This window comes from Rhizobium leguminosarum, from assembly GCF_001679785.1.
In the GTDB taxonomy this organism is placed as follows: Bacteria; Pseudomonadota; Alphaproteobacteria; order Rhizobiales; family Rhizobiaceae; genus Rhizobium; species Rhizobium leguminosarum_R.
In genome coordinates this window covers 2473910-2531580 of the sequence record NZ_CP016286.1, presented here as the reverse complement: position 1 = coordinate 2531580, position 57671 = coordinate 2473910, and the positions used below count along the sequence as shown (strand labels likewise).

Below are 57671 nucleotides of genomic sequence, written 5' to 3'. Positions count from 1 at the left end.
CGAAGGCCGCGTCCAGGATCTTTCCTGGCGCGAATGGAGCGTCGAGAAGCGTCTCGAGCATGCGCTGGTCAACGGCATTACCGAATATATCGAGGCCGATACCGAAGAGGCGCGCCTGCAGGCCGCGCGGCCGCTGCACGTCATCGAAGGGCCGCTGATGGCCGGCATGAACGTCGTCGGTGACCTGTTCGGCTCGGGCAAGATGTTCCTGCCGCAGGTGGTGAAGTCGGCGCGCGTGATGAAGCAGGCGGTCGCCGTGCTGCTGCCCTACATGGAAGAGGAAAAGCGCCTCAACGGCGGCGAGGAACGCCGGTCGGCCGGCAAGATCCTGATGGCGACGGTCAAGGGCGATGTGCACGATATCGGCAAGAACATCGTCGGCGTCGTGCTTGCCTGCAACAATTACGAGATCGTCGACCTCGGCGTCATGGTGCCGGCGACGAAGATCCTCGAAACGGCGATTGCCGAAAAGGTCGATGTCATTGGCCTTTCCGGCCTGATCACGCCGTCGCTCGACGAGATGGTGCATGTCGCGGCCGAAATGGAGCGGCAGGGCTTCGAGATCCCGCTGCTGATCGGCGGGGCAACGACCAGCCGCGTGCATACGGCCGTGAAGATTCATCCCGGCTACAACAAGGGGCAGACGATCTACGTGACCGATGCGAGCCGCGCCGTCGGCGTCGTCTCGGCTCTGCTGTCACCGGAGAGCCGCCAGGGCTATGTCGACGACATTCGCGCCGAATATGCCAAGGTGGCGGCCGCCCATGCGCGCAGCGAGGCCGAGAAGGTGCGCTTGCCGTTGCCCCGGGCTCGAGAGAATGCCCACAAGATCGACTGGTCTGCCCATCAGCCCGTGAAGCCGCAATTCTTCGGCACGCGGGTGTTCGAGGATTACGATCTGGCCGAGCTTGCCAAATATATCGACTGGACGCCGTTCTTCCAGACCTGGGAGTTGCGCGGCCGCTACCCTGCCATTCTCGAAGACGAGAAGCAGGGTGAGGCAGCGCGCGCGCTCTGGGCCGATGCGCAGGCGATGCTCAAGAAGATCATCGACGAGAAGTGGTTCCGCCCGCGCGCCGTCATCGGCTTCTGGCCGGCCGGCGTTGTCGGCGACGACATCCGGCTGTTCACGGACGAGAGCCGTAAGCAGGAACTGGCCACCTTCTACACATTGCGCCAGCAGCTTTCCAAGCGGGACGGGCGGCCGAACGTGGCGCTCTCCGATTTCGTTGCGCCGGTTTCAAGCGGTGTTCAGGATTATGTCGGCGGCTTCGTGGTGACGGCCGGTATCGAGGAAATCGCCATCGCCGAGCGTTTCGCGCGGGCGAACGACGACTATTCCTCGATCCTCGTCAAGGCGCTGGCCGACCGCTTCGCCGAAGCCTTTGCCGAGCGCATGCACGAGCAGGTGCGACGCGAATACTGGGGCTATGCCAAGGACGAGACGCTCAGCAAAGAGGATCTCATCACCGAAGCCTATGCCGGCATCCGCCCGGCGCCCGGTTATCCCGCCCAGCCCGACCACACCGAAAAGGCAACACTCTTCAAGCTACTCGACGCTGAAAAAGCGGCCGGCGTCAAGCTGACGGAGAGCTATGCGATGTGGCCCGGCTCCTCGGTCTCCGGCCTCTATATCGGCCATCCCGACTCCTATTATTTCGGCGTCGCCAAGGTGGAGCGCGATCAAGTCGAGGATTATGCGGCGCGCAAGCAGATGGCGGTGTCTGAAGTCGAGCGCTGGCTCGGACCGGTGCTGAACTATGTGCCGCGCAAGGCCGAAACCGAGATAGAGGATGCGGCGTAACAGCCGTTTGGCGTCGTCCGCTGATAAAGTGATTCAAGAAACGAGGAAGCCGGAAAGTGATTCACTTTCCGGCTTCATGTTTTTGAAAATGAATGTGAAAATCATATCGCTGAACTTAACCTGGAGCAGGTCGCACAAAAGTTAGCGGCGGTTTCGCGGTAACGACATGCATAAAAACAAAGACCTAAAGGGCGAGGAGCGAATCTGAAGGGTTGCGACACGCTTTAGCGGCGAACGGGCTCAGTTTTCTTTGCCTTGGCGAGGTCAAGAAATCTCGCCTTAATCGTTGCAAAAAGTCCAGGCGGAATGAAGCCATAAGCGAGTATTCCTCCGCTGCCCGGCACCGGCGAAAGTCCGCCATTCGGCCATTCATCGATATTGTATTCCGAGATGATAACCCAACTCGGCTCATCATCCAGACCGATTGCCTGCTTCACCTTCGGCGGGATTTCGATTCCGACAGTTTCGCCTGAAGGCGGGGTGTGCGTGATCGGCAACAGAACGACGTAGCGGGGATTGGCGAGGCTATCGCTTGCCGCGACGAGACAGGCTGGTCTGTCCTTGCCCTGGTCGCGACCCGCCAATGCTTCGCGCGACCAGAGGTAATCGTAGCGCACGACCAAGCCCGGCCTCGGTTCGGGAATCGACGCCATACGATATTATTTCAGCAATTCATCAAGAGGAGCGTGGGCAGGATCCATCTCTGCGCGCTCGACGGCATCGATGACGACAGAGAGGGCATCGGCGGTTTTGTGCGTCCGTTGCGCGGCGGCCTTCAGCCAATCATAGTGTTCCGCGGACATGAGGATGAATTCACGACGGCCATGCCGGGTGATCTCGACAGGTTCACGTTGCGCCTGATGCTGGAATTTGCCGAATTTACGCTGAAATTCCAGAGCCGTGGTCTGAGCCATCTTACCCGTTCCAACTTACGATATCCGAATTATACGTATAATTCGGATAAATTCAAGCCTCTCACGTCACTGCGATTGTCAGCTCCGCGACAAAGTCATAGGCGTCGCCGCGATAGAGCGAGCGGGTGAATTCGACGGCGCGGCCGGAGCCGAGATAGGAGATACGCTCGATCGACAGGCCGGCCGCACCCGCGGAAACGCCGAGAAGCTGGGCGTCGGCTTCCTTCATATTGGTGGCCGAGATGCGCTGCACCGCGCGCACCGGGCGGACCTGGAGGCGTTCGAGTTCGGCATAGAGCGAATTGGTGACGGCCGAGGGATCGGGCAGGAATTCGCCGGAGACGCTGGCATTCTCGATCGCCAGCGGCTGGTCGTCGGCAATCCGCAGGCGGGAAAGGCGCGAAACCTTGACGTCGGTGCCGAGGCCAAGGATCATCATCTCGTCGGGCGAGGGGGTGTGGACGCCTTTGTGCAGCCATTCGGAGCGGGAGGACATGCCGCGGCGGGCCATGTCCTCGGTGAAGGAAGTGAGCTGCGACAGGCGCTGCTCGACCTTGGAGACCGGCTTGGCGACGAAGGTGCCGGAACCGTGACGGCGCACCAACAGGCCATCGGCGACGAGTTCATCGATCGCCTTGCGCACGGTGACGCGGCTGACGGCGGCGAATTCGGCGATGTCGCGTTCCGGCGGCAGCGCATCGCCGTGCCCGAGCGTGCCGGTGCGCACGGCTCCTTCGAGTGTGCGGCGCAGCTTGACGTAGAGCGGACCTGTGCCGGCTGCCTGCAGGCGCTCCAGGGAAAGGAGGGTGGCGAGGTCGTCGGTCATGCCGCACCTCTCTGCCTGTTGTTGAGCAGCTTGACCGCAAGTTCCACCGCGCCCTGCAGGGCATCGCCCTTCGGTCTGGTAAGCAGGGGCTTGTAGCGTTCGGAAAGCCACGGCTCGTAGGCTTCGGCAAGACCGCCGAGCAGGCAGATCGACGGGCATTCGGGCCAGAGCAGCGCTTCGAGACTTTCGCCGATCGCCGTTGCCGCATCCGTGACGATGCCGACTGCCACGGCATCGCCCTTAGCCGCATGTTCGAAGACGGTGGGGGCGTAACGGGCAAAATCCTTCGGTCTTGCCGAATGGGCGAATTCGACGATGCGCTCGGGATCATTGTCGTATTCGGTCATGACCGCGTCGGTGATCGGCGATGCCGGGCGCACGCCGTCATGGGCAAACAGTGATCGTTCCAGCAGGTCGCGGCCCAGGCGGGCACCGCTTGCCTGGTCGCCGACAACGAAACCCCAGCCGCCGATGCCGTTCAGCCGGCCATCCTTGCGGGCATTATAGACCGAGCCTGTGCCGAAGGCGCCGACGATGCCGTCGGCATTGCTGAGCGCACCCTGCAGGGCGATCAGCGCATCGGTGACGACGCGGCCCTCGGCAAAGGGCAGGGCCTTTTCGATTCGCCTGCCGTAATCGCCGACATTGGCGCCTGCGACGCCGACGACCGCTGCGACAGAGGAAAGGGTTTCAGCGGCAAGCCCGGCATCGCTTAGCGCCTGCCGGGCGGATTCGACGATATTGAGAAGAGAGTTTTCCAGATCCGACAGGATGTTGGCAGGGCCTGATTTGCCGCGGCCGATGACATTGCCGTTCCTGTCCGCGACTGCGGCCCGGCAGCTCGTTCCGCCGCCGTCTATGCCGATTGCAAGCTCCATCATCGGGCCTCCGAATATGCCGTTCCCCATGGTTTTCAATACAATACCAAAAAAATACCATTTACCAAGTGGGAATGATGGAGAAAATTCATCTTTTTATCTTATTGATTTTAATAGATAAAATTTTTTAATCAATTTTATCCGGCCAAAAAGTTAAATTCGGCTGGACAATTGGTATTTTTTTGGCCTTAATTCGGCAAAAGGGAACAGCACTTCGAGGCCTACGAAAACCGGCAGTTAAACAAAGCCGGAACCGCTTCGAGGATGATCGAGATGACGACCCGCCGGCCAGTCAAGCTGGTGGTGAAGGTCAGGCATCTATCGGCTTTCCCCGCCATTTTGCCACCCCGGTGCAGCCGCCGGGAAGGCGCGCAGTTCGGCCGCAGGCGTCCGCCTTCGTGTCCGTTGAGCTTTCGGGACCGGCATTGCTGGCGGTCCTCCAAGGGGCGTTGGGTGCTGCTTCAAACACGCCAATTGCTTGTTCCAGATCGAAAACAGCGCCTCGCGGCGCTTTAAAACAGGAGAGGGAAATGAAAAACACTGCTCTGAAAAGCTTGCTGCTTGCCTCCAGTCTGCTGACTTCAGCGGGCCTCGTCCATGCCGCCGACGTCACGCTGACTGTCGAAAGCTGGCGTAACGACGACCTGCAGATCTGGCAGGAAAAGATCATCCCGGCCTTCGAAGCCAAGAACCCGGGCATCAAGATCGTCTTCTCGCCGACCGCGCCGACCGAATACAACGCCTCGCTGAACGCCAAGCTCGATGCCGGCTCCGCAGGCGATATCATCACCTGCCGTCCGTTCGATGCCTCGCTCGAACTCTTCAACAAGAAGCAGCTCGCCGACATCACCAGCCTGCCTGGCATGGAGAACTTCTCGCCGGTCGCCAAGGCTGCCTGGAGCACTGACGACGGCAAGTCGACCTTCTGCGTGCCGATGGCTTCGGTCATTCACGGGTTCATCTACAACAAGGATGCCTTCGACAAGCTCGGCATCTCCGTGCCGAAGACGCAGGACGAGTTCTACGCAGCGCTCGACAAGATCAAGGCCGACGGCACTTACATTCCGCTCGCCATGGGCACGAAGGACCTCTGGGAAGCCGCTACCATGGGCTACCAGAACATCGGCCCGAACTACTGGAAGGGTGAGGACGGCCGCGCCGCTCTGATCGCCGGCAAGCAGAAGCTGACCGATGCCGAATGGGTCAAGCCCTATGAAGAGCTTGCCAAGTGGAAGCCCTATCTCGGCGATGGCTTCGAGGCCCAGACCTACTCCGACAGCCAGAACCTGTTCACGCTCGGCCGTGCAGCGATCTATCCTGCCGGTTCGTGGGAAATCGCGCTGTTCAACAGCCAGGCCCAATTCAAGATGGGCGCCTTCCCGCCGCCGGTTCCGAAGGCAGGCGACACGGGCTACATCTCCGACCATCCGGATATCGGTGTTGCCCTGAACGCAAAGAGCACTCATGCTGAGGAAGCCAAGAAGTTCCTCAGCTGGGTCGCTTCGCCGGAGTTCGCCGATATCTACGCCAACTCGCTGCCAGGCTTCTTCAGCCTAAACTCCACCCCGGTCAAGATGTCCGATCCGCTCGCTCAGGAATTCGTTTCCTGGCGTGGCCCGTACAAGTCGACGGTGCGCTCGACCTACCAGATCCTGTCGCGTGGCACACCGAACCTCGAAAACGAGACCTGGGTCGAATCGGCCAACGTGATCAACGGCACGGATACGCCTGCGGTCGCCGCCAAGAAGCTGCAGGACGGCCTCGACAGCTGGTACAAGCCGGCCAAGTGATAGCGTGTGGAGGGGCGGCGTTGCCGCCCCTCATTCGGCCTGCCGGCCACCTTCTCCCGCTTCAAGGGAGAAGGAGACTCGCAGCGACCTCCCAGCCCGACATGGCATCAAAGCAGGGCACGTTCCTTTTCCCCGCTGCCGGAGAGAGGGTCAGGGGTGAGACGCAACGTTTTCCACCTGTGCTGCCCTTGCAGCCAGTCGACAAGAACAGGCAAAAGCCATGAGCGAAACCGACAACGCGGCCGATATCGTCCCGATCAAGCGCCCGGTGCGCTGGCACATCTTCGTCTTCATGCTGCCGGCCCTGATCGTCTATTCCGCCGTCATGGTGCTGCCGCTCATCGAAACACTTCGGTTGTCGCTCTACAATACGATCGACGGGCAGCCGGCCTTCGTCGGACTGGCGAATTTCAAGGTGCTGTTCGGCGATGCGCGCTGGGCGCGCGATTTCTGGAATGCGCTGGTCAACAACCTGATCTTTTTTGCCATCCACATGTGTGTGCAGAACCCGATCGGCGTGGCGCTTGCCGCCCTGCTTTCGGTGCCGAAGCTGCGCGGCGTCGCCTTCTACCGCACAGCGATGTTCCTGCCGACGCTCTTGTCCTTCGTCATCGTCGGCTTCATCTGGAAGCTCATCCTTTCGCCGATCTGGGGCGTGGCACCCTGGATGCTCGATCTCATCGGCTTGAAATTCCTGTTCGCGCCCTGGCTTGGCAAGTCCGGTTCGGCGCTGATCGCGGTGTCGCTGATCTCGAACTGGCAATATATCGGCATTCCGATGATGCTGATCTATGCCGCATTGCTTAGCATCCCCGAAGAGGTGATCGAGGCGGCCGAATGCGACGGCATTACCGGTTGGGCTCAATTCTGGAAAATCAAGCTGCCGCTCATCCTGCCGGCGATCGGCATCATCTCGATCCTGACCTTCGTCGGCAATTTCAACGCTTTCGACCTGGTCTATACAGTGCAGGGCGCACTTGCCGGGCCTGACATGTCGACCGACATTCTCGGCACGCTGCTCTACCGCACCTTCTTTGGTTTCCAGCTTCAGCTCGGCGACCGCTCGATGGGCGCGACGATTGCCACGGTGATGTTCCTCATCATCCTCGCCGGCGTCTCGCTTTATCTCTTCGTCATCCAGCGGCGCATGCGTCGCTACCAGTTCTGAGGAGCGCGCATGTCCAAGGCACGCACATCTCCCATCCGCACCGGCCTCGTGCATCTGGCGCTCAGCGCCTATACGCTGGTCGCGCTGTTTCCGGTCTTTCTGACGATCGTCAACTCGTTCAAGGATCGCGCTTCGATCTTCCGTGAGCCGTTGATGATCCCGACGCCGTCGACCTTCAGCCTGGTCGGCTATCAGACGGTGCTGGGGCAGGGCGATTTCGCCACCTATTTCCAGAACAGCTTCATCGTCACGATCGTCTCGATCCTGCTGGTGCTGCTGTTCGGCGCCATGGCCGCCTTTGCGCTTTCCGAATACCGTTTCCGCGGCAATACGCTGCTTGGGCTCTATATGGCGATCGGCATCATGATCCCGATCCGTCTCGGCACGGTGGCGATCCTGCAGGGCATGGTGGCGGCCGGCCTCGTCAATACGCTGACGGCGCTGATCCTCGTCTATACCGCACAGGGGATACCGCTGGCGATCTTCATCCTGTCGGAATTCATGCGCACGGTTTCGGACGATCTGAAGAATGCCGGCCGCATCGACGGGCTGTCCGAATATGCGATCTTCTTCCGCCTGGTGCTGCCGTTGGTGCGCCCGGCCATGGCGACGGTTGCGGTGTTCACGATGATCCCGATCTGGAACGATCTCTGGTTCCCGCTGATCCTGGCGCCCTCCGAGGCGACCAAGACGGTGACGCTCGGCTCGCAGATCTTCATCGGCCAGTTCGTCACCAACTGGAACGCGGTGCTGGCGGCGCTGTCGCTGGCGATCCTGCCGATCCTCGTCCTCTACGTCATCTTCTCGCGGCAGCTGATCCGCGGCATCACGTCAGGAGCCGTCAAGTGACCGAAAAACCGATCCGCGTCCTCGTTGCCGGCCTCGGCAATATGGGCCGCAGCCATGCGCTCGCCTATCACAACAATCCGGGCTTCGAGATCGTCGGTCTCGTCAACCGCTCGACGCCGCAATTGGAGCCTGAGCTGCAGGACTACACGATCCATCCCGACTTCATGGCGGCGCTGGCCGAGCTGAAGCCGGACCTCTGCTCGATCAACACCTATTCCGACAGCCATGCCGATTATGCTGTCGCCGCCTTCGAGGCCGGCTGCGATGTCTTCGTGGAAAAGCCGCTGGCGACCACCGTCGCCGATGCCGAGCGCGTCGTTGCGGCGGCCAGGAAGGCGGCGCGCAAGCTGGTGATCGGCTATATTCTTCGCCATCACCCTTCCTGGATGAGGCTGATCGAAGAGGCGCGCAAGCTCGGCCCGCCTTACGTCTTCCGCATGAACCTCAACCAGCAGTCCAGCGGCCCGACCTGGGCGACGCATAAGTCGCTGATGCGCACGACCTCGCCGATCGTCGATTGCGGCGTGCATTATGTCGACGTCATGTGCCAGATCACCGACGCCAAGGCCGTCGAGGTGCGCGGCATGGGGCTGCGCATGTCGGACGAGATCGCTGCCGACATGTATAATTACGGTCACCTGCAGGTGCTGTTCGAGGACGGTTCCGTCGGCTGGTACGAGGCCGGCTGGGGACCGATGATCTCGGAAACCGCCTTCTTCGTGAAAGATGTGATGTCGCCGAAGGGTGCTGTGTCGATCGTCATGGATCCGAACGCCAAGTCCGACGATATCGACACGCACACCAAGACGTCGGTTATCCGCTTGCACACGGCCGAGACCGGCCCGGACGGCAAATTCATCCGGCCTGACCAGGACATGACAATGGAAGGCGAGCCCGGTCATCAGGCGCTCTGCGACCTGGAGCAGGCCTTCATGCTGAGGGCGATCCGCGAGGATCTGGACCTCGACCGCCATATGGCGGATGCGGTGGCGTCGCTGCGCATCTGCCTTGCCGCCGACGAGAGCGTGCGCACCGGCCAGCCGGTCAGATTATAAGGAAAGACCCGTGGGATCGCTTCAACTCAAATCCATCCGCAAGACCTATGGCACGCATGAGGTGCTGAAAGGCATCGACCTCGAGGTCAAGGATGGCGAATTCGTCATCTTCGTCGGGCCGTCGGGCTGCGGGAAATCGACGCTGTTGCGCAGCATCGCTGGCCTCGAAGACGTCACCTCAGGCGCCGTCGTCATCAATGGTCGCGATGAGACATTGACGCCGCCGGCCAAGCGCGGCATCGCCATGGTGTTCCAGTCCTACGCGCTCTATCCGCATCTGACGGTCAAGGACAATATGGGGCTCGGGCTCAAGCAGGCCGGCACCGCCAAGGATGAGATCGAAAGGCGTGTCGGCAAGGCGTCCGGCATGCTCTCGTTGAAACCCTATCTGGCGCGGCGGCCGGCCGAGCTCTCCGGCGGCCAACGCCAGCGCGTCGCCATCGGCCGTGCGATCGTGCGCGAACCGGAACTCTTCCTGTTCGACGAGCCGCTGTCGAACCTCGATGCGGCGCTGCGCGTCCAGACCCGCCTCGAAATCGCCCGGCTTCACCGCAGCCTGAAGGCGACGATGATCTATGTCACCCACGACCAGGTCGAGGCGATGACGCTTGCCGACAAGATCGTGGTGCTGAATGCCGGGGCGATCGAGCAGATCGGTTCGCCGATGGAACTCTACAAACGACCGGCCAATGTCTTTGTTGCCGGCTTCATCGGCTCGCCGCAGATGAATTTTATCGCGGCCGAGAAGGTCGGCGATCACAGCGCCAAGACGATCGGCGTGCGTCCCGAACATTTGACGTTATCGCGCGAACGCGGGACTTGGGCTGCGAAGGTCGTGCATGTCGAGCATCTCGGCGCCGACACGATCATCTATCTGGAATCCGATCAGTGCGGCCTGTTGACGGCGCGTCTTTTCGGCGAGCACCAGTATGAGCCGGACGAGATCGTCTATGCAACGCCGGACCAGGCGCACGTGCATCGTTTCGATGTAGACGACCAGGCGATCCGCTAAGCGCATAACTGAACGAAAAAGTCCCGCCAGCCAGCTTGGCGGGGTTTTTCATTTCCCGTCGTGCGCGGGTTTGATCAGCCGAGCAGGGGCCGCATGAAGCTGCGTTCATAGCTGACGATACTGCGGTTGCGTTTGTCGAGTTCGAAAGCCGCCTGACATTCCGGATCGCTTGCCATACGTGTGCGATAGTCCTCGTAGGCGGCAAGGCTCGGGAAGGAAAACAGCGCAACGGCAATATTGTTGGCGCCTTCGGACGGCAGGAAATAACCGTGATGGGTGCCGCCCATCCTGTTGACGATCGGAATCCAGAGTCGGGCATATTCTTCGAATTCCGCAAGCTTGTACGGATCGATCACATAGCGCAGGTGGCAGGTAATCATTGAAATATCCCACTTCTTAAAGTGCCAGGCGGAGGCTACCCCGGTTCATTTGGTTTGTTCAGCTTCTGGCACCGACCTCGGAGAGTTCAAGTACCTTGTGGTGATGGCTGCATCACGATTGCTGACGGATCGGACGAGCTAAAATGAACAAGGCGCCGTTTCGCGGCGCCTTTTGCCTCAGCAGTATTGGCGAAATCAGTCGCGGATGATCAGCAGGTCGGCCGCCATGAAGCGCAGGGTTACGGTTTCGCCGGCCTGCGGCGGGGTGATGCCGGGGCTGTTGAACATGTCGAAGGAGATGACGTTGCCGCCAACATTCATGCGGGTGCGAATGACCGACCCCAGGAAGTGGGCCGAAACGACCTGGCCGGTCAGCGCCGTGTCGCTCTTGACGCTGTCGGAGAGCGAGCCGGCTTCCGGACGCAGGGCCAGTGAGATGGTTTCGCCAGTCTTGTGAGCGGCCACCGACTGCTTCAGCGTTATGCCCTGATCACCGATCTGGATGCGGTTGCTGTCGGGATCGACGACCTTGGCTTCGATCAGGTTCAGCGTGCCGACGAAAGAGGCGACGAAGCGCGTCGCCGGCGTGTTGTAGATCTCGAAGGGCGAACCGATCTGGTCGGCCTTGCCGGCATTCATGACGACGATGCGGTCGGAGATCGACAGGGCTTCTTCCTGATCATGGGTGACGAAGACCGTGGTGATGCCGAGCTGCTGCTGGATCTGGCGAATTTCCTCGCGCAGTGAGACGCGGATCTTGGCGTCGAGCGCGGAGAGGGGCTCGTCGAGCAACAACACCTGCGGCTTGACGGCAAGCGCGCGCGCAAGGGCGACACGCTGCTGCTGGCCGCCCGACAGTTGATAGGGGAAGCGGTCGGCCAGATGATCGAGTTTGATCAGACCGAGCATTTCCTTGACGCGGGCGTCGATCTGAGGCTTCGGGGCGCCGGCGACCTTGAGACCGAAGGCGACGTTGTCGTGTACCGTCATGTTGGGGAACAATGCGTAAGCTTGGAAGACCATGCCGATATTGCGCTGGTTCGGCTTCAGCGAGCTCTGATCCTTGCCATTGATCGTCAGCGTGCCGCCGGTCGGCGTTTCGAAGCCGGCGATCATGCGCAGGACGGTCGTCTTGCCGCAGCCTGACGGGCCGAGAAAGGAGACGAACTCACCCTTTTCGATCGTCATGTTGAAGTTCTTGACGACCTGAACCGGGCCGAAGGATTTCTGAATGTTGGTCAGCGTGAGAAAAGACATGAACCAGATACCTTAAGCCTTTGCCGGGCGGGCTTTGCCGACGCGGGAAACGAGGTTGAGCAGGCCCATGCTGAGCCAGGTGATCGAGAAGGCGATGACGGCGAGCGCCGAAGGCTCATAGGCCTTGTTGGCGCCGACCAGCTGCAGGTAGGGACCAAAGGCCGGACGGTTGAGCAGTGCGGCGAAGGTGAATTCGCCCATGACGATCGCGAGCGTGATAAACGCGCCTGAAAGCACGCCGCTCATGACGTTGGGGAAAATGCATTTGAACATGATGGTCGTCCAGCTGGCGCCGAGACTTTCGGCTGCCTCCGTCAGCGTGCGGACGTCGATGGCGCGCATGGCGGTATCGACGGCGCGGTACATGTAGGGCAGGGACAGGGTGATATAGGAAAAGACCAGCAGGATGTTGGTGCCCGTCGTTGAACCCGTCAGCGGCAGGTAGGATGACGAATTATACATCCTGAGGTAACCGAAGACGATGACGATTGCGGGAATCACAAGCGGCAGCAGCGTGATGAATTCGACGATGGGGCGCATCTGCGGCAACCGCAGCCGCACCCAATAGGCCGTTGGCACGACGAGCAGCATGCCGAAGACGATGGTGAGTAACGCCATCAGCATGGAGTAACCGAAGGTCTCGCGGAACTGAATATCTGAGAAGACCGATTGATAGGCATCGAGGCTGTATTCGCCGCGGCGCATGCGCAGCGAGAACTCGATTGTGCCGATCAGCGGGATGATAAAGTAGGACGCGCCGAGAATGATGGCGATCCAGGCTCCGAGACGTTGAGCTTTCATTTCTGCCACCGTTCGGCGCGCATGCGCAGCAGGAGGTAAAGGACGTTGGAGACGCCGGTGATGACGATCATGCCGAGCGCGATGGCGTAACCGAGGTTGGCATTATGCAGAACGTCGCCGCGGATCTGCGCATAAAGCAGGATCGGCACGATGTTCAGCGAGCTGCCGGTCAGCGCAAAGGCTGTGGCGATGGCGCCGAAGGCATTGGCGAAAAGCAGCAGCGTCGTACCGAGCAGGCTCGGCCAGAGGATCGGCAGCGCGACCATCGTCCAGTATTGGCGGTTGGTGGCGCCGAGAATCTGCGATGCTTCGCGCCATTCCTTCTTCATGCCGTCGAGGGCCGGCGTCAGGATCAGCACCATTAGCGGAATCTGAAAATACATGTAGGTGATGGTGAGGCCGAAGAAGGACAGCAGGTTGAAACCGGTACCGTAAAGATTGAAACCGAACCATTCGCGCAGGAAGATCGTCACAAGGCCGGTGCGGCCGAGCGTTGCGAGGAAGGCGAAGGCAAGCGGCACGCCGGCGAAATTCGAGGCGACGCCGGAGAAGGTCAGCAGTGTCGAGCGTACGGAGGCGGGCAGACCGCCGAGCACGACGGCCCAGGCAAGGAAAAAGCCGATCAACGCGCCGCCGAGGGCGGAGGCGACCGAGACGCGGATACTGATCCAGTAAGCGCTCATGATCGATGGCGTAAAAAGATCGCCGATATTCTTCAGCGTGAAATCGCCCTCGGGCGTCAGGAACGCGCCCACCACGAGATAAAGCGTGGGGATGATCAGAAATAGCAGGGAGAAAATAATGAAGGGTGTGATGCCCAGCCAGTCGATCACGCGGTCTTTGTTGATCAAGGGGGCACTGCTCGCCATCGGCGTTGAAACGGTGCTCATGGAAAAGCTCATCCTGGGGCGTCGGAGTGAGAAAACCTCCCCGCCTTGCGGCGGGGAGGCAGGATCGAACTTTACTGAACGTTGGCGCCGACGACGGAATCCCAGTTCTTGGTTATGGTTTCCTTGCCGGCGGCCTGCTCTTCCAGCGTCGGGAAGACAGCCTTTTCATAGGCTGCTGCCGGCGGCAGCTTGTCGAGCAGTTCCTTCGGGATCTTGTTGTTCTTGGCAAGATCGTTGAAGCGGATCGGGTGGCAATAGCCCTTCAGCCAGCCGAGCTGGCCTTCGTCGGAATAGAGATATTCCATCCAGAGCTTGGCAGCGTTCGGGTGTGGAGCGAAGGCGGAAATCGCCTGAACATAGACGCCGGCTACGACGCCGGTCTTCGGAACAACGACCTCGAAGGGAGGATTGCCCTTCAGGCCTTCGCCCCACGAGAGGGCATTGTAGTCCCAGGCGATGACGATCGGCGTGGAGCCCTGTGCGAAGGGAGCAGCCTTGCCGACGACAGGCACGAAGTTGCCGCTCTTGTTCAGTTCGGCGAAGAACTTCAGGCCTTCCTCGGCTGCCTTGGCCGCGTCGCCGCCGGATGCGGAAAGACCAGCGGCGTAGACGCCCTGGACAGCCTGGTTGGCGCTGCGCGGATCGCCTGCGAGGGCGACGCTGTTTGCATAGTCGCTCTTTTTCAGGTCGGCCCAGTCAGTCGGCGATTCCTTGACGAGATCCTTGTTCACCAGGAGCGCGAGAACGCCGTAATAGTCGCCGTACCAGTAGCCTTCAGCATCCTTGGCGCTGTCAGGAATGGAATCCCAGGTGGAGACCTTATAAGGCTGGATCAGGCCGTCTTTCTTGGCGGACGGGCCGAAAGAGAGGCCGACGTCGATGACGTCAGGAGCCTGCGGGCCGGTGTTGCCCTTGTTGGCCTTGATGGCTTCGATTTCGTCGCCCGAACTTGCATCCGGGTTCAGTTCGTTGACCTCGAGGCCGTACTTGGCCTTGAAGCCGGCAATGACGTCGCCATAGCCGCACCAGGAGTGCGGAAGAGCGATCGTCGTCAGGCTTCCTTCTTTTTTGGCGGCGGCGATAAGCTCAGCGCTCGGCTCGGCGGCGGCAATCGCGGTCGAGGCCACGATCATCGCAGTAGAAAGCGACAGAAGTCGAGAAATGTTAGAGATCACTGTTGTTCTCCTTCGGGTTTTCAGTGTCTGGCGATGCTGTTAATGAGATTACATGAAGCTTGTGTGACAGTTCGGTGACGTTAATTCTGCTGTGAATAGCGGGGGTTGCGACAAATGCTTTATTTGCGACAACGCCGTCTGTTTCCGCGAAAAATCCGTCATTGTTTTTCTTCTGTTTTAGTCTTGTCCTCCTAACCCGGTTTGCGGAAAAGCCTGGTCTGCTCGAACAGGCCTTCCAGCGTCTTCATGCGCTCCTTCGTCTCGTCCCAGGTGGAATTCTGCACGGCCTCGATCAGCGCTTCGACGATGAAAAGGGTGACGACGGAGGAATCCCAGGCCGACGGCGCCTCGATCCGGACGCGGAAGGCATGCCTGGCGAGCTTGGCCGCGGGCGAACCCCACTGGTCGGTGAAGACGATGATTTCGGCGCCGCGCTTGCGGGCGGCGGTCGCAAGGCTCACCATCTCCTGCTCATAGCGGCGGATGTCGAAAATGATCAGGATGTCGCCGGCATTCATGTTGAGGACATATTGCGGCCAGCTGCTGGAATTCGACGATAGCAGCGTCGTTGCCGGCCGGATCACCTGCATATGGGTGAAGAAATATTCGGCAAGCGCGCCGGTGATGCGGCCGCCCACGAAATAAAGGCCGCGCTTGCGGTCGGAGAGCAACGCGGCGACGCTGTCGAACGTCGCGGTGTCGAGATCGGTCAGCGTCTGGCGCAGATTGCCCATGATGGCATCGGCGAAGCGGTTGAGAATATGGGTGCCTGGTGCGTTCTGCGCCCAGCGGTCGTGCTTGGCGATCGGGTTCGAGATCGTCGCCTCGACTTCCTGATGCAGATGCGCCTGAAAGTCCGGATAGCCCTTAAAGCCAAGCTTCTGCACCATGCGCACGACAGTCGGCGTCGAGACGCCGGCATTCTCGGCAATCGTGGTGATGCTGCCGAGGCCGGAAACCGGATAATTGTCGAGAAGGCTTTCGGCCAACTGCTTCTCGGCACGCGTCAACACCCCCAAATGCGAGTGTATGACGTCCGAAACCGTCTTCGACGCAACTGTCACGTAACTATGCTCCCCGGGATGGTCTGGCGCCACTTTCCCACTCAAAGTTAACAACGCTGTCACAATCCATGTCAACCACTGTCATGAAAAGAAATTTTCAGTCCATGCTTGACACTGACCGAAACCTGAAGAATTCTTTTCTTCATCAAGAATTTGTTAAGGGATAGGAGTGGCGCCTTTGGTGCTGGCCCGGCCGAAAATCCTCAGCGAAGCGGACGGCGACTGCGTCGGGATCGAACGCACCCAAGGCCGGAGCTCGGTGCTTCTGATCTGCGAGCACGCTTCGAATGCGCTTCCAGCCGTTTTCGGCGATCTCGGCCTGCCCAGCGAAGCGCTCTCCAGTCACATTGCCTGGGACCCGGGCGCGCTTGCGGTCGCCCGCAACATATCGGAAGCGCTCGACGCGACGCTCGTTTACCAGCGGTTCTCGCGGCTTATCTATGACTGCAACCGGCCGCCCAGTTCACCCGGCGCGATGCCGGAGACCAGCGAGATCTACGCCATTCCCGGCAACAGGGATTTGAGCCCGGAAGAACGGCTTGCGCGCACCGACTCGCTTTACGTGCCTTTCCACGACGCCATTCGCGGGCTGATCCGTGATCGCCGGGCTAGGGGGCAGGACAGCATCATCGTGACGATGCACAGCTTCACGCCGGTCTATCACGGCCGCGAACGCGCCGTCGAACTCGGCATATTGCACGACGAGGACAGCCGGCTCGCGGATCGCATGCTGGAGGTCGCGGCCAAGGCGCCGCTTTACAGGACGGAACGTAACGAGCCCTACGGACCCGAGGACGGCGTCACCCACACGCTGATCCTGCACGGGCTTTCGAATGGCTTGCGCAATGTAATGATCGAGGTCCGCAACGACCTCATCGCAGACGATATCGGCCAAGGGGTCATGGCCGATTATTTGAAAGGGTTGCTCCAGCAAAGTCTGGACGGCTGAAGAAAAAGAAGACCCGAGGGAGCAGTTTAACTGCGAACGTCTGCATGGCGCAAATGCCGCGGACAATTGGCACTGAATCGGCCCGCAATCCCGCGGCCGATCGTGAACAGGGGGAAGTCATGTCGGACTATACCGAACTAGACAAGAAGCAGGATGTGCACATCCTGCATTCCATGGGCTACGCCCAGGAACTCGAACGGCGAATGAGTTCATTCTCGAATTTCGCCGTCTCATTCTCCATCATCTGCATCCTTTCCGGTGGCATCAATTCGCTGGCACAGGCGACCTCCGGTGCCGGCGGAGCCGCCATCGGCATCGGCTGGCCGGTCGGCTGCTTTATCTCGCTCGTCTTCGCCGTTGCCATGGCGCAGATCAGCTCGGCTTATCCGACGGCCGGCGGTCTCTATCACTGGGGCTCGATCCTCGGCAACCGCTTCACCGGCTGGCTGACCGCATGGTTCAACCTGCTCGGTCTCGTCACCGTGCTCGGCGCCATCAACGTCGGCACCTACTATTTCTTCATGGGTTCGTTCGGCACGACCTATCTGGGGCTGACCGACTCGACGACGGTACGCATCATCTTCCTCGTAATCATCACCGGTGCGCAGGCGCTCGTAAATCACATGGGCATCGGACTGACCGCGAAGCTGACCGATTTCTCGGGTTATCTCATCTTCGCGACCTCGATCGCGCTGGCGGTCGTCTGCCTCATCGCAGCGCCCTCCTACGAGATCGGTCGCCTCTTCACCTTCGCCAACTATTCCGGCGAAGTCGGCGGCAATGTCTGGCCGATCACCTCCGGCGCCTGGGTCTTCCTTCTCGGTCTGCTGCTGCCGATCTACACCATCACCGGCTATGACGCCTCGGCGCATACGTCGGAAGAGACGGTCAAGGCTGCCGAATCGGTCCCGCGCGGCATGGTCGCCTCGGTGCTCTGGTCGGCGCTTTTCGGCTATATCATGCTGTGCTCTTTCGTTCTCATGCTGCCAAACATGGACGATGCGGCAAAGCAGGGCTGGAACGTGTTCTTCTGGGCGATGGACAGCCAGGTGAACCCGATCGTCAAGGATATTCTCTATCTTGCCATCCTGGTCAGCCAGTGGCTGTGCGGCCTTGCGACCGTCACCTCTGTCTCGCGCATGATCTTCGCCTTCTCGCGTGACGGCGGCCTGCCGGCATCGAAGGCGCTGTCGAAGGTCAGTCCGCAGTATCGCACGCCGGTGGCCGCGATCTGGACCGGCTCGATCCTGTCGGTTCTGTTCGTCTGGGGCTCTTCGCTCGCTACGATCGGTGATACGCCGGTCTATACGATCGTCGTGTCGTGCACGGTCATCTTCCTGTTCTTCTCCTTCGCGATCCCGATCACCCTCGGTCTCTTTGCCTGGGGCACGTCGAAGTGGGACAAGATGGGTCCGTGGAACCTCGGCGAAGGCGCCTTCAAGCTCTTTGCGGTGCTGACTGTCATCGCGATGATCCTGATCTTCATCCTCGGCATCCAGCCACCGAATGAATGGGCGCTCTACATCACCGTCGGTTTCCTGGTGCTGACGGCAATCGTCTGGTTCGGCTTCGAAAGCCGCCGCTTCAAGGGCCCGCCGATCGGTGCCGAAGTGGCAAAGCGTCAGGCCGAGATCGCGGTCGCCGAAGCAGCAGTCGGCGAGAGCGGCGAAAACTAAGCATCAAGGCTTCCCTCTCAAATGGCGGGGCCGCATCCTGCGGCCCCATCACCGGTTCAACGAAAAGGCATCGGGCCGCAAAGTCCGGCCGAACGCATGCGATTTCGTTGCCCCGATTTTCTCAATTCCCAATTCAGGCGGATCAATCATGAGCAGCAGCTACACAATCGACGATCTCAGGAAGGATGTTGCCGAAGGGCGCATCGACACGGTTCTGGCCTGCCAGGTGGATATGCAGGGCCGGCTGATGGGCAAGCGCTTCCAGGCGGAATATTTCGTCGAGAGCGCCTGGAAAGAAACGCACAGCTGCAACTACCTGATCGCCACCGACATGGAGATGGAGACCGTCTCCGGCTACAAGGCGACGAGTTGGGAGAAGGGCTACGGCGACTATACGATGAAGCCGGATCTTGCGACGTTGCGTCGTATTCCCTGGCTCGAAGGCACGGCGCTGGTGCTCTGCGACGTGCTCGATCATCACACGCATGAGGAGGTTGCCCACTCGCCGCGCGCGATCCTCAAGAAGCAGGTAAAGCGGCTTGAGGATATGGGCATGAAGGCCTACATGGCCTCCGAGCTCGAATTCTTCCTGTTCGACCAGACCTACGAGTCGGCACAGGCCTCCGGTTACCGCAACCTGAAGCTCGCCAGCGCCTATAACGAGGACTACCACATCTTCCAGACCACCAAGGAGGAAGAGGTGATGCGGGCGATCCGCACCGGGCTGCAGGGCGCCGGCATTCCGGTCGAGAACTCCAAGGGCGAGGCGTCGGCCGGCCAGGAGGAGATCAACGTGCGCTACGCCGATGCGCTCGCCATGGCCGACCGGCACGCGATTATCAAGAACGGCTGCAAGGAGATTGCCTGGTCGAAGGGCAAAGCCATCACATTCCTCGCCAAGTGGAATTACAACGCCGCCGGCAGTTCCTCGCATATCCACCAGTCGCTCTGGAGCCTGGAGGAAAAACCGCTGTTCTTCGACCATACCGGCAAATACGGCATGTCGCCGCTGATGCACAATTACGTCGCCGGGCTTCTCGCCCATGCGAGCGAGATCACCTATTTCCTGGCGCCCTACATCAATTCCTACAAGCGTTTCATGGCCGGCACATTCGCGCCGACCAAGGCGATCTGGAGCAAGGACAACCGCACCGCCGGCTACCGGCTCTGCGGCGAGGAGACCAAGGGAATTCGTATCGAGTGCCGCGTCGGCGGCTCCGATCTCAATCCCTATCTCGCCTTCGCCGCGCTGCTCGCCGCCGGCATTGAGGGGATCGAAAACAAGCTTGAGCTCGAAGCGCCCTTCGTCGGCGACGCCTATGGCGGCAAGGGCGTTCGCGAGATCCCGCGCACGCTACGCGCGGCGGCGACTGAAATGACGGAATCGGCAATGCTGCGCAAAGCCTTCGGCGACGACGTGATCGACCATTACACCCGCGCTGCCGAATGGGAGCAGGAAGAATACGACCGCCGCATCACCGATTGGGAAGTGGCGCGCGGTTTCGAAAGAGCTTAATAGGCATTTGCGGGCTGCTTGCCGCCCCTTCGCCCGCTTGCGGGAGTTAGAAGGAACGGTCGAGACCTGTGGCTCGACCCAGGCAAAGGTGCCGCCAGGCGGATGAGGGCTATGGCCCTCAATAATTTTGACGCATACGAGGACAGGAACAGATCATGGCAATGATCCAATGCATTTCACCGGTTGACGGTTCGGTCTATGCCGAGCGCGCAGCCCTTTCTTTCGATGCGGCCAAGGATGTCGTGGCGCGCGCCCGCAAGGCGCAGAAGGGCTGGGCGAAGCGGCCGCTCGAAGAGCGTGTGCAACTGGTGCTGAAGGGTGCTGCGCGGCTGAACGAGATGTCCGAGGTCGTGGTGCCGGAGCTCGCCTGGCAGATGGGTCGGCCGGTCAAGTATGGTGGCGAATACAAGGGCTTCAACGAGCGATCCAACTATGTCGCTTCGATAGCGGCGGATGCGCTAGCGCCCGTTGTCGTCGAGGAGAGTGAGCGTTTCGAGCGTCGCATCGAGCGCGAGGCGCATGGCGTCGTCTTCGTCGTAGCACCGTGGAACTATCCCTATATGACGGCGATCAATACGATCGCGCCGGCACTGATGGCCGGCAATACCGTGGTGCTGAAACATGCCTCACAGACGTTGCTGGTCGGCGAGCGGCTGGTGCAGGCCTTCACCGAGGCCGGCGTTCCCGAGGATGTGTTCCAGAACGTCTTCCTCGATCATGAAACGACGTCGGCATTGATTGCCGCCGGCAGCTTCCATTTCGTCAACTTCACCGGATCGGTCGAGGGCGGGCGCTCGATGGAGCGGGCGGCTGCCGGCACCTTCACCGGCCTCGGCCTCGAACTTGGCGGCAAGGATCCGGGTTATGTCATGGAGGACGCCGATCTCGAGGCGGCCGTCGACACGCTGATGGACGGCGCGACCTACAATTCCGGCCAGTGCTGCTGCGGCATCGAGCGCATCTATGTGCATGAATCGCTCTATGACGCCTTCGTCGAGAAGTCGGTTGCCTGGGTGTCGAACTACAAGCTCGGCAATCCGCTCGATCCCGAGACGTCGCTCGGGCCGATGGCGCACAAGCGCTTCGCCAAGGTGGTGCGCGAGCAGATCGCCGATGCGGTCTCCAAGGGCGCCAAAGCGCTTGTCGATCCCAAGCTTTTCCCCCAGGATGACGGCGGTGCCTATCTCGCACCTCAGATCCTCGTCGATGTCGACCACTCAATGGCCTTCATGCGCGAGGAGACTTTCGGTCCGGCAGTCGGCATCATGAAGGTGAAGAGCGACGAGGAGGCACTCGCCTTGATGAACGACAGCCAGTACGGGCTGACGGCCTCGCTCTGGACCAGGGATGCCGAGCGAGCAGGGCGGCTCGGCCGCGAGATCGAAACCGGCACCGTTTTCATGAACCGCGCGGACTATCTCGATCCGGCGCTTTGCTGGACCGGCGTCAAGGAGACCGGTCGCGGCGGCTCGCTGTCGATCATCGGCTTCCACAATCTGACGCGTCCGAAATCCTTCCATCTGAAGAAAGTCACAGCATGAGCAGCAACATCACCGCAAACTGGAGCTATCCGACATCGGTCAAGCTCGGCCGAGGCCGCATCGCGGAACTGGCCGACGCCTGCAAGAGCCTCGGCATCAAGAAGCCGCTGCTCGTCACCGACCGTGGCCTTGCCTCGATGGCGATCACCAAGACCGCGCTCGATATTCTCGAAGATGCCGGTCTCGGCCGGGCGATCTTCGCTGATGTCGATCCAAACCCGAACGAGAAAAACCTCGAAGCCGGCGTCAGGGCTTTCAAGGACGGCGGTCATGACGGCGTCGTCGCCTTCGGCGGCGGCTCCGGCCTCGATCTCGGCAAGTGCGTCGCCTTCATGGCCGGCCAGACGCGGCCGGTCTGGGACTTCGAAGATATCGGCGACTGGTGGACGCGTGCGAGCCTGGACGGCATCGCCCCGATCGTCGCGGTGCCGACAACGGCAGGCACTGGTTCGGAAGTCGGGCGCGCCAGCGTCATCACCAATTCCGAAACACATGTGAAGAAGATCATCTTCCATCCGAAGTTCCTGCCTGGCGTCGTCATTTCAGATCCGGAACTGACGGTCGGCATGCCGAAGATCATCACGGCCGGCACCGGCATGGATGCCTTCGCCCATTGCCTGGAGGCCTATTCCTCGCCCTTCTATCACCCGATGTCAGCCGGCATCGCGCTCGAAGGCATGCGGCTCGTCAAGGAATTCCTGCCGCGCGCTTATAGGGAAGGCACGGATCTGGAAGCTCGCGCCAACATGATGGCCGCTGCCGCCATGGGCGCGGTCGCCTTCCAGAAGGGGCTTGGCGCCATTCACGCGCTGTCGCATCCGATCGGTGCCGTCTACAACACCCATCATGGCATGACCAACGCGGTGGTGATGCCGGCGGTGCTGCGCTTCAACCGCAAGGCGATCGAGGAGAAGATCGGCCGTGCCGCGGCCTATCTCGGCATTTCCGGCGGTTTCGACGGGTTCTACGATTATGTGCTGAAGCTCCGCTCCGAACTCGGCGTGCCAGAGACGCTGTCGGCGATGGGAATCGCTGCCGACCGCATCGACGAATTGTCGGCCATGGCGATCGAAGATCCGAGTGCTGGCGGCAACCCGATTGCAATGACGCTCGAAAATACCAAGGCCCTTTTCAGGGATTGCTTCTGACAACATAAGAGCGGACCAAGAGACTGGCCTGGAAAACCTCGGTTTCCAGGCCTTTGTTCGTTTCGGCAACGTCCCTAGTTTTAGGGATGTGAAAAATACCGGCTGCAATTTCGCCGCGCGTGTTTCGAATTTGTTAACCATAATTAGAAAGGATGCATTAACCGCACAATGCTCCGAGGGTGCGTAAAAGAGCGATTCCAGCTCGCACCATTTTCCTTCCGAGGACCGAACATGCCTGTCATCACATTCGCAAATACCAAGGGCGGCGCCGGCAAAACGACCGCTGTTCTGCTGCTCGCGACCGAGCTTGCCCGCAAAGGTTATCGCGTCACCATTCTCGACGCCGACCCGCAGCACTGGATTTCACGCTGGCACGAAATATCAGGTCATGTGCCCAATGTTTCGGTGATCGATTTCGTGACGACTGCGTCGCTGCCGCTGCATATCAGCGAGAACAAGCACAATACCGACTATTTCATCGTCGACCTGCCGGGTGCGCGCAATCCGCTGCTCGCCACCGCCGTCGGGCTTTCCGACCATGTGCTGATCCCGATCCAGGGCTGTGCGATGGATGCGCGCGGCGGCGCGCAGGTGCTCGAACTGCTGCAATATCTGGATGAGAAGGCGGGCATCAAGATCGGCCATTCGGTGGTGCTCACCCGCGTCAACTCGATGGTGACGACGCGGGCGCTGCAAGTCGTCAAGTCGCTGCTCAGCGAGCGGCATGTGCCGGTGCTCGATACCGCTATCATCGAACGCTCCGCCTTCCGCGACATCTTCGACTGTGGCGGCACGCTGCACACGATCGATCCTACACGCGTCAGCAATCTCGACAAGGCCCGGGAAAACGCTGCCTGTTTTGCCGAAGAAATAATGCGCAAGCTGCCGGCGAGGCTGACGGCATCCGCCCGCGTGACGAGCCCGATGGTCCGCTCCGCCGCCTGAATATATATTCCCACCTGAAACGATAAGGCCGCCGGAGCGATCTGGCGGCCTTGTCGTTGTTATCGTGAGAATGATTTCAGTCGACGAATTCGACCGTCACTCCCGGCTTGACCATCTTGGCAAGCTCTATGGCATCCCAGTTGGTCAGGCGGATGCAGCCGTGGCTCTGGGTGCGGCCGATCTTCGAGGGCTCGGGCGTCCCATGGATGCCGTAGGTCGGCCTGGAAAGCGCCATCCAGACGGTGCCGACGGGACCGTTCGGGCCGGGCGGGATGTTGAGAATCTTGTCATTGGCGCCCTGCTGGAAATTGATCTTCGGATTGTAGGTGTAGCCGGGATTGAGGGCGACGCGCTCGACGTTGACCGTGCCTGACGGAGAGGGGGTATCGGTGGAGCCGATCGACGCCGGATAGGCGGCAAGCAGATTGCCGGCGCCGTCATAAGCGAAGACCTGCTTACGGCCCTTGTCGGCAATGATGCGGGCGACCGCGCCGCTCTTCGGCTCGCCCGGATTGACGACCTTGATGACGGTGCCCGGAACGGTGAAATCAGCGCCGGGGTTCATCTCCTTGAGGAAAGCCTCATCCATGTGGAAGCGCTCGGCCAGCATCTCGGTGGTCGAGGTGTAAGCCAGCGACGGCAGCAGCGCCTTATGCGAATAGTCTTCCGGAATCTCGGCGACGAAGGGGCCGGCCGCATCGGCAGGCGTGATTGTATAGCTGACGACGGGCAGCCCGCCGGTCATGCGCAGCTCTTCCAGAATGGCGTCGGTGTTGTTCGGGTCGAGCTTCGAGCCGGTCATCTGATCGTAGGCTAAGATCGCCTTGGTGACGTTCGAACCCATATGGCCGTCGATGACGCCGGGGGAGGCGCCGGCGCGGTCGAGGAAGACCTGCAAAGCGACGATCTCCGGCTTCGATTTGTTGTTCAGCGTGATGACAGGTTCATCGGGTGCGGCCTTCGGCTGATCGGCGGGCGGGATCTGCTGGTCGGGATCGATCGAGGCATAATCGTCGCCGGGCTGCGGATTGCCGATGCTGTTATCCTCGGGATAGGGCTGGTCACCGAGCGGCTGGCGCTCGATCGCGGCATCTTGCGGTATGCCGCCGGTGACAGCGCCGCGCTCGGAATAACGCATATCGCCATAGGGATTGTTGTCGGAATAATAGGGGTCGTTGCCGTACTGGCCGTTATAGACTTCGCGCGGGCCGGGCCGCGGCGGATAGTAGCCGCGGGCGCGCATCTCGGTGGCGACGACGTTGCCATAGTCGTCGATCAAGACACGATTGCCGCTACGGTCGCGGGCGTAGATATAGCCGGCTGGAACATAGTCGAGGATTTCACCGCTCGGCGTCACAAGCACGATATCGCTCTGGCGGCGATCGCGGAACTGCTGCGCGCCTGCCTGCGACGCTGTAGCCGCAAGAGCAGCCAGGACGGCCGCGAGACAAAATGCCGACTTCAAAAAGCGATCCACGTATCATACCTCGATCAGTGACTGGCAGACACACACCTGCGAATTTTGACGCTAGTGTGGAATTTATGAAAGCGTGCTGAACAAAATATGAAAATCACTAAGATTTCCTTTTACTCATAAACGTTTGCGTCCTTGTGTCAGTTCCGCAAAATTCACGGTTGCTGCAAAAACACAAGATAGGAGCCGCACTGATTGACGAATGGCGGCGTGAAACCTAACGCTAGCGCATCGTGCTTTCCGAAATCGGAAACGATTTTCGGAATGGACGATGCGAGGATTCAAAGAGTTAGAGCGTCCTTTGTGGCGTCCGGAAGGACGCACGGCGCTAAAGAGTCGATAATCCCTGAGGAGACCGTGATGATCGAATTTGCCGCCGCAAGCGGGCCACGCCTGATGCTGGATGAAACATCGGTGCTGGATATCGGCGGATGCATCGTCGAAGGCGTCGACATCGCGCCGAAACGCGCCATTCCCGACGATGGCGATCCGCGAATCGATCACTCGCTCGAAGGCTTCCTGTTCACCTGCGGGCCGGACCACATCCGCCACCGCCAGTCGATCCCCGGCCGGGGCGATGGCAAGGTCTATCCGCTGCACGGATCGGCCTCCGGTCATGCGGCAAAGGTGCTGTGGACGAAGTTCGAGAACGGCAATGCCGAATGCCGGGCCGATATCGACATTACTACCGTCGAGGGACTGCCGCAGCGCATCGAGCGGATGTGGCGGATCGATGGGGCGACCGGCGAGGTGCGGCTTGAGGACCGGGTCGTCAATACCAGCGATAGGACGGTGCCGACCTTCCTGATGTACCACATGAACACTGGCGGCAAATGGTTGGACGGGGGCACACGGCTCGAAGGCCGGATGCTGGAAAATGGCGGTTTCCCCTGGGCCTTCGGCGAGGAGCCGGGCGGCATCTTCTGCGTCGCGGCGCCGGCGACGGAGGAGGGTTTCGCGGAGGTCCGCCTTGGACCGATCGCCGCAATCGGCGGCAGGACGCTGCGGGTGCGTTTCCGTGCCGACACGCTGCCCCATCTGCAGGTCTGGCGGAACCAGAAGGCGCCGGCCCATATCATCGGCATCGAGCCGGTTTCGCATCGCTGGATATCGCGCGACGAGCTTGAGGCAGCTTGTGAATTCAACATGCTGGCACCCGGCGAGAGCCGCAGCTATGCGCTGACCTTTACCTTCCTGTGAGCGAAGTGTTGTTGACGCTGGCAGACCTCCGTCGTAGACCTTCAGCCCACGATTTTTGAGGAGACAAGACGATGGATATTCGCCAGATCGACGATGAATATTCGGTTTCGGGCCAGATCACGCTCGAGGAGCTCGACGAGATCAAGGCGCTGGGGTTCAAATCGATTGTCTGCCACCGCCCCGACCATGAAAGTCCCGACCAGACGTCGTTCTCCGTCATCGAGGCGCGCGCGAGGGAGCTCGGTCTCGAAATTGCCCATGTGCCTGTTGGGCCGATGGGCGTGACCGAGGAAGCCGTGCAGGGCATGGTCGACGCGCTCGACGAATTTCCGCGGCCGATGCTTGGCTATTGCCGTTCCGGCGCACGCTCGACGGCGATCTACCAGAAGACCCACCATATCCGCAATTGAGCCCCGTTCCGGGTGCAAACTTTCCGGCGCTGAACCTCAGCGCCGCCACCTTCCATTCACTCAGGAGACTATGATGAGCATCAAGCGTATCGACGTCGGCTCGCGCATGAGCGGCGCCGTCATTCACGGCAATACAGTCTATCTCGCAGGCCAGGTCGGCGAGGGCGAAAGCGTCACCGATCAGTGCAAGTCCTCGCTTGCCGAAGTCGACCGCCTGCTGGCTGCGTCGGGCAGCAGCAAGTCGAAGATCCTGCAGACGATCATCTACCTCGCCGACATCGCCGATTTCGCCGAGATGAACGCCGTCTGGGAAGGCTGGATCGATCCGGCCAATCCGCCGGCCCGCGCCACCAGCGAAGCCAAGCTCGCTGCGCCGAAATACAAGGTCGAGTTCATCATCACGGCCGCACTCGACTGAAGTCGCAGCGTCCCTAAAGCGCGTCGCGATCTTTCAGATTCGCTCCTTGCGCTTTAAGTCTTTGTTTTTACGCATGTCGTTGTCGCAAAACCGCTGCACACTTTTGCGCGACATGCTTTATCCTTCAAGGCCGGTGAGTTTTCTCACCGGCTTTTTGTTTGCGCGATTTCCGAGAGCGTGCGTGTCGGCGTGATCGCTTCGGGATCGAGCTTGATCTCGATGATCGCGGGTTTGCCGCTGGCGCGTGCGCGCTCGAAGGCCGGGGCGAAATCCGCCGTCGTCTCCACCGTCTCGCCGTGGCCGCCATAGGCGCGGGCAAGGGCTGCGAAGTCGGGATTGGTCAGATCGGTGCTGCTGACGCGCCCGGGATACTCGCGCTCCTGATGCATGCGGATCGTGCCGTAGATGCCATTGTTGACGACGACTGCGATGATCGGCAGGCCGTAGCGGATGGCGGTGGCGAATTCCTGGCCGTGCATCAGGAAGCAGCCGTCGCCGGCAAAGCAGATAACCTCGCGCTCGGGAAAGAGCCGCTTGGCAGCGACGGCGGCCGGCAGGCCGTAACCCATCGAGCCGGAGGTGGGGGCGGCTTGGGTGTTGAAGCGGCGAAAACGATGGAAGCGGTGCACCCAGGTGGCGTAGTTGCCCGCACCATTGGTGAAGATCGTCTCCGGCCCGGTATTGGCCTCCAGCCATTCCATGATCGGCCCCATATGGACGGCGCCCGGACCTGTCGATGGTGGCGTCGACCAGGCGAGATAGGCCTGGTGCAGGCGCGCGGTGCGCCCGGTCCAGTGCGGTTCGGCCGGCGCTTCCAGATCGGCGAGGGCCGCGACGAAATCGGCAGGTGCCGCGCAGATGGCAAGATCCGGGCGATAGATGCGGCCAAGCTCGGAAGCGTCGGGATAGATATGCACCAGCGATTGCTGGGGGTAGGGGATATCGATCAGCGTATAGAACGAGGACGGCATTTCCGACATGCGGCTGCCAAGCAGGATCAGCAGGTCGCTCTCCTTGATCTCCTTTGCCAGCGCCGGATTGATGCCGATGCCGACATCGCCGGCATAGCAGGGATGGAGATGATCGAACAGCATCTGCCGGCGGAAGGAGCAGCCGATGGGCAGTTGGAAACGCTCGGCGAAGCTCTGAAAATCGGCGACGGCATCAGCATCCCAGCGTGTGCCGCCAAGGATTATCATCGGCCGCTCGGCTTTTAGCAGGCGGAGATAGAAATCGTCGATCTGGCGGCGGCCGGGATGGGCCTCGACATTGGCATAGTGCCTGGCGCGGGGTGCCTCGACCTCATCGCGCAGCATGTCCTCCGGCAGTGTCAGCACGACAGGGCCGGGCCGGCCGGAGGTTGCGACCGCAAAGGCGCGGGTAACGAACTCGGGAATACGGGCAGCATCGTCAATCTCGCCCACCCATTTGGCGAATTCGGTGAAGGCGCGGCGGAACTCGACCTCCTGGAAGGCTTCGCGCTCGCGTGCTTCGCGCTGCACCTGGCCGATGAACAGGATCATCGGGATCGAGTCCTGCTTGGCGATATGCAGGCCGGCGGAGGCGTTGGTGGCGCCGGGGCCACGGGTCACCATGCAAATGCCGGGTTCGCCGGTCAGCCGGCCCCAGCAATCCGCCATCATCGCCGCTCCGCCCTCCTGGCGGCAGACGAGGACGTCGATATCGCTGTCGCGCAACGCGTCGAGCACGGCGAGGAAGCTCTCGCCGGGCACGCAGGAGAGACGCTTGACGCCGTTCGCCTTCAGCGCCTCGACGATCAGTTCCCCGCCAGTCTTCTTCATGACAATGCCTTCTTCATGACGATGCCTTCCTCTCGCGCTCGGCGAGTTCCGCCAGAATTTCTGCCTGGTGTTCGCCGAGACGCGGGCTCGGCCTGATATAACGCAGCGGCGTCTCCGACAGCACAACAGGCGTCCTGACACCGGGGATCACCGTTCCGGCGGCATCCGCAAGGTCGATGCGCAGACCGCGGGCCTGCACCTGCGGATGGGCGAACATTTCCTCGATCGTGTTGATTGCGCCTGATGGAACCGCGTTCTCTTCACAGGCCTTCAGCAGATCCGCCTTCTGCCATTTCAGCGTTTCGGTGGAGACGAGGCGGCGCACTTCGCCGCGATTGCCGACGCGGGCCTTGTTGGTGGCGAAACGCTCGTCGCCGGCGATGGCCTCCAGGCCGAGGATGGTGCAGAGGCGGCGGAACTGGCCGTCGTTTCCAACCGCGAGAATGAGGTACCCGTCCGCCGTCGGCACGACCTCATAAGGCGAGATATTGGGGTGGGCGTTGCCGAGGCGGGTCGGCGCCTCGCCGGAAACCAGGTAATTCATGTTCTGATTGGCGAGCACGGCCGATTGCACATCGAGCAGCGCCATGTCGACCAACTGGCCTTCACCGGTCTTCAGGGCATGGATCAGAGCGGCTTCGATCGCCGAGACGGCATAGATGCCGGTGAAGATATCGGCGATGGCGACGCCTGCCTTCATCGGCTGGCCGTCCGGCTCACCGGTAATCGACATGAAGCCGGACATGCCCTGGACGATGTAATCGTAGCCGGCGAGGCTGGCATAAGGGCCGTTTTGGCCGAAGCCGGTGATCGAGCAATAGACGAGCTTCGGGTTGACCTTGCGCAGGCTGTCATAATCGAGCCCGTATTTGACGAGGCCGCCGAGCTTGAAATTCTCGATCACCACATCGGCGGTGGAGACGAGGCGGCGGACGAGATCCTGACCTTCGGCGCTCTTCAGGTCGGCTGTGACGGAGCGCTTGCCGCGATTGGCGGCGTGGTAATAGGCGGCCGAGAGATTCTCGCCGTCGGCGCCCTCGACGAAGGGTGGCCCCCACTGGCGCGTATCGTCGCCGCCGTCGGGATTTTCGACCTTGATGACGTCGGCACCGAGATCGGCGAGCATCTGTCCCGCCCAGGGGCCGGCGAGCACACGGGCAAGCTCGATCACCCGGATGCCGGCCAGGGGCGGTTTTTTCGTCACGGTCTCCGTCATGTTCCTCCGGGCTCTCGTTCTTAGATCTAGGGCGCCAGCGTCGCCTCTGATGTACCGGATACCGGTTTCGATGCAAAGCGGCGCTCGCGCCAGACAATGTAGAAGCCCGACGCCATGATAATCATGATGCCGAGCCATTTGATCGCATCCGGGAAGTCGCCAAAGACCAGCCAGGCGAAGATCGTCGCCGAGACGATCTCGAAATATTGCAGCGGTGCGAGCGTCGAGGCTGGTGCTGCGCGATAGGCATAGACGCCGAGGATGCCCGATATCGCGGCCATGGCGCCAACGCCGGCGACATAGAACCAGGCGCGGCCATCCGGCATGACCGGATCGAAGAGATCGGAGCCGGTTCCCTGGCCCAGGAAAAGCAGGATGGCGCAGAAGAACAGGCCCCAGATGCTCATCTGGAACTGCATCGCCCAAGGGTCCTCCCTATGCGAGAGGACGCGCGTCATCAGCACGAAGATGGCGATGCAGAGCGCGCTGACGACAGGCAGAAGCGCGATGTAGCCGACTTCTTCGAAACTCGGCTGAATGATCAGCATCGCCCCGAAGAAGCCGACGCCGCAGGCGCTGTAGCGCCGCCAGCCGATCGTCTCCTTCAAGAAGATAGCGCCGAGGATCGTCAGCATGATCGGCTCGACGAAGAAAATCGCAATCGCGTCGGCGACCGCCATGTATTTCAGCGTGGTGACGAAGGAAATCATCGAGATCGTGATGATCGCGCCGCGGATGGCATGGAACAGATTCTGGCGCCAGGAAAAATCGGCGAAGCTGCGCCGCCATATCACAATCGGCAGCATGCAGAGCGCCTGCACGGCGAAGCGGCCGGCGGTGATTTCGGCGGACGGGACTGTGACGATGGCAAGCTTGGCGAAAATGTCGATGAGCGGCGAGAACATCACCGAGATAAACATCAGCACAAGCCCCATCGTCACGTCGGAGGCGGACGAAACGGGGCGGGCGGAGGTGCTGTTCATCATGAAGTCCCTGTCACTCAGGATATTGATCGCTCAGGATCGTGCGACGGCCCTGTCGCACCAGTCCGCGAAGGCTGCGATCGCCGCTTCCGCGCCGATCTCATTCAGTGTTTCGTGCCGCATGTCCTGATATATCTCGGTGCTGATACGGGAGAAGCCTTGGGCTTTCAAATGGTTTGACAGCCAGTGCACGGCTTTTCCACGCTCCGTCGCCGGGTCTTCTCCGCCGCCGACGAGATGGATCGGCATGTCCCGCGGCAGCCGGTCGAGGTGGATTTTTTGTGGCGCGCGAAAGGTCAGCTCGAAGAGATCGAGCCAGAGAGAGACTGAGGCGTCAAGGCCGCAGAGCGGATCGGCGACATATTTGTCGACTTCATCAGGAAGACGCGACAGCCAGTCGAACTCGGTGCGGCGACCGGGAATGGATTTGCCCCAGGTGCCGAAGGTGAGCTTCGGCAGCAAGCCGCTCGGCACGTCGGAGCCCTTCAGCATGCGCTCGGCAAGGAGGACCGCCTGGGCGGCGCGGCCGGCAAGGCCGACGGCGAAATTCGAATTCCATACGGCGACGGCATCGAAGTCGGCCGGAGCCGTGACGACAGCATTGAGCGCGATGAGGCCGCCCATCGAATGGCCGAAGAGGACCACCGGCAGGCCGGGATGGCGGGAGGCCGCATGGCCGCGCATGGCGATGACGTCGCCGATCACCCTTTCGACCCCACCGCGCCGGGCAAAGCGGCCGATCGGCGCATCGGGCGCCGTCGTCTCGCCGTGGCCTCGGTGATCATGGACATAGACATGATAGCCGCGCGCCGCCATCGCCTCGGCAAAGGAGCGGTATCGTTTCGAATGTTCGGCCAAGCCATGGGATATCAACAGGATGCCGCGTGGAGCGGTGATGGCCTCAGCATGGTGATAGGCCAGCGACGCCCCTGGCACGGCGAGCCTTTGCGTTTCAGAAAACATGTGGGTCCTCCCGGCGGCAACAGACCAGATCGCCGGGCAATTGCAACATGGGCATTTGATTATCCGATAACAAATTGCGGCCTTGTTGCGATTCAGGGTTGCGGTCTTTTGATTTTGATGCTTATTTGTTCCTGTATTGTTCTTTTTTTGGGGGTTGAAATGAGCAGCATGCAGTTGCGTACCTTGACGTTTGCCGTGTCGATGGTTGTTGCCGGCGCCGGCGTGGCGCAGGAGGCCGGCGGGCGCACCCGCTTCATTCTGGCGGCGAGCTGGCAGCCGGCCTTTTGCCAGACGAACCAGAAGAAAGCCGAGTGCGCGAGCCAGACCGGCGAGCGCCCGGACGCGACGAACTTTTCGTTGCACGGACTTTGGCCGATGCGGCAGGATTATTGCGGCGTGAGCGCCGAGCAGAAGGCCGCCGACAAGGATGGCGACTGGAACAAGCTGCCGGAGGTCACGCTTGCGGCCGAGACGAAGTCGGCGCTCGCAAAGGCGATGCCCGGCACGCAATCCGGCCTGGAACGGCATGAATGGGTGAAGCATGGCACTTGCACGAAGATGAGCGCCGACGACTATTTCGGCGTCGGCATGCATCTCGTAAGCGCGCTCAACGCGTCGGCGGTGCGCGATCTTTTCGCCGCCAATATCGGCAAGCCGGTCAAGGCCGACGCGATCAAGGCGGCTTTCGACAAGAGCTTCGGGCCGGGTGCCGGCGACCGCGTCAAGATGAGCTGCCGGCGGGCCGGCAATGTCAGGATGATCAGCGAACTGACGATCGGGCTTTCGGAAGCGGCCGGGGCGGCATCGGCGAAAAGTGCCGGCCTTGCCGATCTGATCCAGGGTGCTGGAAAAACGTCGTTCGGTTGTGACGAGGGCGTCGTCGATGCTGCGGGCTTTTGACCGGAAATCCTGAGTAAACCGGGTTTCGGCGTTGCCCGCAGGCGCTGTTTCGCCTACATAGCGGCACAATCGAAGTTTCCCGCCCGGAGCAGCGCAGCATGGCACGTCAGTTCATCTATCATATGTCCGGCCTCAACAAGGCCTATGGCAACAAGAAGATCCTGGAGAATATCCACCTTTCGTTCTATCCGGATGCCAAGATCGGTATCCTTGGTCCGAACGGCGCGGGTAAATCCACCGTGCTGCGCATCATCGCAGGTCAGGACAAGGAGTATACCGGCGAAGCCTGGCTCGCCGAAGGTGCGACGGTCGGCTATCTGGAGCAGGAGCCGCATCTCGATCCTAACAAGACGGTGTTCGAGAACGTCATGGAAGGCGTTGCCTCGAAGACGGCTGTCCTCGATCGCTACAATGAATTGATGATGAACTATTCCGACGAGACGGCGGAAGAGGGCGCCAAGCTTCAGGACGTCATCGACAGCCAGAACCTCTGGGATCTGGAAAGCCAGGTCGAGATGGCGATGGAAGCCCTGCGCTGCCCGCCGCGCGACGCCGAAGTCACCAGCCTTTCCGGTGGTGAGCGCCGCCGTGTCGCGCTCTGCCGCCTGCTGCTTTCGCAGCCGGATCTGCTGCTGCTCGACGAGCCGACCAACCACCTGGACGCCGAAACCATCGCCTGGCTCGAAAAACATCTGCGCGACTATCCGGGCGCCGTGATGATGATTACCCACGATCGCTACTTCCTGGATAACGTCACCGGCTGGATCCTAGAACTCGACCGCGGCCGTGGCATTCCTTACGAAGGCAACTATTCGGCCTACCTGCAGGCGAAAGCCAAGCGCATGCTGCAGGAAAGCCGCGAAGACGCATCGCGCCAGAAGGCGATCAGCCGCGAACAGGAATGGATCGCGTCCAGCCCGAAGGCCCGTCAGGCCAAATCCAAGGCGCGTATCAAGTCCTACGAGCAACTGGTGGATGCCGCCGAAAAGCAGCGTCCTGGCGACGCGCAGATCATCATCCCGGTCAGCGAGCGCCTCGGCCAGGTGGTCATCGAGATGGACGGCATCACCAAGGGCTTCGAGGGCCGCACGCTGATCAACGACCTGTCGATCAAGCTGCCGCCAGGCGGCATCGTCGGCATCATCGGCCCGAACGGCGCCGGCAAGACGACGCTATTCAGGATGATCACCGGCCAGGAAACGCCGGATGGCGGTTCGATCCGCATCGGCGAGACCGTGCATCTCGGTTATGTCGACCAGAGCCGTGACACCCTTGCGGCCGACAAGACGGTCTGGGAGGAAATCTCCGGCGGCGCCGAAATCATCAAGCTTGGCAAGTTCGACATGAACTCCCGTGCCTATTGCGGCGCCTTCAACTTCAAGGGCGGCGACCAGCAGCAGAAGGTCGGCAATCTCTCGGGTGGTCAGCGCAACCGTGTTCACCTTGCCAAGATGCTGAAGGCCGGCGGCAACGTTCTGCTGCTCGACGAACCGACCAACGACCTCGATACGGAAACGCTGGGTGCCTTGGAGAACGCGCTGGAGAACTTCGCTGGCTGCGCCATCATCATCAGCCACGATCGCATGTTCCTCGACCGCCTGGCGACGCATATCCTCGCTTTCGAAGGCGACGGCCATGTCGAATGGTTCGAAGGCAACTTCGAGGATTATGAACAGGACAAGGTGCGCCGCCTCGGCCCCGACGCCCTCAACCCGGGCAGCCAGGCCCATAAGCGCCTGACACGCTGATTTCGCTCATTTTTGCTTGCGGAAGCCCCGGTTCGGCCGGGGCTTTTTCATGTCACGCCTTGTCGCAATCTGAGCAGCCAATTTCGCGGAGAGTGCGAATTGCCGCTTGCCACCGCTTTTCAAATCACATAAAGATATCTTTATATCTTGATTGGATCGAAGATGAGCGAACCCTTGAAGCTTGGACTGGATGCGCTGGTGGACGTCTTGAAGGCGGCCGGCGAGCCCACGCGCCTGCGTCTTCTGGCGCTTCTTGACGGCGGCGATCTGACGGTGACCGATCTTACCGAAATTCTCGGTCAATCCCAGCCCCGCATCTCGCGCCACCTGAAGCTGCTCGGCGAGGCCGAACTGATCGAACGCTACCAGGAGGGCGCCTGGGCCTATTTCCGCCTCAAGCAGGACGGTAAGGCCGCTATGTTGGTGCGGGCGTTGCTGAAGCATGTTTCCGAGAACGATCCGACCATCCTTCGTGACGGCGAGCGGCTTTCGCAGGTCAAGCGCCATCGCGCCGAGCGGGCACAGGCCTATTTCAGCCGCAACGCGGCCGAATGGGACGAGCTTCGCCGCCTGCATGCGGCCGATGAGGAGGTCGACGCCGCCGTCATCCGGCTGCTCGGCAGCCAGCCGATCGACTCGCTGCTCGATCTCGGCACCGGCACCGGCCGCATCCTCGAACTCCTGTCCGGGCTCTACCGCCGGGCGACCGGCGTCGATGCCAGCCGCGACATGCTGAGTGTGGCGCGCGCCAATCTTGACAAGTCCCGCATCACCAAGGCCACCGTGCGCCACGCCGATATCCTGAACCTTCCTTTCGAGGGACAGGATTTCGATCTGGTGACGATCCATCAGGTGCTGCATTTCTTCGATCAGCCGGAGATTGCGATCGCGGAAGCGGCGCGCATGCTCCGGCCGGGCGGCCGGCTCGTGGTCATCGACCTTGCGCCGCACACGCTCGAATATCTCCGCGACGAGCATGCGCATGTCCGTCTCGGTTTTTCGCACCAGGCGATGTCCGACTGGTTGCGCAAGGCCGGGCTCGACGTCGAGCAGGTCGTCGATCTTCATCCGGGTCAGCAAAGCGGGCAGGGGTTGACGGTCACCGTCTGGCTCGCGCGCGATCCGAGGCGCCTCATGGCTTCGCAGACAAGCGAGGGCGCCGAACCTACATTTGCCGGGAGGGTATGACATGGCTTTGAAAAACGAAGCACGCGGCCGCAACGACATCAGAGTCTCTTTCGAATTCTTCCCGCCGAAATCGGAGGAGATGGAAGGACAGCTCTGGCACGCTGTTAGCCAGTTGCAGGACTGGGACCCGGATTTCGTCTCGGTGACCTATGGCGCCGGCGGCACCACCAAGGCGCCGACACTCTCCACCGTCACGCGCTTCCTTTCGCAGACGCCGCTTGCCACCGCTTCGCATCTCACCTGCGTCGGCGCGACGAAGGAGGAGACCCATCAGGTGGTCGACACCTTCCGCAAGGCCGGCGTGACGCATTTCGTTGCGCTGCGCGGCGATGCGCCCGGCGGCGCTGGCGCGCCCTACCAGCCGCATCCCGGCGGTTATGCCAATGCGGCGGAGTTGGTGGCCGGCCTGAAGGAAATCGGCGATTTCGAGATTTCGGTTTCCGCCTATCCGGAAAAACACCCGGAAAGCCGCGATACTGCGGCCGATATCGACATGCTGAAGCGCAAGGCCGACAATGGCGCCGACCGGGCATTGACGCAGTTCTTCTTCGACAACGACAATTTCGAGCGTTACCTGGAGCGAGTGCGCGGCGCCGGAATCTCGATCCCTGTCGTGCCCGGCATCATGCCGATCCAGAACCTGACGCAGCTCAAGCGCTTCGCTGGGGCCTGCGGCACCATCATCCCCGCCTTTCTCGACGAGCGCTTCGCAGGCTTCGACGACAAGCCCGAGGAGCGGGCGAAGGTCGCCGCCGAAGTCGCTGCCGAACAGATCGAAGATCTCGTCCGGCGCGGCATCCACGACTTCCATCTCTATACGATGAACCGTGCTCCGCTGGTTTCCGCCGTGCTAGACAATCTCGGCCTCTCCCGCCGGCAAACAAAAAGTGCGGGCGCAGCCGCCTGATCTTTGCGCGCCTGAAAGACGCGCGGCGCTGTAAAAGTGAAAAGCGCATGTCGGGCGGGACATGCGCTTTTTCGTTGGCGGATTGATCAGTTGTTCAGGAGTTTAGGCACTATCAGTCGTTACACTTTCGTCGGCCAGCTCAGATGAAGAGCATGGACAAGACGAAAGCAAACGCTGCACTGACCAACAGAACATTCAAGGATTGCGTGAGTCCCATGTCTGTCTCCTCGCGTTAACCGGCCAATAATATGTCTGAAATATGTCGCTTGGAAAGCAAATTTTATGCTGCGCTGCAGAAGGGTTCAGTGGATTGGTCGAATAGCGTTTTAGCAAGTGTTTGAAATTACTTATTAATTTGCAACAAATTTTTGTTCACAGATTTTAACATGCCGTTAAATCGGGCGATTGCGCATTTACCTATGCGCCCAAAACATGGCGGGATCGCAACCGGTTGAAAACATGCGGAATTCGCAACCGGTTTCAGGCGGCCTTGGCCAGCAGGCGATAGGCGCGTCCGTCGAGAATGACGAGGCCGAAACCGATCAGCGCCATGCCGGCAAACTCGCTCAGTGCCAGCCTTTCTCCGAGGAAGAGCACGCCGAGAAGGATGGCGCTCGGCGGCACCAGCAGGGTGACGAGCGAGGCGTTGGTGGCGCCGGCTGCCGCCATGATCCGGAAATAGAGGATGTAGCCGAAGGCGGTCGACAGCAGCGCCAATGCCAGGATGGCGAGGAGGGCATCGAGCGGCGGTGCTGCAAGCGCCCAGGGACGGTCGGCCAGCAGCGACAGCGGCAGCGCAATCAGGGAGGAGGCGGTTAACTGGCCGGCTGCGGTGACAGGGGCTGGAACATTCCTGAAGCGTTTGCCGTAAGTGGCGGCGAAACCATAGGAGATGGCAGCAAGCACGGGAAGGAGCAGCGCCCAGAGCGGGGCTTCGCCACCGGCCGACATGCCGGGGCCGATCAGCACGATCGTTCCCGCCAGGCCCACGAGGCAGCCGGCGATCTTTGCCGGCGACAGCTTCTCGTCTGAGGTGAAGTAGTTGGCGATCAGCACGGTCCAGATCGGCGTTGTCGCATTCAGGATCGCCGCCAGACCCGCGCCGATGCGGGTCTGGCCGAAGAAGATCAGCGCATGCGGCAGGGCATTGTTGATGAGGCCGAGGATCAGGAACTCACGCCAGCGGCCCTTGAGGATCGCATAGAAGTCGAAACGGCCGGCGATATAGATATGCAGCGCCAGCGCCGCGAGCAGCAGCCTGAAGAAGACGAGGGTCAGCGGCGGCACGTGCTGGACGGCAATACGGGCAAAGAAGAAGGAGCCGCCCCAGATCAGGCCGAGCAGCACCAGCAGCGCCCAGGTCCAGGCATTCATTCTGCCGTCCATGCCGATTCCTCCACCGCAAGCCGTTTTTGCCGAAAACGGTTTTCGGTTTCATGCTTTAGCGCAGGCGGCGGATCGCGCCACCCGTTACTTGCGAAGCGGATGGCGGTGCAATGTTAGCAGGGATCAAAGGGCGTTAAGAAGGGCAGGCGTCGCCCAGCCGTCGGCCGGCATGCCGAGGCGCTTCTGTTCCTTCTGGATCGCGACACGCGTGCCGGAGCCGAGGATGCCGTCGATCTCGCCGACATCATGGCCGAGCGACTGCAGCTTGGTCTGCAGCGCCTTCATCTGATCGCTGGCGAGCCCCTGTTCCGGCGCGCCCTTGAGATAAGGCTCGGCGCCCGAAAGGCGCGTTCCGAAATAGGCGGCCGAGGTCGTGTAGATGAACGACTTGTTCCATTCGAGATAGATCTTGAAATTGGGATAGGCGATGAAGGCCGGTCCCATGCGGCCCTGCGGCAGAACGAGGTCGCCTTCGAGATCGCCGAAAGCTGTGTTGCCATCGCGCGGCTTGACGCCGAGTGCGAACCATTCGGCGGCCTTCATCGTGCCGCCAAGACCGGATTTCTCGAAGGGCAGGTTATCGGGCAGGGTCACCTCCTGCAGCCAGGGCTGGCCGCGCTCGAAGCCGAGGTGCTGGATGAATTTCGCTGCCGTCAGGATGGCGTCCGGGCTGCTCTGTTTCAGGCGGACATGCCCGTCACCGTCGCCATCCATGCCATAGGCAATGATGTCGCGCGGCAGCATCTGCACCTGGCCGATCTCGCCGGCCCAGGCGCCGGTATTGGTGGCGGGGTCGAGGTCGCCATGCTGGACCATCTCGATAAGGGCGATCAGCTGCGGACGGAAGAGTTCCGGGCGGCGGCAGTCATGCGACAGCGTCACCAGGGCGTTGCGGGTGTTGAAATCGCCCTGGACGGCGCCGAAATCGGTTTCCATCGCCCAGAAGGCGGTGATGACGCCCGGGGGGACGCCGAATTCCTGCTCGGCGCGGGCAAAGACGTCGGCATATTGCTTCATCTTCTGGCGGCCGATGTCGAGGCGGGCCTGGCTGACGGTGCGCTGGGAGAATTCGAGGAAGGTCTGCTTGAAGACGCCTTGGGCGCGATCCCGGCTCAGGACCTTGGGATCGATATCGGCGCCGGCGAAGGCCTCGTCGGCGGCTGCCGCACTGGCGCCGGCTGCGATAGCATCTTTCTTGACGCCTTCGAGGAAGGCGGACAGATCGCCGCCGCAGGGCGCTGCCGGGGCTGCGCCCTGCGCCTGCTGGGCGGCCGCGCCGCCTGCAAGGGCGAGGGCAAACAGAAGGGCGAGTGCAGAGCGGCTTGCGAGCGAGCGGTGCATGGATGCGGTCCTTATATCAAACAGATTGCCGTCGCTTTCACAGACGAATGTGACGGAAGCAAGAAACATCGCAAGACGTTACTAAGAATCTCTATCCTTGGAAACGGTCGCGACCCAGTTGTTCCAGTTCTTCGCGCTGCCGGCAAAGACGTTGATATCGGTTGGTCCCTTGATGCCGGGAACGACGCCGGTCGAGGTATATTGCCAGAAGGCCCAGCGGCGATCGGAATAGGTCACCTCCGGGTGTTTTGCCACGGAACGCACCCAGAAATGATAATCCTGGAAGTGGCCGGCGAGATTCTCGCGGTGGAAATCGACCGAGGTATAGATAATCGGGCGCTTGCCGTAATAGGTCTCCAGCCGGTCCATGAAACGCTGCATTTCGGCGCGCACCGTTTCGGCGTCGGGGCGGTAGCGGCAGGTCTTCGATTCGCCGTTCCACTCGACGTCGAGCACCGGCGGCAGGCGCATGGCGTCCTTCGGCACATTGCGGATGAACCAGTCGGCCTGCTGGTCGGCCGAGGAGCAGAAATAATAGAAATGATAGGGGGCGTGCGGGATGCCGGCCACGCGGGCCTCGCGCCAATATTCTTCGAAGCGGGGATCGAGCCGGTCTTTGCCTTCCGTCGCCTTGATGAAGGCGAAGGCGACGCCTGAATTCTTCACCGTGCTCCAGTCGATATCGCCCTGCCATTTGGAAATATCGATGCCGTGCACCGGATTCTTCTGCGGATGCTTCGGACCGAAATCCTGGGGATCGGTGTCCTTGAAGCGCGTCTTCGGCTTGATCGACGCCGTTTCGAGATAGTCATAACCGGAGGAACTGCAGCCGGCCAAAAGGACGGCCAAGGGAAAAACGCAAAACAAAAGCCGGCGCATGGGCGTCCCGTCGTAGCTCGAATGATCTCTTTGCCCCACAACCTGACCTTCGAAAAAGACGAGTCAGCAGAGGATAACCCTCTTTTCACCATATCAACGTAAAAAATCGGTTAGTTTCAAGCGAATTATGAGCGCTCGCTGATAATAGCTGCCCGCCAGGCATAACCGCCGCCGACGGTATTAAACAACAATCTCGCGTTGTTTTCATGGGCTTGCGCTTCCAGGACCTCGCGCAGATCGGGACGCGGCGTGACGTGGAATTTCGCAAGCCAGGACTGCAGCATGCGCCGGAACCAGCCCGGCAGGTCTTCCTGCTGGCCGAAATCGACGATGTGCAGCTGGCCGCCGGGATTGAGTGCGGCGATCGATGCATCGACGGCGCGCTGCCAGTCCGGGATCATCGACAGGGCGTAGGAAATCAAGATGCGGTCGAAGCCGCTGACGCCGAATTCGGGCGGCGTGAACGCCGTGGCGTCGGCGACGCGGAATTCCGGGATTGTCGCCTTGTTGGCGAAGGTCTTGCGCGCCGAAATCAGCATTTCCTGGGAAATGTCGAGGCCGAACAGCTTGGCGGTCGGGAAATGCCGGTGGGCGAAGGCCATGTTGCGCCCGGTGCCGCAGCCGACTTCAAGCAGGGTGCCGCCCTCGGGAACGTCGAGATTACGGATCGTGCTGTCGCGGCCGAGAAGATAATATTTGCGGGTGAGGTCGTAGATATGGCGTTGATAGCGGTACATGCCATCCATCAGGCTGGCATGTTCATCGTCCTTTGCCGCCATATCGGTATCGACCTTGCTCACGCCTTCTTCCCGTAAATGTGGAAGCCGCCGTAGATTGCCGAGCGATCGAGCGCGGTCAGCTCACGCGACTTCTCCTCGAAGTAATCCCACTGGTCGCGGATCACCGGAGCCAGTCGGCCTTCGATGATGCTCTTTTCTGCGGCGGTGCGGAAGATCACGCGGGCGCCTTCGCGCGCCGTGCGGGTAATCTCCCTCCAGACGTCGTTCAGCTGCTCGTCCGTCATCCAGTCCTGCGCGTCGAGCAGGATATAGCGATCGCGCGAGGCGGCCGGCTCCCGGGCCAGAAGCTCGGTGAAGCTTGCGTGATGAACGTTGACGCGGTCGACATTGGTACGGATCACCTCATAGTGTTCCGACTTCAGATAGGTCGGCAGCGGGCCTTCCGTTTCGGTGCCGTAGCGGCGGCCGAAAGCCTGCCAGGCGAAATAGTTATCGCTCATCGGGAAATGACAGGCGAGCTTTTCCAGGCGGTGCTTCAGCACCGGCGCGATCGAATGATCGGCGGCAAGGCTTGCGAGCTCGTCATATTGCTGCGGCGGAATGCCGAGGCCAAAGAGCGAGCTTTTGCGGCCGGTGATCCAGCGCACGACCGGCTTTTCGAAGAGCGGCGCGATCTGCTCGTCGAAGAACTGGCGCTGCTCGCGGATCGAGCGGGTCTTGGTCATCTCGCGCAGCTTGACGCCATGCAGGCGGGCAAGAAGATGAGCCGCGCCGATGAAGCGACCGAGCAGGCCCGTTTCGTAAATGTTGCGGTCGAAGACTGTGACGCGGCGACGGCCGAACTTACGGCCGTTCCAGTAGCTGCGGGTCGGCTCATCGAGACGGGCGGCGAGATGCTGGTCGTAGGCGCGGCTGTTCGACTTCTCGTTCGGCATTGCCAGGAAGCGGACGAGATCGGCATGGCCGGGAAGGTGCTTGAAGGCGGCAAGCTTCAGGCGGTTCAACGCGATGTGGTGCGGGTTGAGATCGACGACGTCGATCGAGGCGGGTGCCTTGGAGAGATAGGCGAGCATGTTGCAGCCGCCGGAGCCGATGGTGACGATGCGATGGTTCGGTTTCAGCTCCATCGCCTGCATGTCGAGATCCGGATCCTCCCAGATCTGCGGGTAGACGAGGCCGGAGAAGAGAAGCCCGAAGAGACGCTCGGAAAAGCCATCCTTCGAAAAAGCCTTGTGGCGGAGAAGGGCGTCTTTGAGTTTCCGGTTCTTGCGGAAGCCGGCATCCGGTGCAAATTCTGACATGAGTCTGTCACCTTTTTAGCGTTCAGGGCGTGTAGCGCGCCACTGCTACAGTTTGATGACGTGGGCTGTGGGCGCGCGCCGTTCGAAAACATCAAGCTCCTCGGAAAGTGATCGAGGCGACGGATCTTCTTCGCGCCGCCCCCTTTCCGGCAGACGGAATTCCTGCTTCTCTCCGGGCATTCGGAGGAATGCCATGCGATTTGTCCTGCGTGTCTTGAAGGCGCTTGCTCTCCTTCTCGTTCTCTTCGTCGTTGCCGGCGCCGCCTGGTTGTTCGTCAGTCCGCCGGAGCTCCTGCGTGTCGGGGACGGCTATGCCGCTAAGATTGTCTGTTCCAACGTCTTCATCGCCGGGCGCAACGCCGAGGACGTACTGGAGGACGATGTGCAGGCGCCGGGAAACCCGCTGCTGCGGCTTGTGCGCGTCAGTGTCAACCGTGACAATGGCCGACTGACGGCTCGCTTCATGGGGCTGTTTGCATCGAGTTATGCGCTCTATCGCGGTGGGCTCGGCTGCACGAGTGTGCCGGATGGCGATTTCGAGGCGGCGGCGAATGCCGTCCCCTTCGACGCGCCGGCCAAGATGGAAACGAACCCTGCGTTATGGCCGCAGGGCGAGGGCGTCGGCGATCCCGACACGAAGGTTGCCGCTGTGCTGGCCGATGCCGGGCTTGCCGGCCCGGCCATGCGGGCGGTCGTGGTGGTGCGGGATGGTCGCATCGTCGCGGAAGCCTATGCCCCCGGATTCTCGGCGAAGACGCCGCTGATCGGCTGGTCTATGACGAAGACGGTCAATGCTGCGATCCTCGGCCGCCTGATGCTCGACGGCAAGATCTCCTTCGACGACGATCATCTGCTGGCGCAGTGGAAGGACGGTGCTCGCGCCAAAATAAAGGTTTCCGACCTGCTTGGCATGGAAAGCGGCCTTGCCTTCAACGAGAATTATGGCGATGTCGCTGACGTAACGCGCATGCTCTATCTCGATCCCGACATGGTATCGCTGCCGGCCAATGCGCCGATGGAGGCGGCCCCCGGCAAGCGATTCCGCTATTCGAGTGGCACGGCCGTGCTGCTCTCGCGCATCTGGATGGACAGGGTCGGCAATGCTCAGGCGGCTTTTTCCTATCCGCGCGACGCGTTGTTTGCCCCGCTCGGCATGACGAGCGCCGTGTTCGAACTCGATGCGCGCGGCACGTTCGCGGGAAGCTCTTATCTTTATGCGACGGCCCATGACTGGGCGCGCTTCGGGCAGTTCCTGCTGCAGGATGGCGTGTGGAACGGCCAGCGTCTGTTGCCGGAGGGTTTTGTCGGCGCCATGCGCACCCCGACGGCGGCTTCGAACGGGCGGTATTCGCAGGGCCAGGCCTGGCTAGCACCCGGCCGCGGCTCGAGTGCTGAGGCCGGGCTGCCGGAGGATACGTTCTGGCTGACGGGGCACGACGGGCAGAGCGTGGCGATCGTGCCGTCCGCCAATCTGGTGGTCGTCAGGCTTGGCCTGACACCGAGTCGGCTCGACTACCAGCCGCAGACCCTGCTGAAGGCGATCCTGACGGCCCTGCCGCAATCGGGGGCGCAGCAGCAGGCCGGATCGCAATGACAAGCCCAGCCGCAGCCATAGGCCACCGTTTCAGTCGTCATCCCTGCTTTCAGCAATTGCCCGGTTTCAGTAGTTACCTTGGGCAATGTCGGTCATGCCCTTGCGCTTGGCGTCGTAATAATAACCGCGCGCGTAAAGGCGAACGGCGTCGTCTTCCTTACTGTCGGAGACGAGCCAAGCGCCGCGCAGATATTTCGCGGCATATTTGATGTTGGTCTCGGCATCGAAGAGGCCGCCCGGGGCACCGCCGTAGCCCATGGACTTGGCGGTGTTGTACTTGATCTGCATCAGGCCGAAATAGCCGCGCTTGTTGTAGGCCTTCGCATTATAGCGGCTCTCGCGATGGACGACGCGATGGAGCAGGGTCTCGGGAATTTCGTAGACCTTCGAATATTTCTGGATGAGCTTGGTGACAAAGCTCTTCTCGACGGTCGGCGCATCGTCTTTATCGTCGTCGCTGAACATCGGGGGGGCGGTCGGCGGATCCATCGGCCCGGATTCGTCGAAACCGTAGTCCATGCTGGCGCGCGGCGTGGTGTCGACTGCAGCAAGCGCTGCAAGCGCGCTGTTTTGCGGTGTCGCGGCAAAGGCAAGCTGCGTCGTCGGCTGTGCCGGCGCTCCCGGGCGTGGCGTCGGCACGACGGACTGGATCGCCGTCATCTCGGGCGTCAGCGGGATCTGCGCATAAGCTGCCGGCTGCATGCCTGCCTGCATGGTAAGATCGCCAGGCTGGGAGGCCGTCACGGTCGGCATCGCCGTTGCGGTCAGGGAGGGGGATGCCTGGGGAATGGTGGCGCCTGCAATCGCCTGACCGGCTGCGCCTTCGGCTGTCGGGATCGCGGCGAGTGTTGCATCTTCGCCGGGTTTCGGCATCGGCACGACGGTCTGGGCGGCTGTCAGTTCGGCCTGGGACGTGTATTCGACGCTCGTACATCCCGTCATCACGCCGCAGAGTATCGTCGAGACGACAAGACTGCGTTTCAGGCCGGATAATCCGATCGCTACCATTCCGCCACTTTCGTGAAATCGCGCCGCCCCGGCAGCGTATAAAAGTTACCAAAAGCCTTAAGCCCTGGTGACCCCATTAACCTATTCGTGGCATTCCGGCAACCACGGAATATTTCGGAATATTTCTACGCTGCAATACGGCGATACCCCGCCGTTACGGCGCCTGCAGCGATCAGCAGAGTGCCTCCGGTTCGGTTTACGGCGCGCTGGATGCTCGCCTTGCGAATCAGTCCGCGTGCGCTGTGGGCGAGAAAGGCGTAGGTGGAAGCGTTGAGGATCGCCAGCACGAGGAAGGTCGCTTCCATGATCGCCATCTGCCCGACGAAGGGCAGGGCCGGATTGAGGAACTGCGGCACGAAGGCGACGAAGAAGATGATGCTCTTCGGATTGAGGGCGGTGACGACATAGGCGTGGAGGAAGATCTTAAGCGACTTCTCCTCCGGCAGGTTGTCGTTGTCGGCAACCGGTTCGCCGATGATGGGAGCCCGCCAGAGCTTGATTCCCAGCCAGATCAGGTAGGCGCCGCCGATCCACTTCAAGACGGTGAAGAGGGTCGCGGAGGCGGCCAGAACGGCGCCGAGACCGAAGAGAGAAGCCGTCATCGCCGTGAAGTCACCAAGCGCCACGCCGCCCACCGTCGCGAACGCCGTCCGGCGCCCATGACCGAGCGCATAAGAAACGACGAGCAGTATCGTCGGCCCCGGTATGGCCAGCATGATGGCGGATGCGGCCGCAAAAGCGAGCCAAGCTTCAAGTGACATGGTGTCTCCTCCTATTCCTCAGGAACAAGCAAAGACATCATATTAACCATCCGTCAATCACGCTTCTTTGTATTTCTGGCCTATATTGTCCATGACTTCGGCAAACCATGCCGTCGAAAGTTCAAAAGCCTTGCCGCCCTTGATGCGCGGGAATTCTATAGTGCGCAATTTACCGTTCTGGCCTTCATCATGGCCGGTGACGCCGGAGACTTTATTGAGCGCGCTTTCGACGGCGAGATCGACCATGCTCTGGATCAGCCTGAGGTCATCGCCGTTGGCGGGCGCCGAGCGGGCGAAATAACCTGATTTCTGCACCAGGGAACGCTCGGCGTCGAGCAGATTGGCGAACTGCTTCTGGAACCAGGCGCCGACATTGATCGTGTCGATTTTCACATGGCCGAAAGCATCGCGCTTGACGGTCTCGCCGGCGGCTTCGCGCTCGGCGACGATGGCGTCGAGGCAGGCGCCTTCCGAGACGAAGACCGTGGCGTGGCCGTTGCGGTCCATGCTTTCCTTCAACCGAGCGGCCTCGGCGTCGAGGTCGAAGGCCATCTCAGGCAGGTAGACGGCGTCGATACTCTTCAGGTGCGCGTCCATCATCAGGCCGTCGACATACTGGTTGCGGCTGGCGCGCTGCAGATAGGCGCGGGCGGTGGCGGCCGTCAGCCAACCGCAATGGCGGCCCATGACTTCATGGATGACGAGGGTGCGGGGGGCGGCGGTCTGCTCGTTGCCGACATTGTCGAAGAAATGCGCGCCGACTTCGGCGGCCGTCCAGGCGCCGAGCGACTGGCGGATCGGCACGACGTCGTTGTCGACAGTCTTCGGCAGGCCGACGACGGTGAGATCGTAGCCGTTGGCGGCGAGGTAGGCGGCAAGGTCGGCGGCCGTGGTGTTGGTGTCGTCGCCGCCGATCGTGTGGAGAATGGTGATGCCGTCATTGGCGAGGCGTTCGGCGGCGACCCGCAGCGGATTCTCGCCTTCCTTGACCAGGCCGCGCTTGACGCAGTCGGCGGCATTGGTGAGCTTGACGCGGCTGTTGCCGATCGGCGAGCCACCGTAGCGGTGCAGCAGCGGTGCCTTTTCGCGCATCGCGCGGTTGATCTCGATGCTGTCGCCGAGGAGCACACCCTGGTAGCCCGACCTGTAGGCGACGATTTCGAGTTCGGGCGCGACGTCGCTGTAGCGTTCGATAAGGCCGCCGACGGCGGACGAAAGACAGGGCGCCAGGCCTCCGGCGGTCAGCATTGCGACTTTCTGTTTGGCCATAATCCCTCCTAGGTGTTTCGGTGCGGCAGCGTTAGCTAGCGCATGGATGCGGCAGGGAAAGGGCCCTGTAAAGTAAAGAATTTACGAAAAATGCGCGTTTCTGCCGTGTTGAACCGCAAAGGCGACGCGAAGTGCTGATATAATCGTTTCAACCCGGTCTGCTTGTCGAGAACTGCCCGTGGAAATTTCCGCCGCGCGTTCCGGAATCCACGTGCCCGGGCAATGTCGGCGACCGCCGTCCATGCCCTCACGCGAGATGAAAGCGGGCGTGATGAATCGTTTGTTGCGGTGCGACAATTACCAAATCGTGAAAACTGTGTTCGCCCCTACGACGAATAGTCGCCTTGCAAAGGCTGCGATTCTTTGGTCAAGCTGTTTCTCTATAAGTTGACAAGTGTGTGAGATTTTCGATGTCCTTCTGGGAAAAACTGTTGAATGCCATTGGCAATACTGCAGGCAATGCGCTGTCTGCGGTGGTCGAGGCTATCCGCACGGTTTTTGAAGGCGATCCCGAGACCCGGCGTAAGGTGGCTTTCTCCGTGGCGATTATCGCGCTGTCGGCCAAGATGGCCAAGGCCGACGGCATCGTCAGCGAGAAGGAGGTCGAAGCCTTTCGCGAAATCTTCGAGTTTCCGCAGGATCAGGCGAAGAATGTCGCCAGGCTCTACAATCTCGCGCGCCAGGACGTCGCCGGCTACGAAGCCTATGCCGAACGGCTCTCGACGCTCTGCGTAACCTGTGCGGCCAATTGCCCGGTGCTGGAAGACGTGCTCGACGGCCTCTTCCACATCGCCAAGGCCGACGGGCTGATCCATGAGAAGGAACTGAATTTCCTGCGCCATATCGGCGAGATCTTCCAGATGAGCGAGATCCGCTTCGAGCAGATCGCCGCCCGCCACGTCTCGTCCGGCGGCGATCCCTACAAGGTGCTCGGCGTCTCGCCTTCCGATGATTTCCCGACGATCCGCCGCCGTTACCACGGCCTCGTCAGCGAACATCATCCCGACCGGCTGATTTCGCGCGGCGTGCCGAAGGAATTCCATGTGATCGCCAATGAGCGCATGGCGGCGCTGAACGCGGCCTATGAGGCGATCGAGAAGGAACGCCGCGCCGCATGACCTCTTTCGAGGCCGACTGCAGAAGCGCCCGCGTGCAGCCTTCGCCGAACCATGGCGAACGGGCGGACGGGCGCCGTCCCGATATGATCCTGCTGCACTATACCGGCATGCCGACGGCAGATGGTGCGCTCGACTGGCTCTGTCGCGCCGAAAGCCAGGTTTCCAGCCATTATTTCGTGCATGAGAATGGCGAGGTCGTGCAGCTCGTGCCGGAAGTGCGGCGTGCCTGGCATGCGGGAAAAAGCAGCTGGCACGGCGAGACCGATATCAATTCGCTGTCGATCGGCATCGAGATCGCCAATGCCGGCCATCCGGGCGGGCTTCCTGATTATCCGAAAGAGCAGATCGCCGCGGTGATCGAATTGTGTCGCGACTGTGTCAAACGTTGGTCGATCGCACCTGAACGGGTCCTCGGGCATTCCGATGTCGCTCCGATCCGCAAGGTCGATCCGGGCGAGAAATTCCCCTGGGCCGCGCTCCACCAAGCGGGCATTGGGCACTGGGTCGAGCCGGCAACGATCACCGGTGGGCGCTTCTTCCAACGCGGCGATACCGGTCAACCCGTGGAAGCGCTGCAATCGATGCTGTCGCTCTATGGTTACAGCACTGAAATCACAGGTGAATTCTCCGAAAAAACGGCGGGCGACGTCGAAGCTTTCCAGCGGCATTTTCGGCCCGAACGGATAGATGGCATCGCCGATTTCTCGACGATCGACACATTGCACCGGCTGCTGTCGGCTTTGCCGCGTTATTCCTGATTCCTCGACAATTGCTGAAACGCCGAATTTCGCACTGCAGCGTGAAATTCGGCCTGCCACATCATTTCCCTATTATCTCCTCATTGCGATGGTCTAAGAACCTCCGCCAAGCGGTGCTCGGGGCTGTTTTCGAGTTAAACCACGGGCGCTATGTGAAACGATAAGAATTACCGCGAATCCCGATCGGTCATTGATCTGGTATTCATTATGACGGCGAGGCGCGCAGTCCGGAAATTCTTTGGGTCGGAGTGTTCAAGACTACATGAGAAAACTGATTGTTGTTGCTGCAACATGCGTTGGCATGGTGCTGGCGGGAAATAGCTTTGCCTTTGCGAATGATTGGGGTGTGCGAGCCGATGCGCCGGTGAAGAAAGTCGAGCGTCCTTCGAAGAAGACAGAGCGTCCGTTGAAGAAAGCGGAGCGTTCGGTCAAGCCGGCGAAGCGTCCGCTCAAGACTGCGGAACGCCCGCTGAAGACGGTCGAGCGCCAGAGCGGTTATCCCGTCGCCAATGTTTCCGGCAATTCCTATTCCGCACTGATCAGCAAATATGCGAGCCAATATGATGTACCGGTTGCGCTTGCGACCGCGGTCATCCGCATCGAAAGCAATTTCAATCCGAATGCGCGCGGCAGCCACGGTGAAATCGGCCTGATGCAGATAAAGCCTGCAACTGCCCGCATGATGGGCTATTCCGGCAGCGCCAAGGGCCTGTTCGATCCGGAAACCAACATCAAGTACGGCATGAAATATCTGGCTGCCGCCCATGATCTCGGTGGTGGCGAGACCTGCAACACAATCCTCAAATACAATGCCGGCCATGGCGCCACGCGCATGAACCCGGTGTCCAAGTCCTATTGCGGCAAGGTTCTGGCAATGCTCTGAGCCTGAAGCGCTTATCCCTGACAAGAGTTGGATGATTCAAGACGATTGCCATGGTATCGCTGGAATTTAGCGAGGTGCGATATGGCAGTCGATTTCAGGTTTATCGTTATCGGCCGCGGCATGATGGGTGCCGCGGCCGCAGCGCATCTCTCCTCGATGGTCGACGGCATCGCACTGATCGGCCCGCGTGAGCCGGAGGAGCGCAAGGCCCATCACGGCGTCTTCGCCAGCCATTACGACGAAGCGCGCATCACCCGCACCTTCGACGGCAATCTTGCCTGGGGAACCTTCGCGGCCCGCGCGCTCGACCGCTATGGCGAGATCGAGGCAAAGAGCGGCATCTCCTTCTATTCGGAGGTCGGCTGCCTCTTTGCCGGTCCTGAGAAGAACGAGCAGGACTATATCGAAAGGGCGCTGACGGTCAGCCGGACGCTCGGCAGCGATATCGAGACCATCGCATCGTCGGAACTCGGCGGACGCTTTCCCTATCTTCATGTCGATCCTGATTTCACAGGATATTTCGAACGCACGCGCGCCGGCTACATAAACCCGCGGGCGCTGGTGCGCGCGCAGGCCAAGCTTGCCGAACAGGGCGGCGTCTCGCTGATCGAGGCCACCGCAACATCGGTGCGCGATGCGGGTTCCCACGTCGAGGTGACGGCCGGCGGTAGAAGCTATAGCGCCGAGCGCGTGCTGGTCGCTGCTGGCGGGTTCAGTAATTTCCATGCCCTGCTGCCGCGTCCCGTCGATATCAGGGTCATGGCGCGAACGGTCGCCTTCTACGAGATTGGCGAACGCGAGATGGCGATCTTCGGCGATATGCCGTCGACGATCGTGCTCGGTGACCGGGAAGAGGATCATATCTATATCCTGCCGCCGGTGCGTTATCCCGACGGCAAGACCTATCTGAAACTCGGTGGCGACACCGAGGCGCTTTCCTTTGACAGGCTGGAGGATGCGGGGGCGTGGTTCCGTTCCGACGGCAGTGCCGCCGGGCGCGATCATCTCTCGCGCGTCGCCTTGCAGTTGATGCCGGAGCTTGCCGGCTGCCGTGTGACCTCGGCGCCCTGCGTGGGGAATTTCACGCCGACCGGTTATCCCTATGCCGGATTTACGCAGTCGCCGCGCATCGCGGTGCTGACCGGCGGCAATTTCGTCGCGGCCAAATCTTCCGACGAACTCGGTCGCTTAGGGGCCGTGCTTCTGGCGGAAGGGCAGCTTGGCGAAGCGGATTTCGGCGGCGCACTGACGCCGGTTTTCGCCGCTGCATAATTCCCTAATCGGAATCGATTAGGGAATTATGCAGCAATTCAAAGTGTTACAGCGGCGCTATTGAGAGGAGACAGCATGGCAGTCGATTTCAAATATATCGTCGTCGGCCGCGGGCTGATGGGGGCGGCGGCGGCGCGGCATCTGGCGCGCCAAGCGGACGGTGTCGCGGTGATTGGCCCGGACGAGCCTGATGACCGCAAGATGCATCAGGGTGTCTTCGCCAGCCATTATGATGAAGGGCGCATCACTCGCACCATCGATCCCGACCGCAATTGGGCACTGCTCGCCAACCGCTCGATCGACCGCTATGGCGAGATCGCCGGCGACAGCGGCATCGATTTCTATCGCGAGGTCGGCTGTGTCGTCGTCGCGCCGACCGGGGGCGATTATCTCGAGAAAACCCGACAGGCCGCCGTTTCGCTCGGCGTCGAGACCAGCCTGCTCGACGAGCAAGGGCTGAAGGCTGCCTTTCCCTTCTTCGCCTTTCCCGATGGGCGCGCGGGCGTCTTCGAGGCGAGAGGGGCCGGCCACATCAGTCCGCGTAAGCTTGTGAAAGCCCAATCGTTGCTGGCGGAAAGGGCAGGCGCCACGATCATCCGCGATCATGTCGTTTCGATCCGCAGCGAAGGTGGATCGGCTGTCGTCGAGACGGCCGGTGGCCTGAGCCATCGTGCTGAGAAGGTGCTGCTGGCAGCTGGCGGATTTTCCATTGCGGAGAATCTGTTGCCGCAGCCCGTTGCCATGACGGTTTATGCCCGGACAGTGACGCTTTTCGAGGTAAGCGATGCCGACGCGGCGCGCCTGGCTGCGATGCCGTCGCTCATTCTCCGGGCGCCCGGCATTGATATCTACCTGCTGCCGCCGATCCGCTATCCTGACGGCAAATTCTACCTGAAGATCGGCGGCGATCCTGACGATCTGGCGCTCAGCGACGACACGGAAATGCGCGCCTGGTTCAAGACCGAGGGGCGCGATACGGTGCGCGCGCATCTCAAGCACATCGTTGCAGGTCTTGTGCCCGATATGGTGCCGCTTTCGATTTCGACGGCCGCCTGCGTCGTGTCGCATACGGAAAGCGGCTATCCGATGATCGGCTATAGCTCATCGCCCGAGATCGCGGTGTTGACGGGCTGCGCCGGGACGTCGGCCAAGAGCTCGGACGAAATCGGTCGACTTGGGGCCGAGCTGCTTTTGTCAGGCGGAATCAGCGAACAGGGCTATTCCACGGATTTCACACCGCAATTTCGGTAAGTAAATTTTGATTTCGATAGCAATTGCGATCTCTCTCGTTTATGGGAGCCCTGCCAGTTGGCTGGGCAGCCGCGCTTTACCAATGCCGAAAGGCGGTAGGGTGAGGAAAGTCCGGGCTCCACGGAAACACGGTGCCGGATAACGTCCGGCGAGGGCGACCTCAGGGAAAGTGCCACAGAAAGCAAACCGCCTGTCATGACAGGTAAGGGTGAAAGGGTGGGGTAAGAGCCCACCGCATCTCCGGCAACGGAAATGGCACGGTAAACCCCACCGGGAGCAAGACCGAATAGGGATGACGCGGTAGGCCGAAAGGCCTTCCGGCTGGTTTCCAGGCCAGTCATCCGGGTGGGTTGCGTGAGGCAGCGTGCGAACGCTGTCCCAGAGGAATGGCTGCCACGTTCCGGTTCACGCCGGAGCCATACAGAACCCGGCTTACAGGCCAACTGGCGATTACATCTTGACCGCGCGGCAGCCGGATTTTCAGCGTAAGTCGCTGAAACCGGCTGTTTTCAAGTTGATGTTTATGCATCCATCGGATGGATTTTTCCTGCATGTGTACCAATGCGTGTCATTTGTAAGATGACGCCGCTAACCCTTTGTTAAACTTAACGGCTTATAAATTTTTGATCATGCGCCTATTGCAAAATAGGCGTATCCCATTGACGCCCATATGGTCCCATGCTATCCCAAATGCGCACTGCACCAGGGCAATTACCTGCCCATTTATCGCAAAGCAAAGGCGTCTTCCTCTCCGGAAGCGTTGGAGGGGTTTTTGCTCATCCGGCTTGCGAAGCTGTGCCTGATATCGGGAGTTTCGGGCGTCTTTTGGTCGTCCGGATCCCTGCGGGAACGGATGTTTCGTGTCATGAGCCGCTTCCTTTCGAATGCGACCAACAGGATCGACGCCAAGGGCCGGGTTTCCGTGCCTTCGGCTTTCCGTTCCGTGCTGGCGCAGCGCAACGTCCAGGAGCTTTACTGCTTCCAGGACTTTGTGTTTCCGGCGATCAGCATCGGCGGTCCGGATCTTCTCGAAAGATTCGAACGGCAGATTGCTGCGGAGGATCCGTTTTCGCCGGATGCGAACGAGATGTCGCTTCTCATTCATGGAGGCGGGGTCTTCATGAAGCTCGACGCCGAGGGGCGGCTGATGGTCACGGATTTCATTCGTGGCTTTACCGGCATCTCGGACGAAGTGACCTTCGTCGGTCGGGCGGATCATTTTCAGCTCTGGCAGCCGCAGGCTTTTGTGGCAGCGCAGGCGCAGGCACGAGGGGAGCGCAAGCTGGCGGGCAAGCGTTCCTAAAAGAACGAGGGAATGGAATGGTGGCGAATCCTGGCGGAGGTTCAACTGATGCCGGTGGCGGACCGGTTCGTCACATTCCTGTTCTTCTCGACGAAGTCCTTGCGGCATTGGCGCCCGCGCCCGGCAAACTCATCCTCGACGGTACGTTCGGCGCGGGCGGTTACAGTTTAGCCATCCTTGCTGCCGGCGCCGAGGTGATTGCGCTCGACCGCGATCCGACGGCGATTGCGGCTGGCCAAGCGATGGTCGCCGCCCATGGCGGTCGTCTCAGGCTCGTTCATTCGCAATTCTCGCATCTTGCCGATCATGCGCCACAAGGTGGGCTCGATGGCGTCGTGCTCGATATCGGCGTCTCCTCCATGCAGATCGACGAGGCCGAACGTGGCTTCTCCTTCCAGAAGAACGGGCCGCTCGACATGCGCATGTCGGCCGAAGGCGTTTCGGCTGCCGATGTCGTCAACCGCGCCAAGGTCGCAGATCTCATTCGCATCTTCCATTTTCTCGGCGAGGAAAGCCAGGCGCCGCGCATCGCCCATGCGATCGAGAAGCGCCGCGAGGAAAAACCGTTCGAAACGACACGCGATCTCGCCGGTCTCATCGAACTCGTTACGCCGCGCAAGATGAAGGACAAGATCCATCCGGCAACGCGCGTCTTCCAGGCCTTGCGGATCTTCGTCAACGACGAGCTCGGCGAGCTGGCGCAGGCGCTGTTTGCGGCGGAAACGGTACTGAAGCCCGGGGGGCGGCTCGTCGTTGTCACCTTTCATTCGCTCGAAGACCGCATCGTGAAGAAGTTCTTCTCCGACCGCGCCGGCAAGGCGTCGGGTTCGCGGCATCTGCCGGTCGCGCATGAGCGGGCGGCAACCTTTGCGGCGATCGGCAAGCCGATGGTTTCAGCAAGCGAGGCGGAGGCGGAGATCAATCCGCGAGCCCGCTCCGCAAAGCTGCGCGCCGGTTTGAGGACGGACGCCGCCGCCGAGGCCGCGGATATGTCGCTCTTCGGATTTCCCAATCTTGCCAGTCTTGGAAAGCTTGGAGGTTGATATGCTGAGAACGTTCGATCTCGTGCTCATCGGCGTCATGACGGCCACCGCCGCCGTGACCTACACAATCAAGCACCGCGCCGAATTGAAGGTCGAGGAGGTTCATCGCCTCGAAGCCGAGATCAAGCTCGAGAAGGACACGATCGACCTTCTCAAGGCCGACTGGGCGCTGCAATCGCAGCCGAACCGGCTGGAGCGGCTGGTCAAGGCGTATAATGAAGAATTGAAGCTGCAGCCGACGGAATCGACGGCGCTCGTGCATGCCAAGGAATTGCCGATGCTGAAATCCGAGGTTCCCGTGCCTGACGTGACGGAGGCAAAAGCCAGCGCCAAGGGCGCGCCAGACACCGCGAAGGGCGCGCAAGCCGCCGCCAAGGCGCAGCCCGTTCCAATGCCTGCGCCACGCGGCGAGGCAGAGGATGCAGACCAGATCGAAACCGGCTCGGTGGAGGAATAATGTCGTTTCTTTCCCGCATCATGGTTTTGAAGAGCCAGGCGCATTTCTCCGCCGGCGTCTATAACCGGTTCGGCGGTCCTTCCCCCGCCGGCCTGGCGATCGAGGGATCGCGCAAGAAGAAATCAGGGCAGGCAAAAAGCCGCGTCGGCCTGCTGATCCTTGGCTTCATGGGCGTCTACGCCGTTATCGGCGGCCGTCTCGTCGAATATGCGATGAAGGATCAGGAGGTCGTCTCCAGCATCCTGCCGCCCGACCGGCTGATGGCCTCGCGCCCCGACATTCTCGACCGCAACGGCGAGGTGCTGGCGACCGACATCCGCACCGTCTCGCTGTTTGCCGAACCGAACAAGATCGTCGACGCCGACGAGGCGGTCGAGAAGCTTGCAACGGTGCTGCCCGAACTCGACGTCAGAGACACTTATAAGAAGCTCTCGGTCAAGACCTCGCATTTCGCCTGGCTGCGCCGGCAACTGACGCCGAAGCAGCAGAGCCAGATCCTGGCGCTCGGCATTCCCGGCATCGGTTTCCGGCCGGAGAAGCGCCGCTTCTATCCGGGTGGGGCGACCGCCGCACACATCCTCGGTTACGTCAACATCGACAACCGCGGTGTCGCCGGCATGGAGAAATTTATCGACGATCAAGGCCTTGCCGATCTCGCTTCCGTCGGCATGACCAGCGACCAGCCGCTCGAGCCGGTACGACTGTCGATCGACCTGCGCGTGCAGAACATCGTTCGGGACGCGGTCGTCAACGCGGTCAACAACTTCCAGGCCAAAGGCGCCGGTGCCGCGGTCATCGATGTGCATACGGGAGAAGTGCTGGCGATGGCATCGGCGCCGGATTTCGATCCGAACGATCCGCAGGAAGGCGCAAAGGAGGGTTGGCTCAACCGGATGACCAACGGCACCTTCGAAATGGGTTCTACCTTCAAGACCTTTTCGCTGGCCATGGCGCTCGATAGCGGCAAGGTGAAGATGACCGACAGTTTCGATGCCAGCAAATCGATCTATATCGGCGGCTTCACCATCCACGATTTTCACGGGCAGCGCCGCTGGCTCACCGTTCCCGAGATTTTCCAGTATTCTTCGAATATCGGTACGGCACGCGTCATCGATATGGTCGGCATCGATGCGCAGAAGGATTATCTCACCAAGTTCGGCCTCTTGACGAAGATGCAGACCGAGTTGCCCGAAGTAAAGATGCCGAGCCAGCCGCGCGTCTGGAAGAAGATCAATTCGATCACGATTTCCTTCGGCCATGGCGTCTCGACGACGGCGCTGCAGACAGGGGTGGCGGCTGCCGCTCTCGTCAACGGCGGCAAGCTGATTGAGCCGACATTCCTGCCGCGCACACGCGAACAGGCCGATGAGATCGCCACGCAGGTCATCAAGAAGACCACCAGCGACGAGATCCGCTATCTCCTCGACTTCAACGGCTACAAGGGATCCGGGCGGGTCGCCCGCGTGCCCGGCTTTTCCGTCGGCAGTAAGACCGGCACGGCCGACAAGGTGGTGAACGGTCGTTATTCAGCAACCCTGAATTTTAATTCCTTCATCGCCGCCTTCCCCATGAACGATCCCAGATATGCCGTGATCACTTTCTGCGACGAGCCGAAGACCGGCGAGAAAGCCTATGGCGGAACGATCTCCGCCGGTACCGCCGGCCCCATCGCCCGCGAGATCATCAGGCGTGCGGCCCCAATTCTCGGCATCGAGCCGAAATTCGGGGAGGGCGGATCGGCCTTGCTGGTGTCTTATTGAGTGTGAATGAATATCGACGCCGATTCGCGAGGGGTGAACCGGCTTCAAGAGAGAAAAGTGCATTCGATGAAATTGCGAGACCTGGCCGGAGATCAGTTTCCGGAACTTGAAGCACAGCTCGAAGGCCCGGCAGGCCTGCTTGATATTTCAGGCCTGTCTTCGGATAGCCGCAAGGTGGCGCCGGGCAATGTCTTCGTCGCGGTCGCCGGCACCAGGGCGGACGGCGCTGGCTTCATCGTGGATGCCGCCGGCCGCGGTGCTGCCGTCGCGATCGCCTCCCAAGCCGTCGATGCTTCGATCCCCGTGCTTGCGGTCAAGGAGCCGCGCCGTTTCCTTTCCATCGCCGCCGCACGTTTCCACGGCAGGCAGCCCGACACCATGGTCGCCGTCACCGGCACCGCCGGCAAAACCTCCGTCGCTTCTTTCACCCGGCAGATCTGGGCGCATGCGGGTCACGTGGCCGCGATGATCGGCACGACGGGCGTCGTCTCGCCGACGCGCAACGAATATGGCTCGCTGACGACGCCCGATCCGGTGTCTCTGCACGCGCTGCTGGCCGAACTCGCCGAGGAAGGCGTGACACATGCCGCGATGGAAGCTTCCAGCCACGGCCTCGACCAGTGCCGGCTCGACGGCGTCAGGCTTGCCGCCGCCGCCTTCACCAATCTCGGCCGCGACCACATGGATTATCATCCGACAG

53 protein-coding genes and 1 other RNA gene (2 of these 54 running past the window's edge) are annotated in these 57671 nt (G+C 61.1%); 31 read left to right on the top strand and 23 right to left on the bottom strand.

Features of this window, described 5'->3' with window-relative positions:
* Positions 1-1804 carry the final stretch of a methionine synthase gene (gene metH, locus BA011_RS12650; RefSeq protein ID WP_065280724.1) on the top strand. 1970 nt of this gene lie to the left of the window's left edge, so only the last 1804 of its 3774 coding nucleotides appear in the window; the start codon falls outside the window, past its left edge; the stop codon is at positions 1802-1804.
* Positions 1805-2028: 224 nt separating this feature from the next.
* Here metH and BA011_RS12645 read toward each other — a convergent pair whose 3' ends face one another.
* The 4 genes from BA011_RS12645 to BA011_RS12630 all read right to left on the bottom strand — a co-directional run bounded on the left by BA011_RS12645 (position 2029) and on the right by BA011_RS12630 (position 4425).
* Positions 2029-2457: a hypothetical protein gene (locus tag BA011_RS12645; protein WP_065280723.1), complete on the bottom strand. Its 429-nt coding sequence runs from the start codon at positions 2455-2457 to the stop codon at positions 2029-2031.
* Between the two features lie 6 nt (positions 2458-2463).
* On the bottom strand, positions 2464-2718 hold the full coding sequence (locus BA011_RS12640; RefSeq protein WP_065280722.1) for a type II toxin-antitoxin system prevent-host-death family antitoxin: 255 nt from the start codon (positions 2716-2718) through the stop codon (positions 2464-2466).
* 61 nt (positions 2719-2779) lie between these two features.
* On the bottom strand, positions 2780-3544 hold the full coding sequence (locus tag BA011_RS12635) for a GntR family transcriptional regulator (RefSeq protein ID WP_020050885.1): 765 nt from the start codon (positions 3542-3544) through the stop codon (positions 2780-2782).
* On the bottom strand, positions 3541-4425 hold the full coding sequence (locus BA011_RS12630; protein ID WP_065282520.1) for an N-acetylglucosamine kinase: 885 nt from the start codon (positions 4423-4425) through the stop codon (positions 3541-3543). Before BA011_RS12630 ends, BA011_RS12635 begins: the two co-directional genes overlap by 4 nt.
* A 527-nt stretch (positions 4426-4952) precedes the next feature.
* Here BA011_RS12630 and BA011_RS12625 point away from each other — a divergent pair.
* The 5 genes from BA011_RS12625 to BA011_RS12605 all read left to right on the top strand — a co-directional run bounded on the left by BA011_RS12625 (position 4953) and on the right by BA011_RS12605 (position 10296).
* The gene (locus BA011_RS12625; protein WP_017961352.1) at positions 4953-6212 is read left to right on the top strand and encodes an ABC transporter substrate-binding protein; all 1260 of its coding nucleotides are present in this window, start codon (positions 4953-4955) and stop codon (positions 6210-6212) included.
* Positions 6213-6432: 220 nt separating this feature from the next.
* On the top strand, positions 6433-7380 hold the full coding sequence (locus BA011_RS12620; RefSeq protein ID WP_065280721.1) for a carbohydrate ABC transporter permease: 948 nt from the start codon (positions 6433-6435) through the stop codon (positions 7378-7380).
* A gap of 9 nt (positions 7381-7389) precedes the next feature.
* Positions 7390-8229, top strand: coding sequence for a carbohydrate ABC transporter permease (locus BA011_RS12615; RefSeq protein ID WP_028755805.1), 840 nt, complete (start codon positions 7390-7392; stop codon positions 8227-8229).
* A 41-nt stretch (positions 8230-8270) separates the two neighbouring features.
* On the top strand, positions 8271-9284 hold the full coding sequence (locus tag BA011_RS12610) for a Gfo/Idh/MocA family protein (RefSeq protein WP_065282519.1): 1014 nt from the start codon (positions 8271-8273) through the stop codon (positions 9282-9284).
* Positions 9285-9294: 10 nt separating this feature from the next.
* On the top strand, positions 9295-10296 hold the full coding sequence (locus BA011_RS12605) for an ABC transporter ATP-binding protein (RefSeq protein ID WP_065280720.1): 1002 nt from the start codon (positions 9295-9297) through the stop codon (positions 10294-10296).
* A gap of 74 nt (positions 10297-10370) precedes the next feature.
* Here BA011_RS12605 and BA011_RS12600 read toward each other — a convergent pair whose 3' ends face one another.
* The 6 genes from BA011_RS12600 to BA011_RS12575 form a co-directional block, all read right to left on the bottom strand.
* Positions 10371-10676, bottom strand: coding sequence for an NIPSNAP family protein (locus BA011_RS12600; protein ID WP_003541496.1), 306 nt, complete (start codon positions 10674-10676; stop codon positions 10371-10373).
* 195 nt (positions 10677-10871) lie between these two features.
* Positions 10872-11933, bottom strand: a complete 1062-nt coding sequence (locus BA011_RS12595) for an ABC transporter ATP-binding protein (protein WP_065280719.1) — start codon at positions 11931-11933, stop codon at positions 10872-10874.
* 12 nt (positions 11934-11945) lie between these two features.
* Positions 11946-12734, bottom strand: a complete 789-nt coding sequence (locus BA011_RS12590) for an ABC transporter permease (protein ID WP_065280718.1) — start codon at positions 12732-12734, stop codon at positions 11946-11948.
* The gene (locus BA011_RS12585; protein ID WP_065282518.1) at positions 12731-13624 is read right to left on the bottom strand and encodes an ABC transporter permease; all 894 of its coding nucleotides are present in this window, start codon (positions 13622-13624) and stop codon (positions 12731-12733) included. Before BA011_RS12585 ends, BA011_RS12590 begins: the two co-directional genes overlap by 4 nt.
* Positions 13625-13695: 71 nt before the next feature.
* The gene (locus BA011_RS12580) at positions 13696-14799 is read right to left on the bottom strand and encodes an ABC transporter substrate-binding protein (RefSeq protein WP_065280717.1); all 1104 of its coding nucleotides are present in this window, start codon (positions 14797-14799) and stop codon (positions 13696-13698) included.
* 191 nt (positions 14800-14990) lie between these two features.
* A complete protein-coding gene (locus tag BA011_RS12575) occupies positions 14991-15863 on the bottom strand; it encodes a MurR/RpiR family transcriptional regulator (RefSeq protein ID WP_017961343.1) in 873 nt (290 codons plus the stop codon).
* A gap of 178 nt (positions 15864-16041) precedes the next feature.
* Between BA011_RS12575 and BA011_RS12570 the strand changes: the two genes are divergently transcribed.
* The 6 genes from BA011_RS12570 to BA011_RS12545 all read left to right on the top strand — a co-directional run bounded on the left by BA011_RS12570 (position 16042) and on the right by BA011_RS12545 (position 23638).
* On the top strand, positions 16042-16812 hold the full coding sequence (locus BA011_RS12570) for an N-formylglutamate amidohydrolase (protein WP_065280716.1): 771 nt from the start codon (positions 16042-16044) through the stop codon (positions 16810-16812).
* Between the two features lie 119 nt (positions 16813-16931).
* Entirely contained in the window at positions 16932-18488 is a 1557-nt protein-coding gene (locus BA011_RS12565; protein ID WP_186806550.1) for an amino acid permease, read from the top strand.
* 148 nt (positions 18489-18636) lie between these two features.
* Positions 18637-20004, top strand: coding sequence for a glutamine synthetase family protein (locus BA011_RS12560; RefSeq protein WP_065280714.1), 1368 nt, complete (start codon positions 18637-18639; stop codon positions 20002-20004).
* Positions 20005-20159: 155 nt separating this feature from the next.
* Positions 20160-21545: an aldehyde dehydrogenase family protein gene (locus tag BA011_RS12555; protein WP_065280713.1), complete on the top strand. Its 1386-nt coding sequence runs from the start codon at positions 20160-20162 to the stop codon at positions 21543-21545.
* Entirely contained in the window at positions 21542-22693 is a 1152-nt protein-coding gene (locus tag BA011_RS12550; RefSeq protein WP_065280712.1) for an iron-containing alcohol dehydrogenase, read from the top strand. Before BA011_RS12555 ends, BA011_RS12550 begins: the two co-directional genes overlap by 4 nt.
* A 231-nt stretch (positions 22694-22924) precedes the next feature.
* Positions 22925-23638, top strand: a complete 714-nt coding sequence (locus BA011_RS12545; protein WP_065280711.1) for a ParA family protein — start codon at positions 22925-22927, stop codon at positions 23636-23638.
* Between the two features lie 76 nt (positions 23639-23714).
* On the opposite strand, the gene BA011_RS12540 is transcribed toward BA011_RS12545, so the two are convergent.
* Positions 23715-25115: a L,D-transpeptidase family protein gene (locus tag BA011_RS12540; protein ID WP_065280710.1), complete on the bottom strand. Its 1401-nt coding sequence runs from the start codon at positions 25113-25115 to the stop codon at positions 23715-23717.
* Positions 25116-25472: 357 nt separating this feature from the next.
* Between BA011_RS12540 and BA011_RS12535 the strand changes: the two genes are divergently transcribed.
* From BA011_RS12535 to BA011_RS12525, 3 genes are all read left to right on the top strand, one after another.
* Positions 25473-26312 carry a DUF4432 family protein gene (locus BA011_RS12535; protein WP_065280709.1) on the top strand — a complete coding sequence of 280 codons (840 nt, stop codon included), beginning with the start codon at positions 25473-25475 and terminating at the stop codon, positions 26310-26312.
* 71 nt (positions 26313-26383) lie between these two features.
* The gene (locus tag BA011_RS12530; RefSeq protein WP_017961334.1) at positions 26384-26722 is read left to right on the top strand and encodes a TIGR01244 family sulfur transferase; all 339 of its coding nucleotides are present in this window, start codon (positions 26384-26386) and stop codon (positions 26720-26722) included.
* A gap of 73 nt (positions 26723-26795) precedes the next feature.
* Positions 26796-27140 carry a RidA family protein gene (locus tag BA011_RS12525; protein ID WP_003541466.1) on the top strand — a complete coding sequence of 115 codons (345 nt, stop codon included), beginning with the start codon at positions 26796-26798 and terminating at the stop codon, positions 27138-27140.
* Positions 27141-27283: 143 nt separating this feature from the next.
* Here the strand turns inward: BA011_RS12525 and BA011_RS12520 are convergent, their stop codons facing one another.
* The 4 genes from BA011_RS12520 to BA011_RS12505 are packed head-to-tail and all read right to left on the bottom strand — an operon-like array spanning position 27284 to position 32104.
* Positions 27284-28942 carry a thiamine pyrophosphate-binding protein gene (locus BA011_RS12520; RefSeq protein ID WP_065280708.1) on the bottom strand — a complete coding sequence of 553 codons (1659 nt, stop codon included), beginning with the start codon at positions 28940-28942 and terminating at the stop codon, positions 27284-27286.
* A 13-nt stretch (positions 28943-28955) separates the two neighbouring features.
* Positions 28956-30158 (bottom strand): CaiB/BaiF CoA transferase family protein, encoded by a 1203-nt coding sequence (locus tag BA011_RS12515; protein WP_065280707.1) that lies wholly within the window; start codon positions 30156-30158, stop codon positions 28956-28958.
* 26 nt (positions 30159-30184) lie between these two features.
* Positions 30185-31141: a DMT family transporter gene (locus BA011_RS12510; protein ID WP_065282517.1), complete on the bottom strand. Its 957-nt coding sequence runs from the start codon at positions 31139-31141 to the stop codon at positions 30185-30187.
* A gap of 33 nt (positions 31142-31174) precedes the next feature.
* Positions 31175-32104: an alpha/beta fold hydrolase gene (locus BA011_RS12505; protein ID WP_065280706.1), complete on the bottom strand. Its 930-nt coding sequence runs from the start codon at positions 32102-32104 to the stop codon at positions 31175-31177.
* Positions 32105-32263: 159 nt separating this feature from the next.
* Here BA011_RS12505 and BA011_RS12500 point away from each other — a divergent pair, with 159 nt between their 5' ends.
* From BA011_RS12500 to metF, 4 genes are all read left to right on the top strand, one after another.
* Positions 32264-33004 (top strand): ribonuclease T2 family protein, encoded by a 741-nt coding sequence (locus BA011_RS12500; protein WP_065280705.1) that lies wholly within the window; start codon positions 32264-32266, stop codon positions 33002-33004.
* A gap of 98 nt (positions 33005-33102) precedes the next feature.
* On the top strand, positions 33103-34752 hold the full coding sequence (ettA, locus tag BA011_RS12495; protein ID WP_011652822.1) for an energy-dependent translational throttle protein EttA: 1650 nt from the start codon (positions 33103-33105) through the stop codon (positions 34750-34752).
* A 162-nt stretch (positions 34753-34914) separates the two neighbouring features.
* Positions 34915-35940 carry an ArsR/SmtB family transcription factor gene (locus BA011_RS12490; RefSeq protein WP_065280704.1) on the top strand — a complete coding sequence of 342 codons (1026 nt, stop codon included), beginning with the start codon at positions 34915-34917 and terminating at the stop codon, positions 35938-35940.
* A gap of 1 nt (position 35941) precedes the next feature.
* A complete protein-coding gene (gene metF / locus BA011_RS12485) occupies positions 35942-36847 on the top strand; it encodes a methylenetetrahydrofolate reductase [NAD(P)H] (protein WP_065280703.1) in 906 nt (301 codons plus the stop codon).
* Positions 36848-37327: 480 nt separating this feature from the next.
* Here metF and BA011_RS12480 read toward each other — a convergent pair whose 3' ends face one another.
* From BA011_RS12480 to BA011_RS12460, 5 genes are all read right to left on the bottom strand, one after another.
* A complete protein-coding gene (locus BA011_RS12480) occupies positions 37328-38233 on the bottom strand; it encodes a DMT family transporter (RefSeq protein WP_065280702.1) in 906 nt (301 codons plus the stop codon).
* 123 nt (positions 38234-38356) lie between these two features.
* Positions 38357-39574: a lytic murein transglycosylase gene (locus BA011_RS12475; protein ID WP_065282516.1), complete on the bottom strand. Its 1218-nt coding sequence runs from the start codon at positions 39572-39574 to the stop codon at positions 38357-38359.
* An 81-nt stretch (positions 39575-39655) separates the two neighbouring features.
* Complete coding sequence (locus BA011_RS12470; RefSeq protein WP_065280701.1) at positions 39656-40453, bottom strand: GH25 family lysozyme; 798 nt, start codon at positions 40451-40453, stop codon at positions 39656-39658.
* 125 nt (positions 40454-40578) lie between these two features.
* Entirely contained in the window at positions 40579-41253 is a 675-nt protein-coding gene (locus BA011_RS12465) for a class I SAM-dependent methyltransferase (protein WP_065280700.1), read from the bottom strand.
* Complete coding sequence (locus BA011_RS12460) at positions 41250-42494, bottom strand: DUF3419 family protein (protein ID WP_065280699.1); 1245 nt, start codon at positions 42492-42494, stop codon at positions 41250-41252. Before BA011_RS12460 ends, BA011_RS12465 begins: the two co-directional genes overlap by 4 nt.
* Positions 42495-42687: 193 nt before the next feature.
* Between BA011_RS12460 and BA011_RS12455 the strand changes: the two genes are divergently transcribed.
* Positions 42688-44088 (top strand): serine hydrolase domain-containing protein, encoded by a 1401-nt coding sequence (locus BA011_RS12455; protein WP_065280698.1) that lies wholly within the window; start codon positions 42688-42690, stop codon positions 44086-44088.
* A 66-nt stretch (positions 44089-44154) separates the two neighbouring features.
* Here the strand turns inward: BA011_RS12455 and BA011_RS12450 are convergent, their stop codons facing one another.
* The 3 genes from BA011_RS12450 to BA011_RS12440 form a co-directional block, all read right to left on the bottom strand.
* Positions 44155-45096 carry a lytic transglycosylase domain-containing protein gene (locus BA011_RS12450; protein ID WP_065280697.1) on the bottom strand — a complete coding sequence of 314 codons (942 nt, stop codon included), beginning with the start codon at positions 45094-45096 and terminating at the stop codon, positions 44155-44157.
* 125 nt (positions 45097-45221) lie between these two features.
* Entirely contained in the window at positions 45222-45857 is a 636-nt protein-coding gene (locus tag BA011_RS12445) for a LysE family translocator (RefSeq protein WP_065280696.1), read from the bottom strand.
* 57 nt (positions 45858-45914) lie between these two features.
* Entirely contained in the window at positions 45915-47126 is a 1212-nt protein-coding gene (locus tag BA011_RS12440) for a pyrophosphate--fructose-6-phosphate 1-phosphotransferase (RefSeq protein WP_065280695.1), read from the bottom strand.
* Positions 47127-47536: 410 nt separating this feature from the next.
* Here BA011_RS12440 and BA011_RS12435 point away from each other — a divergent pair, with 410 nt between their 5' ends.
* The 11 genes from BA011_RS12435 to BA011_RS12385 form a co-directional block, all read left to right on the top strand.
* The gene (locus BA011_RS12435; protein ID WP_017961314.1) at positions 47537-48244 is read left to right on the top strand and encodes a J domain-containing protein; all 708 of its coding nucleotides are present in this window, start codon (positions 47537-47539) and stop codon (positions 48242-48244) included.
* Positions 48241-49002 (top strand): N-acetylmuramoyl-L-alanine amidase, encoded by a 762-nt coding sequence (locus BA011_RS12430; RefSeq protein ID WP_017961313.1) that lies wholly within the window; start codon positions 48241-48243, stop codon positions 49000-49002. Before BA011_RS12435 ends, BA011_RS12430 begins: the two co-directional genes overlap by 4 nt.
* A gap of 262 nt (positions 49003-49264) precedes the next feature.
* Positions 49265-49885, top strand: coding sequence for a lytic transglycosylase domain-containing protein (locus BA011_RS12425; protein WP_065280694.1), 621 nt, complete (start codon positions 49265-49267; stop codon positions 49883-49885).
* 81 nt (positions 49886-49966) lie between these two features.
* Positions 49967-51157: an NAD(P)/FAD-dependent oxidoreductase gene (locus BA011_RS12420; RefSeq protein WP_065280693.1), complete on the top strand. Its 1191-nt coding sequence runs from the start codon at positions 49967-49969 to the stop codon at positions 51155-51157.
* A gap of 75 nt (positions 51158-51232) precedes the next feature.
* Positions 51233-52408: an NAD(P)/FAD-dependent oxidoreductase gene (locus BA011_RS12415; protein ID WP_065280692.1), complete on the top strand. Its 1176-nt coding sequence runs from the start codon at positions 51233-51235 to the stop codon at positions 52406-52408.
* 53 nt (positions 52409-52461) lie between these two features.
* Positions 52462-52859: RNase P RNA component class A (gene rnpB, locus BA011_RS12410), an RNA gene on the top strand.
* 414 nt (positions 52860-53273) lie between these two features.
* The gene (mraZ, locus tag BA011_RS12405) at positions 53274-53711 is read left to right on the top strand and encodes a division/cell wall cluster transcriptional repressor MraZ (protein WP_025395324.1); all 438 of its coding nucleotides are present in this window, start codon (positions 53274-53276) and stop codon (positions 53709-53711) included.
* Positions 53712-53728: 17 nt separating this feature from the next.
* Positions 53729-54754, top strand: coding sequence for a 16S rRNA (cytosine(1402)-N(4))-methyltransferase RsmH (gene rsmH, locus BA011_RS12400; protein WP_065280691.1), 1026 nt, complete (start codon positions 53729-53731; stop codon positions 54752-54754).
* A 1-nt stretch (position 54755) separates the two neighbouring features.
* The gene (gene ftsL, locus BA011_RS12395; RefSeq protein WP_065280690.1) at positions 54756-55211 is read left to right on the top strand and encodes a cell division protein FtsL; all 456 of its coding nucleotides are present in this window, start codon (positions 54756-54758) and stop codon (positions 55209-55211) included.
* Complete coding sequence (locus BA011_RS12390) at positions 55211-56971, top strand: peptidoglycan D,D-transpeptidase FtsI family protein (protein WP_065280689.1); 1761 nt, start codon at positions 55211-55213, stop codon at positions 56969-56971. Before ftsL ends, BA011_RS12390 begins: the two co-directional genes overlap by 1 nt.
* Positions 56972-56977: 6 nt before the next feature.
* Positions 56978-57671 carry the beginning of a UDP-N-acetylmuramoyl-L-alanyl-D-glutamate--2,6-diaminopimelate ligase gene (locus BA011_RS12385; protein WP_186806549.1) on the top strand. 827 nt of this gene lie beyond the right edge of the window, so 694 of the gene's 1521 nt are visible here — the first part of the coding sequence; it begins with the start codon at positions 56978-56980; the stop codon falls past the right edge of the window.

Bases quoted from the DNA above. Each gene is read 5' to 3' on its own strand.
- BA011_RS12560 (WP_065280714.1), top strand. From the start codon at position 18,637: ATGAGCAGCAGCTACACAATCGACGATCTCAGGAAGGATGTTGCCGAA.
- BA011_RS12550 (WP_065280712.1), top strand. From the start codon at position 21,542: ATGAGCAGCAACATCACCGCAAACTGGAGCTATCCGACATCGGTCAAG.
- BA011_RS12500 (WP_065280705.1), top strand. From the start codon at position 32,264: ATGAGCAGCATGCAGTTGCGTACCTTGACGTTTGCCGTGTCGATGGTT.
- BA011_RS12425 (WP_065280694.1), top strand. From the start codon at position 49,265: ATGAGAAAACTGATTGTTGTTGCTGCAACATGCGTTGGCATGGTGCTG.
- BA011_RS12455 (WP_065280698.1), top strand. From the start codon at position 42,688: ATGCGATTTGTCCTGCGTGTCTTGAAGGCGCTTGCTCTCCTTCTCGTT.
- BA011_RS12505 (WP_065280706.1), bottom strand. From the start codon at position 32,104: ATGTTTTCTGAAACGCAAAGGCTCGCCGTGCCAGGGGCGTCGCTGGCC.
- BA011_RS12645 (WP_065280723.1), bottom strand. From the start codon at position 2,457: ATGGCGTCGATTCCCGAACCGAGGCCGGGCTTGGTCGTGCGCTACGAT.
- BA011_RS12445 (WP_065280696.1), bottom strand. From the start codon at position 45,857: ATGTCACTTGAAGCTTGGCTCGCTTTTGCGGCCGCATCCGCCATCATG.
- BA011_RS12525 (WP_003541466.1), top strand. From the start codon at position 26,796: ATGAGCATCAAGCGTATCGACGTCGGCTCGCGCATGAGCGGCGCCGTC.
- BA011_RS12630 (WP_065282520.1), bottom strand. From the start codon at position 4,425: ATGATGGAGCTTGCAATCGGCATAGACGGCGGCGGAACGAGCTGCCGG.
- metF (WP_065280703.1), top strand. From the start codon at position 35,942: ATGGCTTTGAAAAACGAAGCACGCGGCCGCAACGACATCAGAGTCTCT.
- BA011_RS12390 (WP_065280689.1), top strand. From the start codon at position 55,211: ATGTCGTTTCTTTCCCGCATCATGGTTTTGAAGAGCCAGGCGCATTTC.
- BA011_RS12535 (WP_065280709.1), top strand. From the start codon at position 25,473: ATGATCGAATTTGCCGCCGCAAGCGGGCCACGCCTGATGCTGGATGAA.
- mraZ (WP_025395324.1), top strand. From the start codon at position 53,274: ATGAGCCGCTTCCTTTCGAATGCGACCAACAGGATCGACGCCAAGGGC.
- BA011_RS12530 (WP_017961334.1), top strand. From the start codon at position 26,384: ATGGATATTCGCCAGATCGACGATGAATATTCGGTTTCGGGCCAGATC.
- BA011_RS12460 (WP_065280699.1), bottom strand. From the start codon at position 42,494: ATGTCAGAATTTGCACCGGATGCCGGCTTCCGCAAGAACCGGAAACTC.
- BA011_RS12625 (WP_017961352.1), top strand. From the start codon at position 4,953: ATGAAAAACACTGCTCTGAAAAGCTTGCTGCTTGCCTCCAGTCTGCTG.
- BA011_RS12620 (WP_065280721.1), top strand. From the start codon at position 6,433: ATGAGCGAAACCGACAACGCGGCCGATATCGTCCCGATCAAGCGCCCG.
- BA011_RS12415 (WP_065280692.1), top strand. From the start codon at position 51,233: ATGGCAGTCGATTTCAAATATATCGTCGTCGGCCGCGGGCTGATGGGG.
- BA011_RS12480 (WP_065280702.1), bottom strand. From the start codon at position 38,233: ATGGACGGCAGAATGAATGCCTGGACCTGGGCGCTGCTGGTGCTGCTC.
- BA011_RS12450 (WP_065280697.1), bottom strand. From the start codon at position 45,096: ATGGTAGCGATCGGATTATCCGGCCTGAAACGCAGTCTTGTCGTCTCG.
- BA011_RS12615 (WP_028755805.1), top strand. From the start codon at position 7,390: ATGTCCAAGGCACGCACATCTCCCATCCGCACCGGCCTCGTGCATCTG.
- BA011_RS12515 (WP_065280707.1), bottom strand. From the start codon at position 30,158: ATGACGGAGACCGTGACGAAAAAACCGCCCCTGGCCGGCATCCGGGTG.
- BA011_RS12555 (WP_065280713.1), top strand. From the start codon at position 20,160: ATGGCAATGATCCAATGCATTTCACCGGTTGACGGTTCGGTCTATGCC.
- ftsL (WP_065280690.1), top strand. From the start codon at position 54,756: ATGCTGAGAACGTTCGATCTCGTGCTCATCGGCGTCATGACGGCCACC.
- BA011_RS12490 (WP_065280704.1), top strand. From the start codon at position 34,915: ATGAGCGAACCCTTGAAGCTTGGACTGGATGCGCTGGTGGACGTCTTG.
- BA011_RS12510 (WP_065282517.1), bottom strand. From the start codon at position 31,141: ATGAACAGCACCTCCGCCCGCCCCGTTTCGTCCGCCTCCGACGTGACG.
- BA011_RS12520 (WP_065280708.1), bottom strand. From the start codon at position 28,942: ATGAAGAAGACTGGCGGGGAACTGATCGTCGAGGCGCTGAAGGCGAAC.
- BA011_RS12635 (WP_020050885.1), bottom strand. From the start codon at position 3,544: ATGACCGACGACCTCGCCACCCTCCTTTCCCTGGAGCGCCTGCAGGCA.
- BA011_RS12475 (WP_065282516.1), bottom strand. From the start codon at position 39,574: ATGCACCGCTCGCTCGCAAGCCGCTCTGCACTCGCCCTTCTGTTTGCC.
- BA011_RS12610 (WP_065282519.1), top strand. From the start codon at position 8,271: ATGGGCCGCAGCCATGCGCTCGCCTATCACAACAATCCGGGCTTCGAG.
- BA011_RS12595 (WP_065280719.1), bottom strand. From the start codon at position 11,933: ATGTCTTTTCTCACGCTGACCAACATTCAGAAATCCTTCGGCCCGGTT.
- BA011_RS12420 (WP_065280693.1), top strand. From the start codon at position 49,967: ATGGCAGTCGATTTCAGGTTTATCGTTATCGGCCGCGGCATGATGGGT.
- BA011_RS12590 (WP_065280718.1), bottom strand. From the start codon at position 12,734: ATGAAAGCTCAACGTCTCGGAGCCTGGATCGCCATCATTCTCGGCGCG.
- BA011_RS12430 (WP_017961313.1), top strand. From the start codon at position 48,241: ATGACCTCTTTCGAGGCCGACTGCAGAAGCGCCCGCGTGCAGCCTTCG.
- rsmH (WP_065280691.1), top strand. From the start codon at position 53,729: ATGGTGGCGAATCCTGGCGGAGGTTCAACTGATGCCGGTGGCGGACCG.
- BA011_RS12470 (WP_065280701.1), bottom strand. From the start codon at position 40,453: ATGCGCCGGCTTTTGTTTTGCGTTTTTCCCTTGGCCGTCCTTTTGGCC.
- BA011_RS12585 (WP_065282518.1), bottom strand. From the start codon at position 13,624: ATGAGCACCGTTTCAACGCCGATGGCGAGCAGTGCCCCCTTGATCAAC.
- BA011_RS12435 (WP_017961314.1), top strand. From the start codon at position 47,537: ATGTCCTTCTGGGAAAAACTGTTGAATGCCATTGGCAATACTGCAGGC.
- BA011_RS12565 (WP_186806550.1), top strand. From the start codon at position 16,932: ATGTCGGACTATACCGAACTAGACAAGAAGCAGGATGTGCACATCCTG.
- BA011_RS12640 (WP_065280722.1), bottom strand. From the start codon at position 2,718: ATGGCTCAGACCACGGCTCTGGAATTTCAGCGTAAATTCGGCAAATTC.
- BA011_RS12440 (WP_065280695.1), bottom strand. From the start codon at position 47,126: ATGGCCAAACAGAAAGTCGCAATGCTGACCGCCGGAGGCCTGGCGCCC.
- ettA (WP_011652822.1), top strand. From the start codon at position 33,103: ATGGCACGTCAGTTCATCTATCATATGTCCGGCCTCAACAAGGCCTAT.
- BA011_RS12600 (WP_003541496.1), bottom strand. From the start codon at position 10,676: ATGATTACCTGCCACCTGCGCTATGTGATCGATCCGTACAAGCTTGCG.
- BA011_RS12545 (WP_065280711.1), top strand. From the start codon at position 22,925: ATGCCTGTCATCACATTCGCAAATACCAAGGGCGGCGCCGGCAAAACG.